This window comes from Microcoleus sp. EPA2 (genome assembly GCA_020882975.1).
In the GTDB taxonomy this organism is placed as follows: domain Bacteria; phylum Cyanobacteriota; class Cyanobacteriia; order Cyanobacteriales; family Microcoleaceae; genus Microcoleus.
Genome location: JAHRFD010000031.1, coordinates 1 through 57,671 on the forward strand (window position 1 = coordinate 1; position 57,671 = coordinate 57,671).

A 57,671-nucleotide genomic window follows, 5' to 3' on the forward strand; every position below is an offset into this window, starting at 1 on the left:
GCATTGTTGAGTTTGAGTTCTAGCTTCAGGGCGTACATAGCCAGGGAGCAAGTCAGGAGTGCCAACATTGATACTTATTTTACCAGTTACAGACAGCGATTGCGACAAGAACACCGTGTTTTTTGGGCCTGATGTCTTTAATGTCAGGAAAAGTCTATGAAACTGCCGTTTAGTATCATCTCCTCCTCTGTGCCCTCTGCGCTCTCTGCGGTTAAATCATTCCGATGCAACCGTAAACGATATTACACAAAAACCCGATTTTCTGAAACCAAATCATACCCCCTTATTTTTCATTCTCGCGTGGCGCGGAAGAAATTTTTTATGGCAAATACTTTTGGACAATAGTCCATCCTGTCAGCAACACCAGCACAAATCCCCCACACAAAGTCAAATTAGCCCCAATATGTAAAGGACGAGCCCAAGGATTTTTGGGGCTAATTTGCAGACCGCTAGCAACAGAAACTAACACCAAAGTAACAACTGCTAACCCCACAGGCAAATGAGCAGAATGACCTAAATAACCGTATTCTCCCAGGGTTCCAACTACGCCAATTCCCAGGAGCAAAATTACCAAAGTCGCCATCCCCGCACCTGTGGCTAAATGGAAAGGACGCAGCCATTTTGGACGCGGCTGTTTGGTGCTACGAGCCGCAAACATCCACGTTCCACTAACCGCCAGCAACAGGTAAGCAAACAGGGAAAAACCCATGGACCAAGCCGCTATTTTCCACAACCACAAGAAAGAAGGTAGGTTCATCTGCTGCATCCCTAATCAGAGATTTCTCAAAAAGTCTCATTTTGATTTTAGCTGGAATTGAAAGCAAAAATAAATAATCTAGCGCTCCAGGGCGATCGACTCAGGGGTAGCCAGCAATTTTCTGCCTGAAATATCCTATTTGCATAGGTGTCTCCAAATACCCTAATATGCTGTAATCCCTAGTAGCTGTGTATTTTGCTTCAATGGCGATCGCAATTGATTTTGGAACTAGCAACACCGTCGTCGCTCGCTCGAATCCGGCGACATCCAAGCCCGAAACTCTGAAATTGCCGGGACTATCGGCAATTTCAGCTCAAAATCCACCCCTAATTCCTAGTCTGCTCTATGTTGAGAACGCTGCTCACAATCAAGTCATACTTGGTCAACAAGTCCGCGACAAAGGCCTTGACTTGAGCACGGATAATAGGTTTTTCCGCAATTTCAAACGAGGAATTGGCACTCCTATTCAGGGTTTTGTCCCGGAACTTGACGGAAAAATAGTTAGTTTTGAGCAAGTAGGACAGTGGTTTTTGAGTCAAATTGTCGGCTCAATTCGCGAACTGCCACTACCTGTGGATTCTGTGGTTTTTACCGTTCCTGTAGACAGTTTTGAAGCTTATCGCAATTGGCTGGGAAAACTCTCTCAATCCTTGCAAGTAGAACAGGTGCGGATGTTGGATGAACCCACTGCTGCTGCTTTGGGTTACGGTTTAGCCGATCGCGAAAATCTGTTAGTAATTGATTTCGGTGGCGGCACTCTCGACCTTTCGTTAGTGCGTTTAGATATTTCTGCTAACAAAAACCCCCTCGGTTTCCTGCTGAAATGGGGCGACAGAACCCTGGCTGAATCTTCAGGACAGAAAGCAAAAATAGCCCGTGTTTTGGCAAAAGCCGGACAAAATTTAGGCGGTTCGGATATTGATAATTGGCTGGCCGATGATTTCATCAAAACTACAGGAATGATGCAATCTGCCATCATCACCAGATTAGCAGAACGTTTAAAAATTCAATTGTCTGTGCAAGAACGGGCTACAGAGGTCTATTTTGATGAAGAAAATTTTGAGACTTATGAATTAGAATTAAATCGCGATCGCTTTGAAGCCATCCTCGCCGAACATCAATTTTTTGACAACCTGGATGAGTCCATGAATCAAGTATTGCAGCAAGCGCGCCGTCAGGGTTTAGAAATTGGAGATATCGACGCAGTTTTGCTAGTTGGCGGGACTGTACAAATTCCGGCTGTAAAACGGTGGGTTGAACAATATTTCGATCCAGCAAAAATTAGGTGTGACAAGCCCTTTGAGGCGATCGCCCAAGGTGCTCTCCAACTGAGTCAAGGTATACAAATCAAAGATTTTCTCTACCACAGTTACGGCATTCGCTACTGGAATCGTCGCGAAAATTGTCATAGTTGGCATAACTTAATCAAATCCGGTCAGTCTTACCCGATGACCGAACCAGTAGAATTAGTATTGGGAGCTTCTCTAGAAAATCAGCCGAGTATAGAATTAATTATCGGTGAATTGGGAGCAGAAACTGGTGGCACAGAGATCTATTTTGATGGTGATAGACTCATTACTCGCCAAGTCACAGGTAAAACATCCGTACAACCGCTAAATGACAAAGACGGAGCTCGCAGCATCGCTCAATTGACACCGCCTGGGTATCCGGGAGGCGATCGTATCAAAGCTTTATTCCGCGTTGATGAACAGCGTTTTCTGCGAATCACTGTCGAAGATTTGCTGACAAATCAAACTTTGTTAGAGGATAAACCAGTGGTGCAATTAAGTTAAGGATATTTCAACCATTACTCCATTGTGTAGTTGCTAGCGATCTGTCGCAAGTAATTTAGCTCTTAGAATAAAGAATCAAGAGTGCGTACACGCGCCCAGAGTGTCAATTCCCATTCCCGATTCCCCCCTTGGGGGGCTGGGGGGGTTCTTTCCATCTTCGCGGTTCAATTAATCTTACTTAGCTTCTAAACGCTGCCGCCATTTACTACTAATCACATCTATAACAGTCACCACAACTAACAAAACTAACATCATAGTTGTGGCTTTATTATATTCAAAAGCTCGAATATAATTAACTAATTCAAAACCAATACCACCAGCGCCAACTACTCCCAAAACCGAAGCAGCGCGGATGTTATATTCAAACATCCACAGGGTATAACCCAATCCTAGGGGCAATACTTGGGGGAAAATTCCATATTGGGCAACTTGCAGCCAAGATGCACCTCCTACCTCCAAAGATTCGATCGATCGCACTTCTACAGATTCGATCGCCTCCTGGTAAAATTTAGCCAAATAGCCGATCGTATAAATGCCCAAAGCCAAAGTACCCGCTGGTGCCCCCAAACCAGTAGCCGATACAAACAACAATCCTAACACAATCGAAGGCACGGCTCGCACCGCATTTTGGATAAAATTAGCCGGCAATTGCAACCACTTTGGTGCTATATTATGGGCGCTACAAATAGCGATCGGTACAGAAAAAACTGCCCCCATAGTGGTTCCCCATAAAGACATTTGAATAGTCTCAATCAAAGCCTTGATTGCTACATCTATAATTTCCAGATTCGGAGGCCACAAACGGGAAATAAAATCGGTCATGTAAGGCCAACTGCTAGCTAAGGTTTCTGCGTCTATTTCTAATCCCCTGAGCGCCCAACCATAAATTATAATTAAACCTACTATAATCCCTAGGTTTTTCACCCAACCAGATTTTTTTGATAAATTATTTAGTCTTTTTTCGGTCATTTGTGTTTGTTTATAGTTTTATTTACAGCGATATTTTGTGTTTTGTGATTTTTATTTATTAACCGCATAGGGCGCAGAGGGCGCAGAGGAAGAGTGGAGAAGGGTAGAGTTTAGACTGCTATTTTGGACTGTTTTAATCTGCTGAATTTTTCGGACAAGTTTTGACATTTGCCATCATAGATTATTTGACCGGCATCGAGGACGATCGCCCTTTCTGGATAATTGCTCGCCATGGCCAAGTCGTGCAATACTACCACTACTGTCATCCCCTCTTCTTTGTGGAGTTTGGCCAGAATTTCCATGACTTGTCGGGCGGCGATGACATCTAATCCGGTGGTAGGTTCGTCGGCTAATAAAATCCGTGGAGATTGAATTAAGGCGCGGGCGATGGCTACTTTTTGCTGTTGTCCGCCACTGAGTAGCCCAGTTTTTTGATATGCTAGGTCTTCGAGTCCGAAATCTGCGAGTAATTCCAAAGCTCGATCGCGCTTTGGTTTCGGAAAACCCCACAGTGTCTGCCAAGTATTTAAGCTTCCTAAACAACCGCACAACACATTCTCGATCGCCTGGGACTGCTTCACCAAACCGCCACCTTGAAAAATCAAGCCGATATCCCGACGAATTCGGGCGATCGTGCGCGTATTCATCACCATATCATTAATCCGCATCTCTCCGGTTTCGACGGGGACTAAGCCAACAAAGGAGCGCAATAGGGTGGATTTTCCCGCACCGTTCAAACCCAGTAAGGCGACAAATTCTCCTTGTTCGATCTTACAATCAATTCCGTTGAGAATTGACCGATTTAGCGAGGGGGAATAACGTGTTTTTATTTGAGAACATTCGATGGTCATCATCAGTATTTATTGATAAATTTTGGAACAGCAAATTACCAGTTTAAGGCTATTTTCATGCTGAGGCAGAGCCTCTGGAATTGCATTCCCAGGCAGAGCCTGGGAACGAGGTACGAGGTATTGCTCCCCGATCGCAGTCGAAGTAACCAATGACTCACCGTCAATAGTAAACAATAAACCTAATCAAATTATGGGTCTAATTTAGCGCGTTTCAAAGCTTGACTTAACGTTGCTAAATGGGTATTGTGATCGACTTTTACTAATCTTTGGGAATTGTACAAACTGCGGAACAATGAATTATTTGTAGACTCATTCATAGTCAAGAAAGCATTAATTAGCTTTTCTCGCATTGGGGCAGGAATGCGATCGTCAATCACAATTCCATGGGCGGGAACTCCCGGAACTTGTTGCAACACTCGCAATTGTTTACCTTCTGCTGCTGTAATCCAAGGTGGTAGCAAAGCATATTCTGATACCGCAGCAACTTCTGCTTGACCTTTTAAAACTGCTTGTAAAGCGCTACCGTAACCATCACCATAGGTGACATTTCCGAAGAAACTTTCTAATCTATCTGGTCCTGACACTAACCCTTGACCAACCAACTCTCCCACTGGAAAAATAAATCCCGAACCGGAAGTACGAGAGGTGAAAGCCATTTTTTTACCTTTCAATTGTTCTAGGGTTTGCTTTGCACTACCTTTCGGGCGTAGGGGGCTGTCTTGACGCACCACAAATACAGAATCGTAGGTATTTCCGCCGGAATAATCGCTGCGAACTTCGGCTAAATACATCCGTGCTTTGGCTAATTGCTCAGCTTTCAAAGCCGCGCGCCCTGCGACAAACGCTACATCAGCTCTATTTGCTCTCAAAGCTTCGACGGCTGCGGTTTCGTCGCCGATGACTGCTTCGACGGGAATTCCCATCGCTTTTGAGAGTATGGCAGCTACTTGATTAGCTTTGTTTTGCAAATCTGTGGCATCTCTACGATTGGCAAACACAATTCTAATGCGATTTATTGGAGCTTGTGCTCTCAAATCTCGATCGCCTTGGGGAGTCTGTTGGGCGATCGCCTTTTGCCCATTTCCCATGGTATTCGCAGCCAAACTCCCTAGCAGCAACAATCCTGCGCTAGCACCAGCCAGCACTTTTAAACTTACATTCATTAATCTCTCTCCTGTTTTAGCCCCAATGCTAGTTTACATTTTGACAATAACTTGCAATAACTAAATCATCTTAAAGGTTTTTTGACAATTAAGTGCAACAATGAATGATAGATATTTATTATATAAGATATAATAAAAAATTATCAGTTTACCCTGCAATATCTGCCTAAGATTGGCTGTAGGGGCGGGTTTTACCAAAAATAGTGGAAACTCACAAACAATCTAAATCAACCAGCCCCCAGCCAAGCCATCAACCAAAATTCAACGGATCGACATCAATAGTTAAACTAACAGAACGAGGAATGCGATCGCGCAATCCGATCAAATCCGACAAATCCACCGCCTCATCCAAAGGCAACTTCAGCAAAATCTGCCACCGATACCGATTTGCCACCCGCATAATCGCCGCCGGTGCGGGCCCCAACAACTCACAACCCGGTAAAGACAATCCCTCAATATACTCCTGACAAACAGACGCCAATTGTACCGCCGTCACCGCAACTTCCGCCGCCTCCAAACTACTTAATCGCAACAAAACCAGCCTCCCCGAAGGAGGATAATTCAGGGCCGCCCTTGCTGCTAATTCTGTTTCTATAAAACTTGCATATTCGTGCCGCCTAACTGCTTGAATTACCCGATGTTCGGGAGTATAAGTTTGCATGATTACCCTTCCCGGATCGTCACCTCTACCAGCACGGCCCGCCACTTGAGTTAAAGTTTGAAATGCCCGTTCGCTGGCCCGATAATCAGACAAATTTAGCAACCCATCAGCCGAGACAACTCCCACCAAAGTCACCCCAGCTAAATCTAACCCTTTAGTCAGCATTTGTGTCCCCAACAAAATATCAGCTTCCCCCTGGGCAAATTTGGTTAACAATCTCCGATGGTCGCCCTTATTTCTAGTCGTATCACTATCAAACCGAATTGCCCGCAATTGGGGAAACAATCTGGTTAATTCCTGTTCGACTCGCTGAGTACCACTGCCAAAATTTTTGAAATAAGGAGACCTGCATTCTGGACAATTTTGAGGGTGTCTTTCTGTATGGTTGCAGTAGTGACAGCGCAACATTTCTGATGTTCCTTCACCGATTTGGTGATAAGAAAGTGACACATCACAATTTGGGCATTCCATCACATAACCACAACTCCGACAAGATACAAAGGTACTGTGTCCTCTTCGGTGAATAAATAGAATACCTTGCTGTTTTCTAGCTTGCAATTCTTCCAGAGCATTTTGCAGAGCCACGCTAAAAATCGAGCGATTTCCTTGTCGCAATTCTTGGCGCATATCGACTATTTGAATTGGTGGCATCGGGCGCGCATAAATGCGTTCGGGCAATGATAAATAATGAATAGTTGGCAAGGAGTAATTATTAATTTGAGTAGCGAAAAAAGTCTCTAAAGCTGGGGTAGCAGAACCTAAAATTAGGGGACAATTTTCTAATTCGGCGCGCCATTTGGCTACGGTACGGGCGTGGTAGCAAGGGGCTGGTTGTTCTTGTTTGAAGCTGGTGTCATGTTCTTCATCGAGGATAATTAAGCCTAATTTAGGTAAAGGTGCAAATATAGCCGATCGCGTGCCGATGACAATTTGTGGCTCTCCAGTGAGCATCTGACGCCATGTATCGTAACGTTCGCCGTCGGAGAGGGCACTGTGATATACGCAAATTTGCTCGCCAAAACGGGCGCGGAATCTGTCTGTAAGTTGTGGTGTCAGGCCGATTTCTGGGACGAGTACGAGAGCGGATTTGCCACTAGCTAAGATGGGGGCGATCGCCTGTAAGTACACTTCAGTTTTCCCAGAACCTGTCACACCATGTAGCAGCACTTGACGAAAACCCGAAAAACTGTTAATAAATGCTAAAGCCTCAGCCTGAAAATCAGTTAAAGTTTTAGGTGAGTCAGCAATTTGGGCAATTGGGCGATCGCCCCTGAGCACTTCCCTTTGGTCAATTACCACGCTACCTTTTTGTTCCAAAGCTTTGACAACCGACGAACTAGCACTGCAAATTTTTAATAAATCATTCACCCACATTTCACCGCCACCGCGCCGCAAAACCTCCAATACTTCTTGTTGACGCTGGGTCAAATCCGTCACAAAAGCATTGACAATTAATGTGACTGCCGGTTTGAGTTTTGGTTTGGGAGGATGAGGAGGTTCTAAATAACTTTCTACCCAACCCCGTTTTAATAAATCGCGCAATCCCCGATTAGCCCCCTTCACTTGCCGTTGGAGGTATTGCCAAGTATAATCCCCGTTTTTTTGAGCTTGCAATAATTGTAAAATCTGACTAGCTGCGGGATTCAGAAATAATTCCGCATTAGGAGCAATAGCATTTTTATTTAACCGAATGCGACGCACAGAACGGCTTAACAATCCCGGTGGTAAGGAAGCTCTAATTACTTGAATTAAAGGCGTGCAATAATAGATAGAAGTGCGTTCGAGCAATTGCCAATAAGTAGGAACAAAAAATCCACTGCTGACTACATCTTCAACATCTTTAACCTTGGCGGGGTCTAAGTTTAGCGGTAGTTGAGAAACAAAACGAATGGCGATCGCCCCCACCTGTTGACTGCCAAATGGTACACTCAGAATATCTCCTGGTTGCACCGTCAGTTCCGCAGGCAACCGATAGGTAAATAACTTGTTTTCCTCCCCTGGGGGGTCCCCCGCACCCCTGAAAGGAAAGTCTACCAAAACTTCGATCCACTGTGCCCGCACGGTGGGGCGACTTGGCGGTTGATTGCTGCCGTAAAATGCCCCAGGCTCAGCAGCCGAGGGCGTTGACAAACCAAAAGTGAGAGTAGACATAGCATTACACACCAAACTAGAAACAGTCGCAGTCATGAAATGTTAGATTTGAGATTTTAGATGCCCCCAGTCAGTCAGCCTGGTTTCAGAATGAATCCGGGGGCATGGGACCAAAGAGCTTTCAATCAAAGAGAGTTTTTATTATCGCTCAATTTTTCCAAATTAAACATAAAATACTTGGGTATTTTATCCCTGACTTTTTCTATAAGTTGGGCATTTTGACTAAGCTTATTTGTACCTAAGTTATCTTAATATTAACTATTAGATTTAGCCCCTAAGGAACCACCAATTCCCAATTGCCAATTCCATCCCCCCTCCCCCACCCCCCCTTCCGCCCTTGGGGGGCAGGGGGGATGCGGGGAGTTGCCCAATTTCCAATTGCCAATTCCCTAGGCCCATCAGCATTTAATTTAACTGAGAAAGGCGATACAACCTGTTTGTGTCGATCGCACTTACGTTTGAGCGCCATTTTGTGCTATGAATTACTACCTAAGTAATTTACACTGGGAGAGTATTGGATGTCAGGTAGCGAAGTCCGTGCAGATTTTTGGATGAGCGAGTACATTACCCCTTGGGATATCTACGTTCACGGCATCATACGGGTGCTGGCTTACAAAAAAACAGCCTTTCAAGAAATGTACGTCGTTGAAACCGGCACCTACGGCAAAGGGTTAGTTTTGGACGGCAAATGGCAATCTTGTACAGGCGACGAGTTTTTGTACCACGAACCCCTAGTCCACCCAGCCATGACTATGCACGGTTCACCAAAAAAAGTCCTAGTTCTCGGTGGTGGCGAAGGAGCTACAATTAGAGAAGTGCTGCGGTGGAAAAGTGTGGAAAAAGTAGTGATGGTTGATATCGACGGCGAGGTAGTAGATGCTTGTCGCGAACACCTACCAGAAATGCACCAAAATGCCTTTGATGACCCTCGTTGCGAAGTAGTAATCGGCGATGCTTTAGACTATTTAGATAACAGTGACAGCGATTGGGATGTTGTCATTTCTGACTTGTCCGATCCCATCGAAGAAGGCCCTTCTTTCCAGTTGTTTACAAAAGAGTATTTTGAGAAAGTTCGTCGCGTATTGTCCCCTACAGGATACTTCGTCGTGCAAGCCGGACCAGTTTCTCCAGCAGAAATGAAAATGCACGCCCGGATTGTCAATACACTGAAATCAGTTTTTCCCAACGTTCAATCTTGCACCAGCTTTATTTCTACCTATGGAGCTCCTTGGGGTTTTGCAGTAGCTTCAAATCAGGAAATCAACACCCGTCCAGAACCAGAAGTTACCGACAAATTACTCGCTGAAAAAACCATCGGTGGGTTCCGAATGTTTGACGGAATTACACTGTTGGGATTGATGCAGGTTGCCGGTCACTTGCGACAAGTAATCGCGGCTGAAACCGAAGTTTACACTATGGCAGCACCGCCTAAGTTTTTCGGGAAAGGTTCTATCAGCCAGTGAAGTTACGATATTTCCCGTAGGGGCGGGTTTTACCAACAATATGGATAACCAACAAAAGGAATAAATAAACCCGCCCCCACCCACAAAAAATCTGCATATATTTCCCGTAGGGGCGGGTTTTACCAACAATATGGATAACCAAAAAAAGGAATAAATAAACCCGCCCATTCAGATTTACCGTTGGGTGGGGGCGGGTTTATTTAGATAGTCGATTACAACCCCAGATTGTTGGTGAACCCGCCCCTACAAGATTTTATTTATTATTGCAATCAATCTCTTCACAAACCAATTCAGCGATTTTATTCGCCGCCCCGGATTCTCCTCGCACCCCACGCAAACGATCGCCCATTTGTGCTAATTTTTCAGGATGGCTCAAATAGTCGATCGCCAACTCGGCCACTGCTTCCGGTTCCAGTTTCCCAACCAACTCTGGTACAATCTCTGCTTGCGCCCAAATATTCGGCCAAGCATACAGTTTTCGCTTCCCCAATCGCCAAATTAGCCAATTAATCACCGTCGCAAAAACTGAACCAACTAAGGGCAAATTTGCTAGCAATCCCGGCAAACCATCCCAAGCCTTCATCGCATCCAATTGCTGCATCGGCAGCAAAACAATCATCGGTACAGCTAAAGAACCCAATTCGGCGGTATTGGCTCCCACAGTAGTTAAACACAAACTGCATTCTGATAGCAAATCATAGGCTGGTGTCTGAGTCCAAAGTTCTATTTGTAAGCCATTTGCTGTCTGTAAAAATGGTGATTCTGTTACATGAAGTTTGGCGGTGGAGTTGGCAAATAAATGTAGACAAGGATTTTTTTCAGGGTCTGCAAAACCTGCTAAAGTTTGGATATCTATGGTGGGAGCAACGGGAATTACAAAGCGAGTTTCCGGGCGGATGCGATGGATGGATTGGGCGATCGACAAACACAAAGGCACGCCTAAAGCTAGTTTTGCCGCCTTGGAACCGGGTAACAATCCAATTAGTTCTTTTGGAGTAGTTGGACGATGCAGAGCCTCTGGATATGCGTTTCCAGGCTGAGCCTGGGAACGAGAAACCTCGGCAATTAAATCTCCGACAACTGTAAATTTATTAGCATATTTTTGGGGTATTTTATCAATAACTTGTGGTTTCATGGCGGCAAATCTATCAATCCAGCGATACCACCTTGCCTCCCATTCTGCATAAATAACAGTGCGATATTTGAGCCTTTTACCAATAACAACTGTAAAAAATTGGTCGCCACCTAAAAATAAAACAACTCCTTTTTCATGCCAATCCCAATTTTCAACTGTTTTGCCGGATAATAGGAATGGCAAAAAATGCTCTGGTGCTTGCACCCTGTCAACTTCTGGGTAGGAACTGGCGATTTGTGCTTCTTTGCCCGTGGCGTGGGGACAGGGGGACAGGACAACGGAAATACGCACAGATGTGCGATCGCATCCTAAATGTTCTCGCAAGGCTTGTACGACGGGACGTACCCAGGTTGCTAATTCTCCGGGGCCGTTAGAGAGGACTAAAATATCTATTGCCATGCGATTTAAGATTTTAGAGGATACAAAGGAGAATATATGACCGATTTAATTAATGCCACCAAAACTGGTGATGTTTCTACTGTAGAATCTGCGATCGAACAATGTGCAGATATCAATGCCAAAGATGAGGAAGGTGCTACGGCTTTGACTGCGGCGGCTGAGGCTGGCAATACTGAACTCGTGACAAAATTGCTCGCTGCTGGTGCCGATGTCAACAGTCAGGATAATGACGGTTGGACACCTTTAATGAGCGCGGCTGCTGCCGGACATACAGAAATTGTACAACTTTTGTTAGAGGCGGGAGCTGAGGTGAACGCTAAGACTAATTTTGGTTTAACAGCTTTAATGAGTGCCGCTGGTAGTGGACGCACTGAAGTTTTGGAATTTTTAATCGAGAAAGGAGGTGATATTAAGGCTAAGGATAACAACAGTTGGACTGCCTTAATTTGGGCATCTTCTGAGGGGCATAAAGACGCTGTTGAGGTGTTGAAACTAGCGCGCGATCGCCATTAGAACGATTGCAAAAATACCATGCACCCCACTGCAACCCTCTCCTTAGTAAGGGGAGGGAGCAAGATTATTCTTGTTTCCGCCCTTACTAAAGGGGGAATAAGGGGGGTGAATTTGACTTTTGCAAGATATCCATTAAAAGACTTAGAAACCTGATTTATTGAATAAACCAGGTTTTTGGAAGAATTTGTGGCTCAATAGAGAACCTCTAGATTCTGGTAATAAATTCAACTTGAGATTTCCGCCGCCTTCAATAACAGCAATGTAAGAGAGGGGAAGAGGGTATTTTACAAGTTGTTTAGGAAATTAAACCCATTTTTTGATAAATTGGTCTAACTAAATGTTTTAAGGCTGGCAATTGTTTGGTGAAAACTGTTGCTGCTAATACACAAATTATTCCTCCGATTAGGACTGTATTGGGTGCTCCAATATAGTTGGCTAATCCACCTGCTACTAAGTTGCCAAAGGGCGTGACTCCAAAAAATGCCATTGTGTAAATGCTCATGACTCGGCCGCGTTTTTCGTCGTCAACTATGGTTTGCAAAAATGTGTTTCCTGCTGCAAATTGCAAGATGAAACCAATTCCTACAAACAGCATCATGATTAATGATAACCACAGGGTTTTTGACAGGGCAAAACCGATTAGTCCAAAGCCCATGATGGCTGGTGAGATGGCTATTAATTTGCCGATGCCAACTACTGTTTTGCGGGTGGTTAAATAAATCGCTCCTCCGAATGCTCCTATGCCGGAAGCTGCCATCAAAAAGCCTAGGGTTTGCGGGCCACCGTGCAGAATTTTTGTGGCAAAGATTGGCACGAGAACGGTGTGCGACATTCCGGCAAAGCTGACTAATGCTAGTAGCACTAAAATGGCTCTGATTGGCGGAAATCCAAAGGCATAAATAAACCCTTCTTTTAATCTTTGTAAGGGTTTGGTATTGGTTTCTGCAATTTTTCTGGGCTTGATTTTCATGGCTAACAAGCCTACAATTACGGCGATGTAACTGAGTCCGTCTATGAGAAAACAATAACTTGGGCCGACTGTGGCTATCAGCAAACCTGCCAGGGCTGGGCCGATTAATCTGGCTCCATTGAACATGGAAGCGTTAATGGCGATCGCCTGTGCTAAATCTTCTTTCTTTTCTACGAGTTCTGGTACAAAAGCTTGGCGGGCTGGCGCGTCAAAAGCATTAATTGCTCCTTGACACAAACTCAGTATAATTATCTGCCAAATGTTGATGATTCCTGTGAGGGCTAAAAATGCTAGGATTAATGATTGAACCATCGCTAATATTTGAGTGATAACGATCACTCGGTGGCGGTTCCATCTATCTATTAAAACTCCTGCAAAAGGCAGTAGTATTAATGTGGGAATTTGACTTGTGAATCCGACTAGGCCGAGCATCCAAGGTGAATCGCTCAAATTGTACACAAGCCAAACAGTAGCAACTTGTGTCATCCAACTGCCAATCAGAGAGATGCCTTGTCCTGCAAAAAATAGGCGATAATTTCTCGATCGCAGCGCGCGAGGAAGTTTGATATTTTTAACTTTGGCTAGTGGATTCATTGGAGGTAAGTAGAGGGAATCATGAATTAGGAAGATTATTGATATAGTCAGGTTTTGGGCTATCTGTATATTACGTTTACTTAAGTAAATTTACTGAGTTTATTTGATATTAAGTCAAGTTAGAGCTAGATACCCGACTTCTTTTAGAAGTCGGGTATCTAATAGGTTATTTTACCGATCGCTGAGGATTGGTGTATGAGTCGGAGGTTATATTTTTCGGTTCCCCAAAACCTGGAAAGGATAAATTTATGCCCCCAAGCTGATTTTGTTGCTTTTAATCAATGCTCAACAGCCAAGTACCGAGGTAACGTAGCAAGGGGACATCCCCAGGGGTGCGGATGCGAACGTTGAAATTGTACATTCCTCCTGGCGATGGGTTTTTGACGTTGGAGAGTACAACCTCAACATTGTTGCCGGCGGCAATGGGATCTTTGGGATAAATTTCTATGAAACGATTTTCTTTGTCCCAGATTACTTCTTGCAATTCTATTGATTTGTTTTTGACTCGCACTTTAATGTCTTTTTGGTCGAATTCACCTTTGTAGTAGTCTGGATAGGAAATGTTGAGTTGGGCGATCGCCAGACTTACTTTTTTGGCTGGAATGCGCAGTCTATATCTGTCACCACTCATCCCAGATTTGCCGTAATCTAAGCGGTAGTTTAACTGATTCCCGCGCTCAGGGCCTCCGAAAATTGTGAATCCCGGCATTCCTTGGGCTAAAGCCAAGGTGGGTAAACCGGAGAGCAAGCAACCTGTAACCGCTAGTGCTGAAAATAATCGTCGCATAACAACTCCTCTAACTAAAATTACGATCGAACCTTGAATATTTAGCAAATATTTAGTGCTGACAATTTGCTATTAGATCTCCAATATTACCGACTCTCTGAAAAATTTGAGGGGGGCGATCGCTGAACAATATAGGTGAATTTTTTGAGGCCATATTCTAGGCTGACATTTAAGATACAGAATTACTAAGTGGTTTAGTATATCATGGCTTTACTCAAATTTCACTGTTTTCCAAATTTAAACTTTCTGCTCTAAGCAGATCGCCGAGATTGCTCAAAAGTACAGCGCTGATGCAATTGTGTTTGAGGATCTCAAAGGCTGGAAGCCAAAAGGGGGTAAGAAACGATCTAACCTGAAGCAGAAGTTTCACGGTTGGCTCAAGAGTCGCCCCCACAAGAAAGAAAGGTGGGGTGAGCTTCATTCTATAAGACAAGTTAAAGATACGGCGGTCACTTGACCGATCGGCTTTAGTATCAACGAGAGAAGTTTAGGGCAACAGTTGCTCCAGTGTAAAGCAAAGCATCTGGCGGTTAAAAATTGCACTTCCAGAAACCTGTTCCGGCTGGTTTTGTCTGTGTAGACGCGGTGTCAACCGCCCTGTATGCGTGCAGTAGAGGCTGAAAATTCAATGACTGGCTATCGCTACATTCGATTTTCACCCTCGAAGTGGTTTCAACTTACCGAGTTTTTTTATGAAATTAGCGATCGCCAAAGAAATAGAAGCAGGGGAACGCCGGGTAGCCTTAGTACCCGACGCTGTAGCCAAATTGGTCAAACAAGGCGTCGAAGTTTTGGTTGAGGCCGGTGCGGGAGCAAAATCCTTTTTCTCGGATCTTGCTTACGAACAAGCCGGTGCCAAAATTGTCGCCGATACCGCTACGCTGTGGGGCGAAGCTGATGTCGTTGTCAAAATCGGGGAATTACAAGAGTCAGAAGTTCATCAACTGCGAGAAGGGGCAGTTTTCATCGGATTTTTGAATCCTTTGGGAAATCCGGCTTTGGTGCAGCGTTTAGCCGATCGCCAAATAACGGCATTCAGCATGGAAATGATTCCGCGCACCAGCCGGGCTCAAAGCATGGATGCGCTGTCATCCCAGGCTAACGTGGCTGGTTACAAAGCGGTACTGATTGCAGCGGCGGCTTTACCAAAGTATTTTCCGATGCTGACAACGGCGGCGGGTACGATTCGCCCCGCGAAAGTCTTGGTAATGGGTGTGGGCGTTGCGGGCCTACAGGCGATCGCCACAGCCCGCCGTTTGGGCGCAGTCGTCGAAGCCTTTGACATCCGCCCGGAAACTAAAGAACAAGTGCAAAGCTTGGGTGCTAAATTTATCGATGTCGAACTTAAGGAAGAAACAGTAGCAGCAGGCGGCTACGCGAAAGAATTATCGGAAGCAGCGAAAGAACACACCCGCCAAGTGCTTACCCAGCACGTCGGCGCTTCCGATGCAGTAATTACAACCGCTCAAGTTCCTGGTAGAAAAGCCCCGATTTTAGTTACCAGAGAAATGGTTTCTCAAATGAAACCGGGAGCAATAATTGTTGACCTTGCGGCGGAACAAGGCGGCAATTGTGAGTGCACGGAAGCCGGGAAAGATGTGGAATGGAACGGAGTTAATGTGATAGGACCGATTAATTTACCATCGTCAATGCCTGTTCATGCTAGCGAAACTTACTCGAAGAATGTCTCGGCTTTACTTCAGTTGATGCTGAAAGATAAGGAGCTAAATCTGAATTTTGAAGATGATATCATCGCTGGTGCTTGTGTGGCTCGCGACGGCGAAATTACCAATCAGCGGGTGCGGGATGCTTTGGCTGCTGAGGCTTCAGTCATTAGTTAGCAGTCATTAGTCATTAGTTAGTAGTCATTAGTTAGTAGTCATTAGTTAGTAGTCATTAGTTAGTAGTTAGTAGTTAGTAGTTAGTAGTTAGTAGTTAGTAGTCGGGAGTCGGGAGTCATTGAAAATAACAACTAATGACTAATGACTAAGGACTAACAACTAAGGACTAATGACTAACAACTAAGGACTAATGACTAACAACTAAGGACTAATGACTAACAACTAATGACTAAGGACTAATGACTAACAACTAATGACTAATGACTAATGACAAATAACCAATTACCAAATTACCAAGTGTTATGGCAGAAGGATTGATTGCAGGTTTAGTGGTGTTTACTTTAGCATCGTTTGTGGGATTTGAAGTTATTAACAAAGTTCCACCGACGCTACACACACCTTTGATGTCGGGTTCTAATGCGATTTCAGGAATTGCGGTTTTAGGCGCAATTCTGATTTCGGGCCAAGGTAATGTGACTGTTACTTCGATTTTGGGGACGATCGCGATCGCCCTTGCCACAATTAACGTTGTGGCTGGCTTCTTAGTCACCGATCGAATGCTGCAAATGTTCAAGAAAAAAGAGGTAAAAGCGTGAGTGATTTTCTGCCCAGTGGCATTCAACTAGGTTATTTAGTTGCCGCATCTTTGTTTATTATCGGTTTGAAACAGTTGGGATCGCCCGCAACCGCCCGTCAAGGGAATGTGTTAGCTGCGATCGGGATGTTAATTGCGATCGTCGGTACGTTGCTAGAAAAACAAGTCATCAGCTACGAATTAATTGCTGTCGGCATCATCGTCGGTTCCATTTTGGGAACAATTATGGCGAAAACCGTGGCGATGACGGATATGCCGCAGATGGTGGGTTTGCTTAACGGTTTCGGGGGCGCTGCTTCTGCACTCGTGGCTGTGGGGGAATTCTGGCGCTATCTCAGCATCCCAGAATCGCCGGCACCTGACGCGACAATCACCATCCTTTTGGGCGTGTTGATTGGCGGGATTACTTTCACTGGTAGCCTTGTGGCGTTTGCGAAGCTGCAAGAATTGCTACCGGGTGCGCCGATGACGTTTCCGCTGCAACAGCCGTTTAATGCTGCGCTGGCGATCGCACTTTTAGCCGGCAGCGGTTATATGTTGTTTAACCCGGAGGATGTTCCGGTATTCCTGGGTTTGGTGCTGATTTCCAATATTTTGGGAATCATGTTTGTGCTACCGATTGGTGGTGGCGATATGCCCGTGGTGGTGTCGCTGCTTAACTCCTATTCGGGGATTGCGGCGAGTGTGGCTGGGTTCATTTTGATGAACAATATGCTGATTATTGCTGGTGCCTTGGTGGGCGCGTCGGGGATTATTTTGACGCAAATCATGTGTAAGGGGATGAATCGATCGCTTTCTAGCGTGTTATTTAGTGCCTTTGGTAGCGGTGGTGGCGGTGCGACTGCTGGGGCTGCTGCTGGGGCGATCGACAAAACAGTCCGCAGCATCAATCTCGAAGAAAGTGCGATGATGTTAGGCTATGCGCGATCGGTGGTGATTATTCCCGGCTACGGCATGGCTGTAGCGCAAGCACAGCACTCGGTGCGCGAGTTAGCCGACGGTTTGGAAAAAATGGGCGTTGATGTGAAATACGCCATTCACCCAGTGGCTGGGCGGATGCCGGGGCACATGAATGTGTTGCTGGCGGAAGCAAACGTGCCTTACCCGCAGTTGTACGACATGGAAGACATCAATCCGCAGTTTGATGAGACGGATGTGGCGTTGGTGATTGGTGCTAATGATGTGGTGAATCCGGCGGCGCGTCACGATACGGCGAGCCCGATTTATGGGATGCCGATTTTGGAGGTTGATAAGGCTAAACATACGATCGTGATTAAGCGCGGGATGAGTGCTGGTTTTTCTGGTGTTGACAACGAGTTGTTTTATAAGGATAAGACGATGATGTTGTTTGGTAGCGCTAAGGATGTGGTTGCCAAATTGGTGGCTGAGGTGAAGCAGTTGTAGGATTGCTAAGCCCAGAAACCGGGTTGTTTCTGAAAATACTTCGTTGTAGTCGATAGATTTGATGAAAAACCCGGTTTCTTTGCAGTTAGCAACTCGGCGGGTGAAACCGCCTAAGATTTAAACTTTCCTCCGCGCAACGCGAGACTAAGAACATAATCTGATTTGAGATCAATATTCTTCAGCATTAATTATGGTAATTAGTAAAAAATCTCGGATTCCTGTAGCTTTGACGATCGCAGGTTCTGATAGTGGCGGTGGGGCTGGGATTCAGGCGGATTTGCGGACTTTTGCCTTTCATTGCGTGCACGGTACGAGTGCTTTGACTTGCGTTACTGCTCAAAATACGTTGGGGGTGACGCGGGTGGATGCTTTGTCTGCTGAGGCTGTCATCGCTCAAATTCAGGCGGTGGTTGGGGATATTGGGGTGGATGCTGTGAAGACTGGGATGCTGCTAAACCGCGAAATTATGGCGGCGGTTGCTTCTGAGGTGGAGAGTTTTCAGATCCACAATTTGGTTGTCGATCCGGTGATGGTATCCCGATCGGGCGATCGATTGATTGACGATGAGGCGATCGCCTGTTTGCAAAATATTTTGATTCCCATGGCTGCTGTGGTGACTCCCAATCGGTTTGAGGCGACTATTTTGAGCAATTTAGAGATTAATTCTGTGGATGATATGCGATCGGCGGCCGAGAAAATTCATAGTTTAGGGGCGAAGGCGGTGTTGGTGAAAGGTGGGGGGATGACAGGGGAGTTACGGGGAGTTGATGTTTGGTTTGATGGTAGGAGCTCGGAGGTTTTAAAGGTTGAGACTGTTGATACTCAGCATACTCACGGGACTGGATGTACTTTAAGTGCTGCGATCGCCGCCAATCTAGCATTAGGCAAAGATTTGTTTACAGCAGTTACTTTAGCTAAACATTATGTTACCAATGCTCTCCAATATGCTTTAGATATTGGAGAAGGTCAAGGTCCAGTAGGTCATTTTTTCCCGCTGTTGAAGTCAGAAGTCTCTCCCGATTCCACAATCAGTTAATTTCTTAATTTTTCTGGCGATAGGGCTATCGCAATTAAGTTTTCTATTTTTTTAATATTCGGATCGCCAGCTAAATAGCCGATCCCACGGTGCAAGTGGAGGCGAAACTGTTTAGCGAGAGTATCTTTTTCTGTTCCTAAGTTGTCATTGTGACAGCGCTGCTTCAGAGCAATTATCAAGATATCAGCCATGTCGCCACCAAAAACATCCCAACTTAATTCGACATTGCTGTCGCTAGGAATCGGTACAGGAGAGGGGATGCTCGGCTCGGCTAGCGATCGGCAAAAACCCCACCGACACAGGATGTTCCACTGGTCGATTTTGGTCGCTCGTTTCAGTTTTGATAGTTGGTCTTTCCCTGTTTGGGAGAGGCGGATGCGATCGACTGGTGGTTCCATAGGTTGATGATTTTTTGATATGTGTAAGTAGAAGGAAGAAGAGCGATGTGAACAAGGAAGAAGAGCGAGGTAAAGAATGCTCATACAGCAAGCTTTTTAGCCACCTGTATCTTACGTTTAATACTTAAGTTTTTAACCGAAATTCACGAACAAAATTCACCAGAAAATTTACATTTTTTTACACGTCGCTGGGTTGATATATAAGGGTTTTTTTGATATTATGGTTATATGAAAACTTATTTTATATAATGGGATGGTGGCAAAAATAAAATTTTCGCGACCATCCCATTATCTTATATATAGTACCGCAACCCCAGGGCAAAGTCAAGGGGTTGCGTCTATTTTTTAGGGCGAATTTTTATGGCCAAAAGTAACCAGTTTCGACGGTGGTTTGGCGTTTGGCGGAATCATATTGGAGGATGTAGCTGTGGGCGATCGCCTCTAATTCTTGCAGCTTATCATATTCTGTTTTGCCAATTTCTGTATCTGTTGATAGTAGGATGACTTGGTGGCTGGCTGAGGGGAAATAGCGTTCGACTAGGTTGTTGCGATGGGAGGAGTCGAGGCGGCCTAGGGGAGTGTCGATGGCGACTGGTAATTGTCTCCCGGATACCCTGGCTAATCCCCACAAAAAGGCGATCGCCAGCAGTTGTTTTTCTCCTGCTGACAGTCGGTGTTTGGGTACTTGTTTCCCTTCGGTGTCGTAGATGGAAAGGCTAAAGGTTTGGGTATCTATGGCTACTCTATGTACCAAGTCGGTTTTGTGCAGCAGGTAACGGAAACATTCGGTGATTTCTACTTCAAGTTTATTGAGTTTTTTGAGGGTGAGTTTTTCTTTGAATTGTTTGAGAGTGGCTTGGGCTTTGGCGATGGAGGCGATGATGTGTTGGCTGTTTCTGATGGTGATGTATTCGCTGCTATAGTTTTCTAATTCTTTTTTGGCTTGGGTTAATTCCCTGTCTAATTCTTCGATGTAGCGGTTAACTGATTCCAAGTCGGCGGCTGCATTAGCCACTGCTTGTTGCGTATTTTTTACCTCTATTTCTAGTTCTTTGTAGGCTTCGGGAGAAGCTGCGGTGGCTAATTGTCTGTCGGTAAAGTCGATTTCTGATTCAATATTTTGGATTTTTTCTATTGTTTCAGCGGCTGTACTTTGCTGGAAGGGGATTTGATAATTGAGGATATTTTCTATTTGTTGGATGTTGTCATTGTCCGCAGCTAACCAGGGCGGGTTGTCGGAGCCGATTTGCTGTTCGAGTTGTCTATTTTCTTGGCGGATGAAGTCTTGTATTTTGTCTAGTTGTTCGGGTTGCAATGAAATTTCGGCGATGTAGTTGAGGAGGCGATCGCTTTTTTCTTTGATAATATTTTGGGCAATTTTGGCTCGCTGCTGGCTGGCTTCTGTTTCTGCTTGGGTTTTGGCTTGGCTGAGCAGGGGGGAAATTAGGGCTAAGGGGAGGGTATTTGATGCTAGTTCAATCATCGCTTCACGGGATTTTTCAGCAGCAGCTCTGTAGTCGTTTAGTTGTCTGTCTAGTTGGCTGCGATCGGCTGCGATTTTCCCACCTTCGTAAATAAACTTATCTGATGCTTGTTGCTGATTTTTTTGAGCTTGCTCTAACTTGTTTTTTAAGTTAGCTGCATCTTGCTCGGCATCGGTCTTTTTATCAGTAATTTTATTTAATTTTTCTTCAATTTGTTCTAAAGCTGCCAAGTCTTTTTTGCCGGACATTTCTTTACGTTTGCGGCTGGCTAATATTTCTAAGTCAACGGCGAGGCGTTCGGCTAATTCTAAACCTAAAAGAGATTTAATTGCGCCCACTACAAATTCTGGTGGAGTTTCGAGTTCCGCCAGTTCTTTTACTTGTTCGCCATCAAAAAGAAACAGGTTAGATATGCCGACTGGTAGCATGGTTTCGATGTATTCATCCCAGGTGTTGCTCAGGGCTTTGTCTGCCCACCAATCGGTAACAAATTCGCTATACATGAGAATACTTAGGTTGTCTTTTGTATCGGCTTTTTTCCAGTATCTAACTATTTTAAATTTGGTTAATTTGTCATCTTGAATTTGTTCAAATATTAATTCAACCCTGGTATCGTCTAAGGGTGGAGTGTGGCGATTTACTGATTGATTGAGGAAGTCGCTGTAGCTTAAATTGCCTCTGGTGGAACATTGAGCTCTGCCGCCGTAGAGGGCGAGGCGAATGGCATCCATGAGGGTAGTTTTGCCACCGCCATTCATGCCCCCAAATAGGACTATGGGGCATGGATTGCCGTCTTTTTCTGGGCGGAGATTGATGGTTTGAGTGCCTGCATAGGGACCGAAGTTTTTGAGGACGAGTTCGAGGAATTGCATTGTAGATGTTGTTGAGATGGGTGGAGAATTGCTAAGTGCGATCGGCGGTCTCAAATGACGCAAGTCCTAATGATATCATTTTGTATAGGGGCGATCGCCGATTAACGATCGCTCAGATGGTTAATACCAGTTTTTTATGAAGCTGCATAGAATTCGATCCCCCCTAGCCCCCCTTAATAAGGGGGGAACAAGATTGGGATGGAAGTCCCCCTCGCACGGGGGATACGAGGGAGATTGAGATATATATCCAACATCATATTAAATTGGTATAAGGGGTCAAAAGGCGATCGCTAAAATCTGTAATTAAAGTACGATGGACTAATTGCGATCGCCATTTTTCCGGGAGGCCACCTTCACCATAAAAAGCCCCAGCCAACTGTCCGTAAACCGCACCAGTCGTATCAGCATCATCACCCAAATTCACAGCTAACAAGCATCCTTGAGCAAAAGAATCACTGTTATAAAATGCCCAAAGCGCCGCCTCCAAAGACTTGACAACATAACCCGTACCTTTAATTTCAGGAGGTTGTCGTCGCTTAAAAGAACCCGCCGCAATTTCATCAATCTCTGCCACTAGCGGGTGAGCTTCCCAATATCCAGAAATCGGACAGTATCTTTCTGAAAGCAACACATCTTTAGCAACACCATTCACCGCCGCGGCAATTAAATTACCAAAATAGCGACAAGCATCCACACAAGTAGTAGCACTGTGAGTAGTTCGAGAACTTGCTGCTGATTTTTCTATGACTTCCAAAGGATTTTTAGCATAAAACAAAGGCACGGGAGCCAAACGCATAATCGAACCATTTCCAGCAGTATGAGCATCGGTAGAACCGCATTCAGGTTTTCTTGTAGCTTTAAAATTCAGAAGTGCTTGTCGCACCGTATTACCGATATCAAAACATTTACCATTGCTGCTCAAATGTCCATATCCCCACCACCGCAAATAAGTTTCTAATTGATGGATGGGATCGAAACCTTGTTTTTCAATCAAACTTTCAGCCAAACAAAGTGCCATGGAAGTATCATCAGTCCACTCTCCCGGTTGTAGTCGAAAGGGGCCACCACCAATCATGTCATTAATAGGTGTAAAAGTTCCTGGGCGAGTGAACTCTAAAGTTGTTCCTAGAGCATCACCAATCGCTAAACCGAGAAGACTACCACGATAACGTTCTATTTGCTGCATAGATTTAATGGGCAATGGGGAATTGGGAATTGGGAATGGGGAATCGGGAATTGGGAATTTGGCGGAGTGATTAGCCATTGGCAACAAATAACCCATAACCAATAACCAATAACAAATCACAACTAACTAATGACTAATGACCGATCGAGCTAAGATTGATCGTAACTTGTCCCTACCCGAACTCAGACTCGTTCCCATGATACCCGATGCCTTTCCCGGAGCCACTTCCGCCCCCGACTCTCAAGGGACACAGGAAGTCAGCCTCGATATGCAAGTCCGTCTGAAAACTGAAGATGGACAGCTACTGCTGCTGTTACCCTCAGAAACTAACACCAGTGAAACACCCACCGTCTCCGCCTCTAGTTGGACTGAAATTTGGCAACAGTTAAAGGTGAGGCTGAATGCGGGAGAACGCTTTTGGCAGGCAAATGCCGAAGTACAATTGATGGCGAGCGATCGACTTTTGGATATTCGCCAACTGCAAGAAATCGCCGAAGCCCTATCGGAAGTGGAACTTCAACTCAAACGAGTCCACACTAGCCGTCGTCAAACTGCGGTGGCCGCCGCCACTGTCGGGTATTGTGTAGAACAACAGCCTCCCGTTTCATCCCTGAGTAAAGCGCCCACAGACAAACCGCAATCCGTGGCGGAACCTTTATATTTGCAGATGACGGTGCGATCGGGCGTAGAAATTCGCCATCCGGGTACCGTCGTACTTTTGGGAGATGTGAATCCAGGTGGTTCAGTCATCGCCGGGGGCGATATCCTAGTTTGGGGGCGTTTGCGGGGGATTGTTCATGCCGGTGCTGGCGGCAATACCAAAAGTGTGATTATGACGTTGCAGATGGAACCGATGGTGATTAGGATTGCTAAGTATGTTGCCAGAGGTCCAGAAGCTTCACCGGCTCAGTTTTTCCCGGAAGTAGCCTATGTGACACCTCAAGGGATTCGGATTGGGAGGGCTGCTGATTTTGACAAATCTCTGTTAATCGGTTAGTTGTTATTGGTTAGTTGTTATTGGCGTCGCCCTGAGCGAAGTCGAAGGGTTATTGGTTAGTTGTTATTGGTTATTTGTTACCAATGCCCCATACCTAACGCCCCGTCTATAAATCTCAAATCTAAAATCGCTTATGGCTCGCATTATTGTTGTTACATCAGGGAAAGGCGGAGTTGGTAAAACCACCTCTACTGCTAATCTTGGTATGGCTTTAGCTAAGCGGGGGCGCAGCGTTGCGGTGATTGATGCCGATTTTGGCCTCAGAAACTTAGACTTGCTGCTGGGCTTAGAAAATCGCATTGTTTATACTGCACTGGAAGTGCTGGCTGGAGAGTGTCGCTTAGAGCAAGCTTTGGTGAAAGATAAGCGTCAGCCGCGTTTGGTATTGTTGCCGGCGGCCCAAACTCGCATGAAAGATGCCATTAGTGCCGAGCAAATGAAGCAGCTTGTGGGGATGTTGGGGACAAAATATGATTATATTTTAATTGATTCTCCCGCGGGCATTGAACAGGGTTTTCAAAATGCGATCGCCCCGGCTACTGAAGGTGTGATTGTTACTACTCCAGAAATCGCTGCTGTCAGAGATGCCGATCGAGTCATCGGTTTGCTAGAAGCTAATAATGTCAAGAAAATCAACCTGATCGTCAACCGGATCAGACCGGCAATGGTACTCGCCAATGATATGATGTCGGTGCAAGACGTGCGGGAAATCCTCGCCATTCCGTTGCTGGGCGTAGTCCCTGACGATGAGCGCGTCATTGTTTCCACCAACCGAGGAGAACCATTAGTTTTGTCAGAAACAGCTTCTTTGGCTGGAACCGCTTTCGACAATATTGCTCGTCGCTTGGAAGGGGAAAAAGTCGATTTTCTCGATCTCAATCCTCGTCCCGAAACCTTTTTTAGTCGCCTCCGCAAATTCTTCAATACTAAAATTATTTAATCTGCGGCCCCTAGGGGCGATCGACTTTCATCCATAGGGACTGAATCTAACACCATCCTCTAGATGTTCCCAAAGTTCACTTTTTCTAGGCATCACCCTTGACAAATGAGTACCAATCATGATATACACACTCCTCGAACGACTTTTCCCGCGCACGTCTGATAACAGCCGCGATGAGGTCAAACGCCGCCTGAAACTGGTTCTAGCCCACGATCGCTCAGAACTCAGTCCAGAAATGGTTGAGGCGATGCGCCGAGAAATTCTAGAGGTGGTGTCGCGTTACGTGGAAATTGATACTAGCGAGTCAGAGTTTTCCCTAGCCAGCGATCAGCGGGCGACATCGTTGATTGCGAATCTGCCGATCCGGCGAGTCCGGCTGGATACAGTACCGGAAGAGGTACCCGAAGAAGTACCCGAAGAGGTGGCGGATGAGGATTAATAATTCATCCCTCTTTCTAGAGGTGATTGTAACTGGATTTCTAAAGGTCGATCGGACCGAATTTCGAGACCAGGAAAATCATTTTTTACTAATATTTTTTCGCCGATTTCCTTACTAGGTCTGGGCCAGAGTACCCAACGACTACCTTGGGTAAGAGTGCTTAAACTTGCAGAATTTTGAGTCAGCCAAATTAGCGGCAGTTTAGGTCTGTTTTGCACAACATCTTCCCCTGCATTAACTGCTGCTAAAGTTTCCAAAACTACCCGGTTCCCCGATACAATTCCAGTTCCGGTGGTCCAAAGTTTGACGTTTAACAAGCGCTTGCTAGCATAGAAGTAAAGGGACGCAGCGACTGTCACGGCTCGTTCAAATTCCTTTGGTTCCCAGGTGGCACCGCTGTCGAGAGCAATCATAATTTCTTGACCACCGGCTGCAACTTCCAACTCCCGCACCCGCAATTCCCCGTGGCGGGCGCTCGTGCGCCAGTGAATCAGTCTCGTGGGGTCTCCATGTCGGTAGGGTCTGAGGTTACGGGTGAGTCCTTCTGTAGCATTTTGCGATCGACTACGATCGTACAATTGCGGACTATCTTCTTGACCGATGCGATCGATCAAAGGACAAGTGCTCAAGGGTAACACCTGGGGATAAACCACCGCCTTCGCCGGAACCGGGCGACTGCGCCGACACCAAAACAACCCCAAAGGTGCTGCTGTCCTCAAGTGTACCTCCAACCAGCGATAGACACCCCGCTGCTGTGCTTCCAGATAGTATGTATCCATGTAAATACTTTTGGGTGCGATCGCCTCAAGGGGGCGAACTACGGGCTCTGTGAGTACAAAGGGCAAGACATCTATGACTTGCAACAGGGTTTGAGGTTGGTCGGAGCAATTTTCGATTTCTAGTTCGATCGTCATTTTATCCCCCACACTCACAGGTTCGATCGGGCGACGCCGGACTGCCAAAGCACGGAGCGATCTCGTCGATAAAAAAGCCGCAATTCCCAACAGCGCCAAACTCCCACCGCTGAGTACGTAAAGCCACCCAGCCATTGTATTAGTAGCAGAGCCAAAAAAGAAAACAGTCAACCCGATCAGCACCCAAGCACCGTAAGACGGTGTTGCAGCGCGACTTTCGAGCCAGTGGGCAATTTTTAGACCGATGTTCATAGCACTTTCAATGGTGAGGAATGGTTAATCAATCGCACTCAATCTAGCAAGAAGATCGGATGTAGCCTCTTGACTGACCAACTTTTTGAGCTCGGTCTAGTCACTGAGGAATCTCCCCAACTCCTCAAAAGCTAATTGTAAAATCTTCTAATAACTTAGCAGCGAATTAGATATTAGCGATTAGATTAGAAGTCAGCCATTTTTTAGCAAAAAATCTACCTTCAATGGAGACTACAAAATGAACCCATTAGATAATCCTACACCCGTTAGACCAGAGGCTCAAGCACGTCGCACACCGCCACCGCCACCCCCCTTAGCAGCCCCTCCTGCGCCTCCGGCTGCCGCAGTCCCACGACAGCCAGAAGTTCCCCTCAGTACGATCGAGCAAATGGTGAGAGATGCCCATGCCGCTGGGGCTTCCGACATTCACATTCGAGTTGGTCAAGTGCCAAGATTTCGGATTCGGGGCACGATGCAAGTAGCTATCAGCCACGTCAAAGTAACTCCAGAAATTTTTGAGCACTACCTAGCAGAAATTCTTTCTCCCCAACAGCGGAAACAGTTCGCAGATACCAAAGAATTAGATGCAGCAATTTTCTATCCGGGTTTTGTGCGGTGTCGGGTAAACTGTTTTGATTCCCTCAGTGGCGGTGCTATAGTATTGCGTTTGATCGATCTGCAAATACCGACTATCGATGCCATGAGATTGCCAGAAGTGCTCAAAAGCATCATCCTGCGATCGCAAGGGTTAATATTAGTTACCGGACCGACGGGTTCGGGAAAATCGACCACCGTGGCTGCGATGATCGACCACCTGAACCAGATGGAGCAAAAGCACGTAGTTACTATTGAAGACCCGATCGAATTCATTCACCCTTCCAAGAAATGTTTAGTCAGCCAGCGGGAAGTCGGCTTGCACACCCACGAGTTTCAGCAGGCGTTGCGGGCTGTGTTGCGGGAAGATCCAGATGTGATTCTGATTGGGGAAATGCGCGATCGCGTTACCATCAATACAGCTTTGCAAGCAGCTCAAACAGGTCACTTAGTATTGGGTACTCTCCACACTCGCAGCGCCATTAACGCTATCAACCGCTTGTTGAATATGTATCCCCCAGAAGAACAGCAGGCGATGCGGATTCAAATCTGCGACTCGTTGGTAGCAGTAATTGCTCAACTTTTGTTACCAACCGTTGACAACCGTCGCGTCGCAGTTCACGACATTTTGGTGAATACCCCTGCTATGCACGATTACTTAATGAAAGGTGCTGATGACGAGGCTTTCCGGTTGATGGAAACTGATACTTATGAAGGGATGCAGATTATCAATCAGGCTCTTTATACCCTTGTACTTGAAGGCAGAGTGACCATAGAAGAAGCAAATAAAGCCTCTCCTGAAGCGACCGATTTAGACCGTCGTTTGCGGACAGGAGGCTATGACGGTGCGGATGCTCGTGGCTTTAAAGGCAGCAAAAAAGAACGCGGCGTTCGTGCTAAGTAGCAGCCCATCTCACAAGGGTAAGAGTATATTGGACTCTACCCTTTTTTTAGTAAGATTTAGTAATAATTAATATTAATTTTTTTAAACAAATACCAGGCTTTACATAAAATTTAAAAATCCGAGAAAAACCTGAGATGATTGCAAAGAAATGGTAAAGATGTGTTCTGACTATTGCCAATACCTAGCAACTCAAGTTTATAATCATAATTATAATAAATATTTTTTAGTAAAAATTTTAAATTTAGGATAAGCGCAAGTTATCCAGTCAACCAAAACAATTAATCAAGCTACAAATCGGCTGAACAGAATAATCTGTACCGCAGCAGGTTTTTAGGGAGTTCTATTAACCAGTGGAGACAAAACCTATTTTTTTTAGTCATAATTATTTTGGCTATTAAAATCAGTGTTAGTTAGAACGAGTATATTTTGAAAAATCAAAGGAGCTAAACAAGTGAAGAGTGCCTCTAACCCCTCAGAAGTATTGGAATGTCCAAGTAAAGCAGAAATAATCGATCGCATCCAAAAGTTAGTTCCCCCAGGCTCTTTGGAACCGCAAGATCCTGAAACTATAGCTGCTTTACAAACTTTGACCGCACAGTTAATCAGGGCCTATAAGGCAGACGGACAATTAGAAACCGAACCTTTTGAGGACGTGCGCGATCGCGAAGTACACCTGTGGGCCACCGCAGTCAGCAAGAAAATCCAAGGAAAAACCATCCTCGTCACCGGTGGCGAAGGATGCGTCGGCCGTTTCTTAATCGAAAAACTCCTGGATTTAGGTGCAAATCAAATCATTTCCGTAGACAAAGCCCGATGTCAAAACCCCTTAGAAACTCTTTCCCTTTGTCAACAAGAAGGTGCTGTTACCTTCTATGCTACCGACATTCGCAACTTTGAAGCCCTTAAACAGATCTTTGAAGTCCACAAGCCAGAAATTGTTTTTCACCTAGCAGCTCAACGCTCCCCAGGGCTAGCGGAAATTCAAATCCGAGAAACAGTGACAACCAGTATTTTAGGAACCAAGCACGTCATCGAACTCTCGGAAGAATACGGTGTGGAACAGTGCATTTTTTCTTCCACGGGAAAAGCATCTCGGTATTTTACTACGGAAGTTTACGCAGCTTCTAAAAAATTTGCTGAATGGCAATTTGCCAGAGCAGCTAAGTCAGGAAAAGTCACCTACGGGATGGTTCGCTTTACTCATATGCTGGAAAACAGCTTGTTCTGCGAACAAATGTCTAAGAAAGTAGAGCAAGGAAAAATTGTCAACGTTCACGCTCCCCACCGCTACGTCACCGCTCAAAATGTTCTGGAAGCAGTCCATTTATTGCTGAACGCACTGGTTTTATCTGTTCCCGGCAAATTGAAATTTTTGACGGTGCGAAATCTCGGATGGCCCACAGAAACTTTGGAAGTAGCTCTCTATAAAATTTTGGAATCAGGTAAAAATCTGCCGATTTATTTTCAAGGACTTTTACCAGGCTATGAAGAACCATTTTTTATGGGACAATTTGACTGGAGCCAACCTACAGAAATTCACCTCTTAATTAATGTTCTGGAAGACCCTTTTAGAAGTGTTGACGATTCTGGCGATATCGTGAGTGCAGAGTTGGCTCCTTTTTCTTTCCGGGTGTTTGATAGACAAGTGTCTCACTTGGAAAGTTTTATCAACGCTTCTGATTTCCCCGAATCACAAATTAAAGAAGTTCTGGTAGCGGCAGAAAAAGAAATAATTGCTTCCTCTTTTGCCTGGAGTTCCGCCTCCGATTTATTGAAAATTTTGCAGTGGGGACTCAATCCGAAGAAATTGCAATGTTACGGAAGTGACATCTATAGCTATAGCGAGATTATCGAACTACTGCTGCAAGGAATTTACGGCAGAGTTGATGCAGAAGTGTTGCAAAAATCGGGAATTAGCGCTGATGAATTTCATGAATTAGTGAATAGTTTGGCTGCACTTGAAGATCGGGAATCGGAGGTACAGTATTTGCGATCGGTGTCAAGATATGTGAGAGAATTGATGCCAGTGGCACAATTAACCAATCACAATTATGAGGGCGCTCGTAGCCGTGATGCAGCCTAGCATCATCAGAAATATTCAGTGAGTTGTGATTTTAACAACAGAACACCTAGAAATCGAGAAGCCCGACTTTTTTAAGAAGTCGGGCTTCTCGGTATGATAATTTTAGGTTAGACTAGGATTGGCCAAATTAAAATAAGGTACTAGAGCGTGGAAAATAGTCAGCTAGTGTTCCTATTTATTGATATCATGTTATGGGCGATCGCGCTAATTCTTCTCATTCCCGTTGCAGTTCTATTTCTAGAATGTACAGCCTCTTTATTTTCAGCTAGTCAATCCACCGCAGATACTAAATCTCCCCGTCCGAAAGTAGCCGTTTTAATTCCAGCTTACAACGAAGCAGCAGGCATTGCAGCCACAATATCCACAATATTGCCACAATTAACACCGCACGATCGCCTATTAGTGATTGCAGACAACTGTACCGACTCCACAGCAAATATCGCCCGCAAATGTGGTGCAACGGTGCTCGAACGCCAAGACACAGAACGCAAAGGCAAAGGATACGCCCTAGACTTCGGCTTAGTTGCGATCGAATCCGACCCCCCAGAAGTAGTAATCATGGTGGACGCAGACTGTATCTGTCAACCAGACGCGATCGAGAAATTAGCCAGAATTGCAGTGGCTTCCCAAGGACCAGTGCAAGCAACATACTTAATGGAACAGCCGCCGAATCCTACTCCGAAAGATTCTATTTCTGCTTTAGCATTTCTAGTCAAAAACTTAGTCAGACCAAGCGGATTAAAACAGTTAGGATTCCCATCATTACTAACAGGAACTGGCATGGCTTTTCCCTGGTCGATAATTCGATCGGTTTCCCTAGCCAGTGGTAATATTGTTGAAGATATGCAGATGAGTTTAGATTTGGCGATCGCCGGACATCCAACCATGTTTTGCCCCGCAGCTAGAGTCACAGGTTGTTTACCCCAGCAGCAGCAAGCAGCCACCAGTCAAAGAACCCGATGGGAACACGGTCACATACAGACTTTGTTAACCCAAACCCCGCGCCTAGCCTCCGCATCCCTACAGCAAAAACGATTTGACTTATTGGCGATCGCCCTCGACTTATCAGTCCCTCCCCTGTCTCTTTTAGTCGCCCTGTGGCTAGCAGCTTTTGCAGCCTCATTACTAGCAACAACCTTGGGAACATCCCCAATGCCAGCCATCTTGTTAGCAATACAAGGATTGTTAATTTTAGTTTCTATTGTCGGGGCTTGGGCTAAATTTGGGCGTGCCGATATTTCCGGTTCCACTCTGTTATCCGTACCCTTTTACATCCTCTGGAAAATCCCTTTATATCTCGGTTTTCTCCTGAAACGCCAAACCAAATGGGTACGCACAGAACGGGATGTGTAAATATAGGTAATTGGTAATTGGTAATGGGTAATTGGTAATGCCCTATATTCTTTCTCAGTTAGGTGAGGTACAGGCGTTCTGGGTAATGGGGAACCCCCCCCTGACCCCCCCAGGGGCTAGGGCGTGTTTTCTCTCCCCGGAGATCCCCCCCAGCCCCCCTTAAAAAGGGGGGAGAAAGAAGCTCAAAGTCCCCCTTCTTAAGGGGGATTTAGGGGGATCAGGATCTGATGGATCAGGCAAGAAAACACGCCCTAGGGGTGAGGCTAGAGACTCCAAAAAAACCTCACCGCCGCACCGGAATCTCGATCGCAAACTCAGTCCCTTCACCTGGTGCGGAAGTACAAATTAGCTTCCCGCCATGTTTTTCAACCACAATCTGATAGCTGATACTCAACCCCAAGCCAGTACCTTTACCTACTGGTTTCGTAGTAAAGAAAGGGTCAAATATGCGCGATCGTACTTCCTCTGTCATCCCAGGGCCATTATCAGCAATATGAATTATCGCCCAGTTTTTGTCAGATACCTCAGTCCAAATCTTAATTTGGGGCTTAAAGATTTTGGGTGACATATTTTCGAGCGTTTGAGTTTTGTGTTGTCTCCCAACTCTTAACTCTACTGCATCAATTGCATTGCTCAAAATATTCATAAATACCTGATTTAAGCCTGAAGCATAACAACTTACTTTGGGAAGTTCACCATAATTTTTAATCACCTCAATTCCCGAACCATCTGCATTTTTTTTCAACTTGTGCTGCAAAATTAACAGAGTAGATTCAATCCCAGAGTGAATATCTACAGGTTTCATTTCCGATTCATCCAGCCTTGAGAAATTCCGCAGCGACAGTACAATATTGCGGACGCGATCGACCCCAACCTGCATTGATTGCAGCATTTTCGGCAAGTCTTCTTGAATAAATAACAGGTCTACTTCCTCTGTTTTAGCAACAATTTCAGGAGTCGGATTTGGGTAAGACTCTTGGTAAACCTCAATTAATTCCAGCAAATGCGAGCTATAGTCGCTAGCGTGGACTACATTGCCATAAATAAAATTAATCGGATTATTAATTTCGTGAGCAACTCCCGCCACTAACTGCCCCAAAGAAGACATTTTTTCCGTTTGAATTAGTTGGCTCTGAGTCGATCGCAGTTCCGACAAAGTAACTTCCAACTGCGAGGCTTTTTCTCTCAACAGCGCCTCCGAATCGCGCAAAGCATCTTCGGCTACCTTGCGCTGCGTAATGTCCTGTACAGTCCCAAATAACTTAATTACCTTATCACCATCAAAAACAGCTTGCGCCTTAACAAAAATATATCTGACATCTCCATCAGGACGCAAAATTTTTAACTCAAACTCAGACGGATTTCCTGATTGAATAATCTCATCTATTCGGTCTAAGCCAAACTGTATACTCTCTGGATGAATCTGCTGTTTGCAATCTAAAAAATTAGGTTCAGCTAGTTGAGTATCGAGACCAAAAATTCGGAATACTTCCTCAGACAAAGTTAATTTATGCACTCCTAAATCAAATTCCCAGTTACCCAAATGCGCCAGTTTTTGAGCTTCTTGCAGCTTGGATTCCTTGGCTTTTAATTCTTGCGTACGTTCTTCTACTTTCACCTCTAGCGTCTGCGAATAATCCTCCAACTCTTGCTTAGCCGCCGATAAATTAGCCACAAGTACCGCATTTTCTATAGATATAGCAGCTTGGGAAGAAAGCATTTTTAAAATCTCCAGCCTCCCTGGAAAAAATGCTTCAGAAGTTAAATTATTTTCTAAATAAAGAATAGCTGAAATTTTACTTTTATTTAGGATTGGAGTACAAAGCACAGATTTAAGTTGCTGGCTTTTAATGTAGGGATCTTGTGTAAATAAACCTTCCTTAGCAGCATCACTTAAAACCACGTCAGAGTGTGTTCTTTCAACATAATTAATTACCGTTATTGGCAAAAACGCCCCTGGGTCGCAGGTCGGACATTCCTCAATTTTAATATCTGAATTCTGCACCGATGCTGCTGCTTGGACAACTAATTTTCCTTCCATTGGTATCAACAGAAAACCTGTTTGTGCTCCCGCATTCTCCATTGCGATTTTTATTAATTTGGCTAACAATTTATCCAGTACAATTTCACTAGCTAAGGCTTGAGATGCTTTCAATACCGTTGTTAAATCTAATAAACTGCTGTGACTGCTGCTGGTGGAAGTAGAATTAGTGCTACCCATAGTGCGATCGCCACTAGATTTTACCACCGATGCAGGGGGTAAAGATATGGGATACTCTGACTCCAAATGTTTGACTTTGGCGGTGGCTCCCCAATGAAGATAGCCGTAGTAAGCCTCTATCAGATAAGTCTCAGCCACTTTTAGCCGATCGCCAGCACGATAAAATTCTGCTGCTAGTTCGTTTGCTAGGGCTGCTTCGTGGATGTATTCATTCTCTGAGGCTCCTTTCACCGCGCGATCGTAATACATAGCAGCTTGTTCAGATTGTCCCAATACTCGCGCTTTTTCGGCTTCTACTAAGTCATACTTATGCTGATAATTTGCCGGAGAATTCACAGCCCAATGCTTCATTTTTTTCTGAAGCGCCCCCACTTTTTTTAAATATTTTTTTTGTTCAGTTTTTGAAACATTTGGATACAAAGCTAACAGCGCTAAGGAATAGTAAAAATTGTGGATAGGAACATACATCATACTCATAACAGCCTCAGAGTAACTTGAAGCTGTCCTGGCATTTTCCGCAGATTTCACATAATCTTTAAACATATAATTTAGCCAAGATTTTGCTAAATACACTACAAATATTACCAGATTGTTTTTACTCTCTATCAAGGCTGGTAGCATAGTTGTTTCATTAAATCTTTCGCCGATTAACAGGCAAGGATTAGTTGTTTTACCTTGCAAATTTAAAACAACCTGCGCCCCAACTAGAGCTTGATAAATCATAAATCCATTTTGATAATTGACCAACATTTGAATGTATTGATTCTGCTTACTCTCCACAATATCCAAAGGTTCGCCACTCAAAAATATATAATTGCTGTAAAAACTTGCACAATAACAAGCATTATTCACATCTCCGGTTTCGATTCCGCTCTGGATACCATCAATTAAACCGATAAGACTTTTCTTAACGTGTTCGGACCAGTGACGTATAAAGCCATTAAAAATCAGTAAAATTTGAGCGTCATGTAAGTTAGTGTGGAATCTTTCTAAAAGTGCCTGAGCCATTTGACCATATCGGTATCCAGAATCCATATCACCTAACACCCCACACAGCATAGTACCGTAGTTTGCATAGCCGAAACTAGACAGTGGCGCATTCCCATATTTCAGGGAAAGTGTCATCATTTTAAATACGATCGGTGGGAAAATATTAGGTGCTACTACAAAAGCAGCGGGAGTCATTTTCGTTAAAATCCGTATCGCCGCAATTTTATTAGCGTCCGTCATTGGCGGCAACTCAGCTAAATTTTCAATCCGTTTGTTTGCCAAAGCTAATTTCGTCCCTACCAACCCCAGAAAAATATTTAATTTAGTAGGTTTTTCAGGGAGATAAACTCCCAGTAATTTCAGAGCTTCTAGAGCTGTATCTACCGAATTTTTTGATTGATTTTGATTGAAATAAAAAACCACTCTCAGCTCGTAGACTTTGATTTTTTCTAGCAAATATTTGGCGCGGAATAAAATCACATCTGATAGCTGGAATGCTAGCTCAAACTCGGTATTTATATAAGATAATTCTAGCGCTTCCAGATGAAGTTCCATAATTAAACTATAGTGATTCTCCCACGCTGAATCTCGTAGCAGTTCTCTACCTGTATTAAAATACTTGAGTGCTGCTTCATAGGCGGCAGAATTTTTAGCTTTTTTGCCAGCTATCCGATTAAAGTTAGCTAGTTGATTTCGCTCTTCCCCCTCGCTGATAAATTCCACTCCGATATTGAGTTGGTTAACAATATCAAAGATATTTTCTGCTATCTCCGATATCCTAGGCGCGGTGGATGGTGTGTGGGTGTCCTTTTCCTTGCGCAGTAGCAGATAGCCAATTTTTAAGTGGGTTTGTTTTTTCTGGGAGTCAGGGATCAGAGAATAGGTTGCTTGCTGGACGCGATCGTGCAAAAATCTGTAAGCAATGGAACTCTCAGCCTGCATTACCTGAAGTCGATCGAGCATTCCAAATTCTCCCCCATCCCCTCCCCGTTGAGATTTGATTTCCTCAACCAGAGGAATTTTGTAAGCATTACTCAGGGGCACAATTAAACCAGCTTGCAGCGCCTCCCATAAATCAGCAGCCGTTTCCGAGGGGGATTTTTCCCTAACAATTGCCAAATTTTCTAAACTAAAATGGTTGCCCATACAAGCAGCTAATTTTAATACTTGCTGCGTCTCCTCCGGTAGTTTTTGAATGTTTCGAGCAACTAATTCAACGACATTGTAATCTACAATACCAGCGGCTTCAATTTCCAGGATATCCCACTGCCACGCAGCCATATTGAAATCAAAAGCTAACAGTTTTTCGTAATGAAGAGTTGAAAGCAGTTGAGTGATAAAAAATGGATTTCCTCCAGTTTTATTAAAAATCAACTCTGCCAGTAACTTTAAATTTTCAGTTGTCTGACCAAAAGTATCTCGTAATAGCTCAGTGACGCTGCTCAACTCTAATGATGGGAGGATAATCTGATGCACCGCAGCACCATACTGTTCAATTTTTTCAACCGTTTGAACTAAAGGATGAGTCAAATTGACTTCGTTATCTCGGTAGGCTCCTACCACTAAAAAATATCGAATATCCGAATCTGTTACCAGCTCTTGAAGCAATTTTAAGGAAGCTAAATCTGCCCACTGCAAATCATCCAGAAATAGAACCAGGGGGTGTTGTGCTTGGGCAAACACATTCAGAAATTCTTTGAACAATCGAGTAAAACGATTTTGAGATTCTGTCGGACCTAATGGGGGTACAGTAGGCTGGGAACCAATTATGAGTTCAAGAGAAGGGACAACCTCAATAATAATTGCACCATTTTGACCTAGCTTTGACAACAGCTTTTCTTTCCAAATTGCCAAATCTGCTGAGCTTTTTGTTAATAACTGCTGCATCAATGACTCAAAGGCTTGAGTGAGTGCAGCATAGGGAATATCTCGTTTAAACTGGTCAAATTTGCCAGCAATAAAATAACCACGCTGCCGTAAAATTGGTTTATGAACTTCATTGACAACTGAGGTTTTGCCAATGCCTGAGTATCCGCTCACCAGCACCATTTCGGTTTTTCCCAATGTAACTCGATCGAAAGCAGCAATTAAATCAGCGACTTCTTTGGTGCGGCCGTAGAGTTTTTGGGGAACCACAAATTGACCAGATTTATCCAGAGTGCCTGGAATGAAATGGTCTATTTTGCCTTTATTTTGTAGCTGATTTAGGCAGTTTTCCAAGTCGGCTTTGACTCCCAAGGCACTTTGATATCTGTCTTCGGCATTTTTAGCTAATAGTTTCATGACAATGGATGAAACCACCAGGGGTACTTCTTTGTTGAGCTGATGGGGAGGAACTGGTGTCACGGCAATATGACTGTGAATTAATTCTAAGGGGTCGGTGGAGTTAAAGGGTAATTTTCCTGTCAACATTTCATAAAATGTGACTCCTAGAGAATACAAGTCAGTTCGGTAATCGACTTCTCGGTTCATTCTCCCGGTTTGCTCTGGGGATATATAGGCTAGAGTGCCTTCTAGGACGGCGGTATTACTATTTTGATAAACCTCTTTAGATAGGCGAGTTGCCATGCTAAAATCTGTGATTTTTACATGAATAAAATCTGGGTATACAATTATATTTGAGGGTTTGATATCTTTATGAATAATGTGGTTTTTGTGTACTTCGCCGAGAGTTTGACTCAGTTGAATAGCAAGAGGTAAAAATTTATTATATTTAATATTTGTCCCCGCCAAATGGTGTCTTAGAGATTCACCGCCGCAGTCTTCTAAGATGAGAGCGAAACTGTTTTTATATTTTTCTAAGCTATGGGGTTTGATAATCCCTTCTATGTTGAGATTTGAGCTAATTTGGTATTCATGTTTCAAACGGGTGAATTCTTCTATGGTGGGATAGTCGCTATTTAGTGTTTTAATGATGACTAAGGCTCCATCTGATTCTCTGACAGCGCGATAAATAATCGATTTAACACCAAGTTGAACAACTTCTGTGATTTTGTAACCGGGAAGTAGATTCATGGTTTTTCTGTTGTGACTAAGTGTTGGCTTAATATCGTGATGGATGTCGATCGAGCAGTGGTGCAACTGTACTTAAGTGTTTTTATACTTATCTTGTGCTTGACGATACACAGCAAACAAAGTAATTAGTCTGTATTTTTCTAGTTTAGTAGATGTAATAAAAATTTATAGAGTAGGAATTGCCTGACAACAGAAGCTCTGGTTGAATCTCCCCCTAAGATGTACAGTCTGATACTTTACGCCGTCGATCTCTACACTATTGTAACAAAGTCAGTGATGTCGATCGCAGATGCTAGTCCACCAATCCCCATCCCATCCAGATTTAGGTCTCAATTAGAGCCTGGTTTCCCAAAACCAACCATGAGCCCAGGGCCGGAATATCGAGTTGGAGGCGATCGAGCCTCAAACTAGATCGGATGTGTATCACCAAAAAACATGATTCAGATCACAGCCTTGCTCTGAGCTAGTTGGTAGCATTTTTCCATAATCAGGTGCATCACAATGGAAGAAGTCCTAGCATTGATTGAAAACAAGAAGCAAGAATTTGCTAAATCTGGGCTATTTGAGTTTATGCGAGACACAAGTATAAACCCAAAACAACGCCTAGCTTTTGCTCCCTGCGTTGCTCCTTTCGTGATGAGTTTTGGTGAATTTAACAAGTATGTCTTCCGAGAAGAACCAACCAACGATCCACTTCAGGTAATAGTCAATAATCATACCTATGAAGACGATCATCACTGGTTGTGGTTTTTGGCAGATTTAGAAACACTGGGTATTAACAAATCTGTTAAGTTCAGTGATGCTTTGAATTTTCTCTGGAATGAAGAAACAAAAGCTTCGCGGTGGGTAACACACCAAATTTTCCGATATGCTTTTGGAGCGAGTCCGATCGCGAAATTAGCAATTCTGGAAGTGATAGAAGCCACCGGTAATGTGTTCTTTTCAACGGCTGCCCCCATCGCCGAAGAACTGCGAACAACTACCCAGAAGGAGTTTCTTTATTTTGGCTGTTTTCATTTGGCTGTGGAAACAGGTCATACTACGGGCACACCGGAAGTTGAGCAATTGATTAGAAACATAAAACTGACTCCTGAAAGCCGTCAAGAGGCTTTTGAGGTAGTTGAGCATTTGTTTGAAGCTTTCACAAAACTAACCGATGAGCTTCTGGTTTATGCAAAAACTCATAGCTTTGAGCAACCTTTTGCCAAGCCTCGCGAGGTTTTGCAACCTTTAAAAGCAGCCTAGCTTACCAGATGTAAAATTTTCAATTTTTGGAAGCCGACAAATCTTAGAATCAGACAAAATTCATTAATTACCAGGAGAGGCATCATGTCAGAATTTAACCCTAATTCTTTAACTGTGACTGAGAATCTGGATATTGCTCATACTTGGACTGAGAATCTGGACATTGCTCATACTTGGACGGAAAATCTGGACATTGCTCATACTTGGACGGAAAATCTGGACATTGCTCATACTTGGACTGAGAATCTAGACATTGCTCATACTTGGACGGAAAATCTGGATATTGCTCATACTTGGACTGAGAATTTGGAAATTTCCCAAAGTTCTCACCTAACTGAAAATGAGAAAGTAGCAGTCGGATAAAAACTGTTGAAAATAACTATTCAGCCTGGGAAGGAGCGAGGCTGAATAGTTATAAATTTGTCTCGTCAATGCCCAAATTTAGCATCTACTACCCCTAAGTGATATGAGCCATTACGACGTTGTGATTGTGGGCGGTGGCCCTGCGGGTTCCACGGCTGGCACTTTGCTCAAGAAATACAATCCGAATTTGAGCGTGCTAATCCTAGAGAAAGAAAAGTTTCCTCGCGATCATGTTGGGGAAAGCCAATTACCTCAAATTAGCGATGTGCTTCAAGAAATGGGATGCTGGGATAAAGTAGAAGCAGCCGACTTCCCGATTAAAATCGGTGCTACCTATCGCTGGGGAACAGATCCGGAACCTTGGGATTTTAATTTTATCAAGCCGGAAGAGTTTAAAGATGAGCGGCGTCCTGCTAAATTTGAGGGACACAGACGGCAAACTGCTTTCCAAGTCGATCGCGCAAAATATGATGAAATTTTGCTCAGACACGCCGAAGAAATGGGATGTTTGGTTAGAGAAGAAACTCCGGTGGTTAAAGTAGATACAGAGGGCGATCGCGTTACAGCTCTACACTTGCGATCGCAGGAAGAAATCACCGCCCGCTACTACATCGATGCTTCCGGCCACATCGGCGTGCTACGCAGAGTTTTGGGTGTCGAAACACACTGTCCGACACGACTACAAAATATCGCTATTTGGGACTACTGGACAAACGCTGAATGGGCCGATTTTATCGGTGTTGGTGGCACCCGCGTCCAGGTAATGAGTTTGAGTCACGGGTGGATTTGGTTCATTCCCTTGGGTCCAACTCGTACCAGCATCGGTTTCATCTGTCCTGCGGAACATTATAAGGAGATGAAACAGCGACCAGAGGAGATATATGCCGCAGCACTAAAGAGCGAACCCCGCATCAGCAAATTAATCGCTAATGCTACCAGTACGGGGAAAATTGAAACTACAAAAGATTGGTCATTTTTGAGCGATCGCACAGTAGGAGAAAACTGGTTTTTAGTCGGGGAATCTGCGGGTTTTGCCGACCCAATTTTAGCGGCGGGCATGACTTTAGCTCACACAGGAGCCCGCGAATTAGCTTACACAATCTTAGAATTAGAGCAGCAGAAACACGAGGCTAACTGGCTAAAAACTCAATACGATGGCAATCAAAGACGCCGAGTGCAACAGCACATTCGCTTCGCCGATTACTGGTACGCTGCCAACGGTCAATTCACTGATTTACAAGAACATTCAATGGAAATTGCGCGAGATTCTGGGTTGAATCTAAGCCCGGAAAAAGCTTTTCAGTGGTTAGCGCAAGGAGGATTCACCAATGATATTTTGGGTCAAGCTGTGATTGCCGGATTTGATTTAGGTTCCATGAAACAGGTAATGCAGCGATTCTCGCAGCAAGAAGTGCCTTGGCTGCTTTCGGCGTACAATGTGTTTCAGTTAGATTTAGTAGATGCAGAAATCGAGTTTGTAGCTGTCTACGAAGCCGGTAAAATTAACAAGATCAAGTGTTATGTGAAGAACGGTCAGCGGTTGCCTGTTACAGGTTTATACGGTTTGCTGATTGATATTTTGAGCCGCAATGAGTACATCGAACAAATTTACCGGCAGTTGGTGCTAGTGTTTAAGGAACGTTTTTCTGTGCAACACGCACGAGTAGCACTGCATCAAGCCCTTGGTTGTTTGGAGGTGATGGTGAGTTCTGGTATCGTCAATGCAATATTGAATCCCGATTTGTCTAAGTTGAATATTTCCATACCGATGGAAGGCGAGTTAATTCATACTCACAGGGATGTTAATTAATGTGCTAAGAAATTGAGGAAGCGACATTGCCCATTAGTGTCAACTTAACTTGAAATATCGCTCTTACCCGAAATACCGCCAGGGGTTTAAACCCCTGGCTAATAGCTAAAGTCCTCTAAAAGAGGACTCAAGAACTCGTCAGTCCTCTTTTAGAGGACTTGTGCTTTGAGGCAGGGGTTTAAACCCCTGCCGGACTCCTGGGATGACTAACGGACTTGGCAGGCTGACAGCTTAAGTTGATACCAATGGGCACGTGCCGTTTCCTAACTTTGCGTCATAATTAATTCCGAAATTATTCAAAACTAAAAATCAGAGGTTGAAAAATTCCAACTTCTGATTTTTACTAACTCCCCGGGTAGGATTTGAACCTACGACCAATCGGTTAACAGCCGACCGCTCTGCCACTGAGCTACCGAGGATTGGTGCTTTTTGCTTGCCACATTTACTAATAGTAATACCAACATCCTGAATTTGGCAAGGCCTTTGACAAACTTTTTTTTAAGTCATACAGAAAGGGGGTTTCAGGAGTTAAGGCAATCCCATTCTCAGTTTAGCCAGCCGCTGTTGGGATTCTGGATCGAGAGAACTGGCGAGAAAGCGACTAGAAGTTTGTTTGCGAGATTTGTGCAGGCGCTCGGAGCGGCGGGCTGTCGATTCGATGTCGGCGGCAAGTTGCTCGGCAGACATCCATTCGGCACCGTAGCCGACGACGGTCAATTGCTGCGCTCGGTCTGATGTGGCGACTATCATGCGACCTTTTCCCGATCGCGATCGCAATTCATAGCGCAAACTAGCACAAGATTTTTCAATATAAGTATCTGCTGTCTGACCGAAGTCAGTGTAGTGCACAGATAAATGTTTTGTAATAATTTCTTTGACGCTGGGAGTATGTCGATAGTGAGCATCAAACACCAGTCGAGCCTCAAAATCTTGAACAGCGCTGTAGTTAACTAAAACTTCTATTAACTCGCGGCGAGCTGTTTCGAGTTCGTCGCGATCGCGCCTCTGTCGGAGTTTAGGCCAAAGTCCAATGATGTTATAGCCGTCTACAAGTAAAACCGCTTGCGATACATAAGGTGGCATGGTTCAAAGCTGAAAATCTCCAGCGCGTATAGGACATTATTTGCATTGTTTATCAAAGCTTTTGTTGCATTTTATTACAAATTGATGTCTAGTATCAAGTTCCGTTGAGTTCTGGGTAATACCAAGTCTGGGGAAAGCTACCCGCTTGAATTTTGACTGTTGACTTTGTTATGTAGCAACCGCCCAAGCGCCTTGGTGACTGTTATGGTTGCTGTTTGGGAGTGATACGGACAAAAAAAATGGCGTTTGCACTTGACAAACGCCATTTTTTTTGTTATTGACGCGGCGTTTTATCTTGTTTAAAAGCCGCTAACCATTCGCGAATTTGCTCGGAGGCAATATCGCGCCCGCCCAAACCAAATGCCAGAGCAATCCCTACGGCGATCGCCCCTAGCAGCAGCCCAAAGGCCAAATTCACAATATCGCTAGCAATGCCCATCTGTTGCAGCGCCAAGGCCAACACAAAGGCAATAATCGCGATCCGAGCCGTTTGGCCCAACAACCGGGCTTGGCGAGTGCCAGAACTGGCAATCAAACTAAAGGCCAGATTCGCTAAGTATAAGCCGATCGCAAATACGATCAAACCAGACAAAACCCGACCAGCTACCACCACAATACCGCTGACAATCGCCGTCAGTGCCGGAATGCGCAGCACATCTGTAGCAGCCACCACAGCAAACAGGATAATACCTACTTGCACGACAATCCCCACAAACTCCGAAGGAGTACGGGATGGAATTTCTGGTTCCGCCTGAAGTACCGTTGCATCGGGATCTAGCTGGTTCTGGGCGATGGACAATGGTGGCTTCGCTGGCACACCCAACCAAGAAAAGACATTATTAAAGCCAATCCCCGTCAGGATATTAATCACCAAGTCGCTAATCCAGCGTCCCAAAATGTAAGCAACCACTAAAATGATGGCTGCTGTAAAAATATTGGGAATGGCGCCCAAAATCGTGTTGAGCATCGCGATTGCCGGCTGGGAAATCGCCTGAATGTCCAAAGCGTTGAGTGCAGCGATCGCCGTTGGAATTAAAATCAAGACATAGACGATCGTCCCGACAATCCACGACAGCGATTGGCCGCCATTCGTCCGCGAAATGCCGAACCTAGCACCCACACTGTCGGCCCCAGTAGCAGCCAACAAATTTGTGACAATCCGTCGCACCACCTGAGCCAGCAGCCAGCCCACAGCCCCAATCAGCACCGCTTCCAAAATCTTAGGAATAGCAGCCAGAATTTGATTGAGCAAATTCTGAACCGGCAGCAGCGCCTGAGACAATTGCAGAGATTCCAGAATCAGTGGCAAAAACAGCAGAAAGATAAACCAATACAGCGCATTGGCTACTGTTTCGCTCAGCAGCAAAGGGCTTTCTCCTGGTGTTCCACCCACTTGCTGATTCAAACGCTCATCCAAACCAAAAGCCCGCATCGCCCGTGATACGGCCAATTTGGCCACTGTTGCCAATACCCAAGCTATCCCCAGCCAAATCAGCGCCCCTGCTAACTTCGGCAAGAAAGCAGCTATTTGATCGAGAAAAGTATTGAGGGGTTGCGAGACAGCAGTCAAATTCAGTCGGTTGAAAAAGGCTACCAGGAAGAAGATAAAAATGATCCAGAATACCGCAGTCGCCACCCATTTTTCGACTGGTGGTGAGTCTGTGGAGTCTGGACGCCCTGTAACCCAGGCCGCCATTTTGTTGTCGATGTTAGTTTTTTTCAGCAACCCTCCGATTACTGAGGAAACTACGGTGGCTACAATCAAACCCAACAGCAGAATGCCCACTGCCCAGATGAGATTTTCAATGTTTGAACCCTGAAATAGATTGTTTAATCCACGTTCGGCATCTGCCAGCGGATTTGGGGCCGGCTGCCCCTGGGCTAAGAGGCGATCGGACAGAAGCCCCATTGGGGTCCATGTCGATTGAGTTATTTCTTGCCAAGTTTCATTCATTTTTTTCTCAGGTTAACGTCAGATTTGACAGACCAAATAAGAAACTTTGACACTTCCCACGCAGGAAGGCGCGGATTCTTGGTTGATGGAGCGCACTTATCTTTCGGGACTTACATCCTTGAGACAGAGGTACATCTCTCCCCAAGCTTAATCGTTCCAGGATGACATCCGGTACGTTTCTAATGTCTTAGCTAAAATAATTAAAGTCAGTGAAGGAGTCGCCCCCTCCACTGCTCTCCAAAACGGAACGTGATAGTTTCCCATCATTCCGCTCCTCAATAAAACGGCTGTTGTCATCAGTACGTCATTACCAACATATCGTTTTCCCACACCCAAAGGTTTGGTTCCACTGGTGGCTTAGGTTTAGCACTTTTACAGCTAGATTTGTTACCGAGACTGCCATCATTGGCGGTCTTTGTGTCGTGGCAATGTCGATGAAGTAGCTGCCAATTATCGTAAGATTCCCTTCCACCTTTCGATTTAGGGATGATGTGGTCAACTTCTATCGAATCTCCATCTTTGAAGTAGTTATCGCAGTGGGTGCATTTCCCTTTTTGTCGCTTGAGTAATTTAGACACTCTTACGGGTATTTCGGGGTGTACTCCCATTCTTGAACTCCAATATAACCAGTCACCGTCGTAGGGAGATGCTTTTCCTTTTACCTTTACATAGCGTTTTATTTCAGTGGAGCTATGTTGTATGAGCTTTAGAGGATTATTACCCTCTCCGGTTGCGAACACCCAGTTATTGCCTTCTACGGTTTTGAAGTATTTAAGGCGTATCCACCATCTACTTTTGTTCCTGTGACGATGACGACCCCATTTGAGGAGCTTCCAAACCACTAAGTGCCACAGCCTTTCAAATACTTTCTGGCTGACGACTGTTGAGAAGTAGTTACACCAACCCCTTATGATGGGATTAAGTTTCTTGATTAAAGTCGCTTGGTTTAACCCACGCGATTTATTTATTACTTCAGCAACTTTTTTGTAGTGCCTTTCCTGACTTTCCTTGCTGGGGGTGATAATAGTTTTAAAACCCAATAACCCGATTTTACTCTTTTTACCTGAATTGTGTTTTCCGACAGGGAATTGTCTGATGTTGAATCCTAGAAAGTTAAATCCGGGTTCTTCATCATCTAATCTGTTCAGGGTGTGAGCTAATCTTGTTTTGCTTGGTTTTAATTCTAACCCAATGCCACTCAACCACTTCTCTATCTCTAACTTACACAGTTTTACGACTTCTAAATCCTCATGAAGGACTACAAAATCGTCTGCGTATCTTATCAATGAAATCGATTTCAGCTTATCTCTTACACCCAATTGAGTGTTATCAGGACGCTTCATATCGAATTTTGGGGCTAAACCCCTAATTAATTCCTCGATCCCATGTAAGGCGATATTAGCAAGTAGAGGTGAAATCACCCCGCCCTGTGGTGTGCCTTCATCAGTTGGGAATAGCTTGTTTCCGTCCATTACACCAGCTTTTAACCAAGCTCGGATTTGTCTCCGTAGGGTTGGATAGGTATTTAATTTTGAGAGAAGTACGTCATGGTTAATGCGGTCGAAGCATTTGCTAATATCGGCATCTAGCACATATTTGGCTTTATACCTAATTGCGTTAAATATTGCTCCTACTGCATCGTGACATGAGCGCCCAGGTCTAAACCCGTATGAGTTGGGTTCAAATCGCGCTTCCCACTCTGGCTCTAACACCAGTTTGATTAACGCTTGCAAAGCTCGGTCTTCCATTGTCGGTATTCCTAAAGGTCTTTCCTCATCTGTACCAGGCTTGGGTATCCAAACTCGGCGTGTTGGTTTGACCTTAGAACCTAGATTGATTTTATTTATCAGGATAAGACGTTGCTTTGGGGTCAGTGATTTTACACCGTCCACTCCTGCCGTCTTTTTGTCGGGTAAGGAGGAACACGTCGCCGCGTCCTCCTCCCCTAAGAACCGGACTTGACAGTTTCCCATCATCCGGCTCAAGCCTCCAAAACCTCAGAGCGTTTGCCTGTATGTATGTGCTTGTGACAGGCTTTGTGAAGGTGAACAAGGTTTTGGGCCTTGTCTGTTCCTCCATCTACCACCCTATTTTTGTGATGGGTGTGCAGTTCTTCTCCATTGAACAAGTGTTCACCGCATACTGGACATTTCCAATTTTGGTTAACCGCTACGTTATAGAGTTTTGAGCCTTTTGCCCAGTACGATTTCCCGTATTTGGATTGGCGGTCTTGCCAGTATTTGGTGAGTGTTGGGTCGTCGGGAGATGCCGTGTCTTTGACTTTGACATGGCGTACTATGGGGATGTATGCCAGCTTCGGCAGGGTTATTAATGTTTCCCTACCATGTCTGTTCTTGAAGGGTTGGGCAAAGTTCCACTTCGTCCCGTTGATTGTTTTGAAGTATTTTTGGGCTACCCAACCTTTCCCCTTTTTCGGGTGTCTTCTTAGCGACCACTTCCACAGCATTTGCCATATTCGGTAGTCTACGTAAGAAAACGTCTCCTTACTGACCTTGTGCTTGTAGTAGTTCCCCCATCCTCTAATGATTGGGCTAAGGTGCTGGATAACTGCCGTTGCTTTTACCGTTTTGTGTTGATTCAGCCATTGTTGAATTCCAGACAGGAATTCTTTGACCTTTTCTTTTTGCGGTTTAATTAAGCATTTACCCTTGTAATGTCGGACATTGAACCCTAAGAAATTGAAGCCCTCATTAATATGAGTGATTTTGGTTTTATCCGCATTAAGTTTTAAACCCCTCTGATTTAGCCATTCTTCTAGGATGGGTTTAATGGCTTCCAAATCCTCACGATTTTCTGCGGTGATGATGAAGTCATCAGCGTAGCGAACAAACCCATATTTTGGTTTGTGTTCCCTCTCTGTTCTTTTTCTACCTTTTGAGTCGGTATATTTGTATTCCTTCGTCTTTTTATATTGACTTAGGAATTTTTCCATTCCGTCGAGGGCTATGTTTGCCAATAAGGGAGAAATAATCCCTCCCTGTGGCGTTCCGCTTTCGGTATCGTGGAATATTTCTGCCTCTACATATCCTGCTTTTAGCCACTGTTTGATTAGCTCTTTACCAGAGATTTCTCCTATGGCATTGAGCAGGTACTCGTGGCTGATATTGTCGAATGCCCCTTTAATATCTGCGTCCAGTATCCATCTGTCGTTCCCCTGAGCGTTTAGTCTTATCCATGTCTGCTCAATTGCGTCATGGCAACTTCTGCCTGGGCGGAAGCCATAGGACTGGGCTTCAAATCTGGTTTCCCAGACTGGTTCCAGGGCATTCTTGACAATTGCCTGTGCTATCCGGTCTTTGATTGTCGGGATACCTAATGGTCTTTGTTTTCCGTTAGCTTTCGGTATGTATACCCTTTTCGTTGGGCGAACTTTCCATAAGGTGTATTCTTTACTTTCTCTGACCAATTTCACTCTTTCCTCTGGAGTTAGAGCCGTCTGACCATCGATGCCAGCCGTCTGTTTCCCTTTGTTTTCTTGAGTGACTCTTCGCACTGACAATAGCAGGTTGGAGTAACTGCGAAGCATCAGTTTCATGAGGCTTCTAACCTTATTCCACTGACCGTTCTGGGCTGCTCGGTAGATTCTCCGTCTCAGGTTTCTGACACGCTTTTTGATGAGCTTCCAATTGATGGATGCCCACCCCTTGAGCGGTTCCTTCGTTCCGATGTCATTGCTGACTCTATCTTTCACGTTGGTTCAATTCCTTTACGCAAAATTTACCGTTGAAGACCCGCTGGAAGTCTGCCATCTTTCGATGCGGGGCAAAGCCTGAACCCCTATCTTCCGCATTACCAGAAGCGTTCGCTTTCTCCAGCATCCCCTACCCTCTGGATAATTCCGTTTTCCTTACGGTCAACCTACTCATGCCATCGACCTGGCTTGAGAATCCATAGGGTTTATCGTGTTTCGTACATTTAACCTTCGACCGATTTGGGTTCCACCTATATTCCGGTGAGAGTTTCGCTCTCTCGTTACTAGCCACAAGGCGCTGCCAGTAACCTACTCACTTGCCTTTTGGCTAGAGTGTATCAGCCTGATTTCACTCTTTAGACATAACGGAATCTACGGTGATTCACATAACGTTAACCCTTTTCAGTCTTCCCCTTGCCCTTTCACTGATTTGGGCTATCAGTTGCGGGGCTTTCATGCCTTGCATTCCAACAGGTTCATTACTTACTGCTGTTGTAGGCGGAGTGTGACACTCTTTTATGTGGGGACGGAGAGAGAGAGTTCTCCGGGAGAGGCGGCTCTCCAGTTATTCAGCGCAGATGCGCCTAATGTACGACTTCACGTCGCACTCCCTGATTATCCTGAGTTACCCGACGAACCGATAATGCTTTTGCTGCCCAAGAGCTTATCAGCAGTTTTTGGAGTCTGCGTACTAGCTTGACATCACCACGATTAGACGCTTGATATATCCGTTTTTGCAACTTAAAGACGTTACGCTCTAGCTTTCGCCAGTTGATATCGCTCCATTCATACATCGGTTTTGTTGCCGTGTTCATGACATTTACATTGCTACTTGTAGCTATACCATCCGCATTACCGTAAGTCCGTTAGCATATCCTCACCATTACAGTGAGGCGTTGGCTTCTGACTCAATCTCTACCACCTGTTACCTGGAAATCCAGATGTTTCGTCTTAGCTGACTGCTCGAAGTATTCGACCTCTCCGAGAGTAACCAGGTGGGTTACTTCGTTCCTCATAACCATTGGTTTGTTCCGTTAGGATGTCACCTCTTCACCGAGTTTTTGGGTAACGTAGGTATGTCGATTGAAATCCTCATACCGCCCTATACTAATGCCCATTTTGGGACTCCTAGCGCGTAAAGCCTTATTTCGCTAGTTCGCAGTAACGGTGATTCAGGCAGTGACTTCGCTTTCGCTATCCGTAGGAACTTGCTCACGGGATACCACTTTTAGGCTAGTAGTTCTTTCCGCTTTTATCTCCGCTTCACCGATTGATGGCTAGTCTCTACAGTGGGAGATATACTTTCACCTCTACGTCTGAGGGGCAGGACTTACCGTTTTCTAGGATACTAACGTTAACCTGCAAGGTTATGAAGTTGTCATCTACAAGGGATTAAAGTGCGAACTCAATCCTCATGGATTACCCTGTAGAAGCCAGTCATCCCCCGATTTCTCAGTTTCGACTGAACGAATCGCACTTCAATGCTGCATTATAGTCTCTATCCAAAACAATGCCAAATTGATAGCAAATCTGGGTTCTTATGGAAAGAGTATTTTTAACTAGGGTTCCACAACTAGAAGATTCTTGACTGGTATATTTAGGTGGTAAACGTCTGTTATTTGGTTACAATACGCTTCTAGCTTGCAGGTTTTCATGTCTATTCGTCAAGTTTTCGAGCAATCAATTGAAATTCGCGCTGCTGCTACCTTGGTGGAGCGCTGTATCGCCGATCGCACTTTAATGCACCAGTGGCTCAATCCATTGCTCCGCTGCGAGCCTATCGGCGAATGGGATACTGCTGTCGGAAGTCGCAGCCTATTTATCATAAAAATTCCGGTTTGGCAACCCACTTTAGAGAGTGTAGTTTTGGAGCGAGAACCGGGTTTAATTGTCTGGGGGTTTGATGGATTTTTTCAAGGGTGCGATCGCTGGGAATGTCAACCACAAATCCAAGGCACACTTTTGATCAACCGCTTTGAATTTGAGATTCCCAATAAGTTAATTCGATTTGGTTTCCATCGCTTTGCAGCCCCTTGGACTCAGAAAGACATGAAAGACCAACTTCGTCGCCTCAAACGAGTAGCCGAGCAATTATAACAGAAGCAACAAACAAGAAACTGGGGAGCATCGGAGAGCCAGAGAAAAGACGATCGATTACCAATGCTCAATTCCCCATTTCCCCGGCCCGCTAACTGGGCTTTTTTACTTCATACTCCCCGATGAATTGGGCTGACAAATCATTTGTCTGGCCGAATTCAACGCTTGACCAGCAGTGCCTTGCAAAGCCGGTGAATTGTTATACATTGCCTGCAAATCTTGCATATCTTTCATCACCCGCTGATAGACAGCCATAGCTTGATTTCCATCTACTTCCAAAGCCGAAGGGGTGTAATTTTGCATCACTTCGATCAAGGATATTTTGCCATCTTTGGAAGCTCCGACTAAAGCATCTCGCAGGGCCGGAGCGCTTTGAGCGCGAGTTGCGGGTGTATAAGCTACTTCGCCCAATTGTTTCAAAACAATTTCCCCGAAGTAGGAATTTGCGAGCCGCGTTACTAATTGAGAGTCTAAAGCTACTTCTCGCGTTAATATTTCTCGCACTGATTCAGGAGTTTGTTTCGCCAGACTGAGAACGCTTTGCAGTTGAGGAGAGGGTTTGCCAGTTTGTGTAAAGCTTTGCAAGTCGGCTAGGGGTAAAGTGACATCAACAGCGCCATATTTGACTGTAACTGTTTCTAATGCCAAAGCCTTACCACTGCTTAGGAATACTGCACTTGTTCCTAACAAAAGTGCCAAACCTAATGATAAAGACTTTGACATTCTCTTTGTTAAATGGGCTGACTGCCGGCGCATTCCATCGAGATAACCTGATTGAAACTGAAAGTTCATGGTTTTTTGCCTGTTTACGTCAAAATACTTTTTTGAGCGATCGTCTCTGTGGGTGTCAATCTGAAAAATAGATTTAGGAGTTAACCCAAGAATATTTGATTTTACAGTGATGTCAAGGAATTTTAACCTCTCATCAGATAGGTGTCCATTTGTCACTTATATGTTAATTCACCACTTTACCTATTTTCCTCCATTGGTTATATATCTTTGCAAAACTTTTGACCCTCCGGGTATGACAACACGGGGTGGTCAGGACAAATTGTATAAAATCTACATCCACGTTAATCTAGGGACGATCGCTCCTGCAACTTGGGATCACATATCCCAATCAAGCCGATCGAGTAATTGGCGAATTCTAGGAGCATCAGGAGCATTAGGAGCATTTCTCAGGTATACTTCCAAATCGTGACGTGCTTCTGCCAAGCGCCCCAGTTGATAGTACAGAATTCCGCGATCGCGCCTTTCTCCCAAGGCATCTGGAAACAGCAGTAAAATTCCTTCGATCGCCCTGAGCACCCTCCTAGCATCTTGCTGTTGCAAATAAATCGCCTTCAGATTTCCCAGCATTCGCGCCAATAATTGCCGGGGACTGACTGCGGCGAGAAATGCCGGCTGCAACTCCATAGTTTGACCATAAATTAGAGAAATTCTCTCTTGACAATCTTCTGTAAATAAAATCTCACCGCCGTTAAACGCATCAACAAAAATTCCAGCCTCTTCAAAATCTGGCTTAATTAAAAAATGTCCTGGCATCCCAATTCCCACCATGGGAAAATCAATCCGCTTGGCAACTTCCAAATAAACCAAAGACAAAGAGATAGGAATACCCATACGGCGATCGATCACTTGATTCAAAAAACTATTACGGGGGTCATAATAATCCGCATCATTGCCCGCAAATCTCAAATCCTCATATAAGTAACGGTTCATAGTTTGAATGATGCGGAGGGGATAATTTTGTGCCGGCAGGCGATCGCGAACTTCATCCGCCATGTCGTCCAAGGCATTGAGATATTCCTGTGTCTCTAAGTTGGGATATTCTTCTAAAGCTATATACAAAGCAGCTTTTGCCAGATCTATCGAATTATCTGGTTGATTAATTTCTAAATGAAATAGTTGTCGCGCTCTGGGGAAATCCATTTTTATTATTGATTTAAAGGCTCTACTCTAATTATTTTTATCAAAATCAGCAACTATTTTTAATAAACCTTCACGATAGATAATTTTGCCATCAGCATTGATATGAACACCAAAATTATATTTAAAAAAATAGAAAAAAATGTGAGGGTATTTTTCATGTTGTATTTTAAAATTACAAATTTTAAATTCCGTGACTCTTACCAATCACCCAATTGCGCCGAAAAATCCGAGCCAAAGTCGATTCTTCCAAAGCAAAATAGATTGGGCGGCCGTGAGGACAAGTGCGAGGATTCCGAGTTTTTTGCCATTCATTCAACAAATTTTGCATTTCACCCAAGGTTAAAGGAGTACCATTGCGAAGGGCACTACGACAAGCAGTAGCAACTTGAGCTGCTTGCAAATCGGCTACTTTACTGAGTTCAAAAATAGCATCTCTACAGTCATCTCGCTCGGCTAACAAGGCAGGAACTTCCCGCACCGCCCATAGCTGTTCGCCAAAAATTTCGACCTCTAAACCTAAGCGAGACAAATTCTCAATTTGCAAAGCCGATAATTGACTGAAAATTAGGGGTTTTTCTAGAGTTTTTAACTGCCAAGCAGCGCATAATTGCTCGTACAAAACACGCTCGTGAGCGATGTGTTGTTCTACTAACCACATTCCGCTCCGATGTTCCGCTACAATATAAGTATGGTGAACTTGAGCGATCGCCCTCAATTCCATCAATCCTATGGGATGAGCTGTTACCTGTTCGTCGTCGTCATTGAGTTCCCTAGACATCCCCAGATTATAAGTACCTTTTTGTTCTGATGCTTTGAGCAATTTTTCCACTCGATCGGGAATAGTCGGCTGCGGCAAAACATCTTCATTCAACTCCAAAGCACGAGCAATTGCCGCTCTAACTTGTGCTTGCCAAAAACTAGGATCTTGCAAATAAATTTCCACCTTAGCTGGGTGTCGATTCCAGTCAATTTCCGAGGGAGAAATTTGCAGGTGAATAAAACACAGAGGATAGCGATCGCGCGGACAAGTACGAGCAAAGGCGCTGAGAATAGTTTGCTCCAATTCTGGCGATCGCACCACCCGCCGATTCACCGCCACCTTCACCCAATCCGGGCGTCTGCGATGACAGCGATCGGGCAAACCAATTACTAACTCCAATTTATTGCTATGGGGAACCGAGGGCAAATTTACCTTTAAATACTGCAAATCATGCAAACGCACTCCCCGCACAAATTGAGGTAAAATTTGTTTTGTTGTGAGACCGGGAGTTATCTGAAAACAAGGAGTATTTGCTTGTCGCAACTGCCAATTGACTTGAGGGTGACAAAGAGCAATTTGCTGAATAATTAATTGTACCGATCGCATTTGGTGTGCCGGTGCCAAAAAGCCACGACGGACTGGCCAATTGCCAAACAAGTTACTAACTGTCACCACCGTCCCTGGAGCGATCGCAATTGTTTCCACCTCCACAGGTTCCCCAGCGCCATCGTAAACTACCCGCCAGCCCGATCGACCATTTTCTATTTTCCCCTTGGATGCAGAGAGATTTTCAACAGCCAGATGTTCTGGATTTTCATCTAAATCGGCGAATCCCAAATCCTTTGTTCTGCTCAAGATTTCCAAAGAACCCAACTGAGCCAAACTATGCAAAGCTTCACCACGAAACCCCAAAGTAGCAATTTTGTAAAGGTCTGCTTCAGTGCTAATTTTGCTGGTACTATGAGCAGAAGCAGCCTGGTGCAAATTTTTCAAATCCATTCCCGTACCATTATCTGCAACTTGCACTCGCCACTGTTGGGGCCATACAGAAACAATTATGCGAGTTGCGCCAGCATCCAGAGAATTTTCCACTAATTCTCGCACCGCAGCAGCCATCGAGTCAATTACCTCACCGGCGGCAATTAAATCGATCACTTCTGGGGGTAAAGTTTGAATACTAAGTGGCATTATAATTTTAGCTATTCCTCAACTCAATTATACTTCATTTTGCCCTTCATTTAACTTAGGTTTTTAGGCAAACGAATATAAAAAGTTGTACCTTTATTATCTTCCGAATCGTAGGTAATTTCCCCTTTGTGAGCATCAACCATCGACTTAGCAATCGCCGTTCCCAAACCAGTACCCGTGCGCTTTCCATAGGTCACAAAAGGTTCAAATAATTTTTCCTTAATTGCCCGCGGAATACCAGGTCCATTATCGTAAATGCTAATTTCTGCCCAGTCCTCACTTTCTGTGACAGTAATCTCTACACGACCCCCTCGTCCCCCAAAAGCTTCCACAGCATTGCCCACTAAATTTTGCAAAACGCGCAAAATTTTATTTTCGTCAGCCAGCACTATCACTTCTGTTATCCGTATTACCAACTCTACTTTTGCCGCTTCAAAATAAACCCTATTCAATTTTTCAAATTGTTGCAAAGTCTGGATCAGATTAATTGGTTTTTTATGCAAAACAGAATTGCCACGAGAAAATTCTAATACTTCCTCTGCCATGCCCAACATTCGCTGAACCTGCAATTGAATCAGGTCGCACCATTCCTGAGTTTCCTCGTCCTGGTGAATTTCTTTGAGCATTTCACTTGAGAGTTTAATTCCTGTAAAAGGACTTTTGAAATCGTGAATAATTGTACTCACCATTTCTCCGACCAAGACCATTTTTTGTTTGTGTACAAACTGGTTCACATACTGATCCGTTGTGTCCCGCAAATTTTGAACAATAAAGCTAAAAATTTGCAGCACGGAAGTTCCTTTGCTAAAATGAAGTGTATCTATGAGTTCTGTGCGAGATATTTTGGCTAAAGTTGAGCCTGCAATGGCTAAGGCCCTCGCACTGCGCGGCTGTCCGTCTAAAACTCCGAGTTCCCCAAAAAAGTCATCCGGTTTAGCTAGAGCAACAGTTTGATGTTTATTGTTGTCAATCCGTTTGCTAAAGTTGACTTCACCTTCTAAGACTAGATATAAGAAATCCGCTGGATCTCCTTCCTCAAAAACCAGGGTTTCTTGGGCAAAATTCTCCAATATCGCTATTTTGCACAGGTGCGCGGCTTGTTCGGGTTCAAAGTAGGACATAAATCGATGAGAGGCCAAATCCATGTGAAAATACCACCTGAAGCTTAATCTAAACAGTTTCTTTTTTATATCTTCTCTTATTCCTCGAATTTAATTGCAGATCAACTTTTAGTTTAAAAATTTTTATTAAAAAATTAACTATACTGACTCAGAGCGATCGCCGCATTCTGACCCCCAAAGCCAAAACTCAAACCAACCGCATTTCTCACTTTGGTCGATCGCGCACAGCGCACAAAATCTAATTCAAATCCCGGTTGGCGCATTCCGGTGCAAGGTAACAATATCTGCTGTTTGATACTCATTAAACAAAAAGCTATACCCAAAGCTCCCGAAGCTCCCAAAGTATGTCCCGTCCCCCCTTTAGTCGAACTAACAGCAACTCCGAAAGGAAACAACTTGTGAATTAACAGTGCTTCGTGTTGGTCATTTAACTCCGTTGCAGTGCCGTGAGCGTGAATGTAATCGATGTCAAACGTTGATAAATTGCTCCGTTTCAAACATTGATTTACCGCGGCGATCGCACTTTTTCCTCCTATTTCCGGCGCATTACCATAACACGCATCATTTGTCAAGCCAAAACCCGAAACTCTGCCGTAAATTTGAACACCGCGAGCCATTGCCACATCCGCCGATTCCAATACAAATAAAGCCCCACCTTCGCCAAGTACCAACCCTTCCCGGTCTCGATCGAAGGGATAGCAACCAGTTGTTGCCAAAGCACCCATCCGGTTAAATCCAGTCAGAGTTAAGGGTGTGATGGGCGCTTCCACAGCACCTGCGATCGCCCTCTGACACAGACCAGTTTGGATTAACTCAATAGCTTGGGAGATCGACCAAATACCAGTCGCACAAGCCGCCATCGGCGCCAGCACCGGCCCGGTAGAACCAATTGCTCTGGCCACCGCGATCGCCCCCATGTGAGGCAAAAAATGCACAAATTCAGAATGAGGAATCGGGAATTCCCTTCCTTCTTCCTTCTGACTTCCCCATACTGGGGTAAGGGGGGGTCTTCTGACTTCTGTTAACAACAGTTCCAAATTGGCTTGAAAACCACGGCTAGAGCCGATCGCAATTCCACAATCAGGAAGTGGCAAAGTCAAATTAGCATCTTGCAAAGCATCTGCCAAAACCCGTCGCATTAAAGTTATTAAATCCGCCGGTCTTGAATCAATTAAACCCAGAGGTCGAGGTTGAAGTTCTAAAAAAGGTTGATATTCTTCAATTCCCGACTCCCCAACTAACAGTTTTTTCCAGCTAGTTTCCAGAGAGCCTAAAGCAGAAACTAAACCAATTCCAGTAACAACAACATCCATAAATTAAAGGCTGGGTTTTGGCAAAAATTAGAAAGTAGACAGCAGAAAGCATTTGCCGAACTCATGAATACTGACTACTAACTAATGACTCATGACTAAGGACGAATAACTACTAACTACTGCCAACTAACTAACAGCCTTAAAATTTTCCAAACCTTGAGTCACCGTAGCTTTCTCAATGCGATCGCCAGCCTCAATCTTATCAACCACATCCATCCCTTGCTTGACATAGCCAAAAACCGCATAGCTACCGTCCAAAAAAGATACATCCGTCAAAGTAAAATAAAACTGCGAAGAAGCCGAATCAGGAGCATTCGATCTAGCCATAGCCACAGCCCCACGACTATGCACCAAAACAGGTTTCTCAGTAACCCTAGCTTGCTCAAACGTCACGCTGTAAGTAGGACTTTTCGCACCTTTAGCTTTAATTTCCAGAGGAATATATCTTTCCTGAGAAGTTTTCGGGTCAATAAAACCACCAGTTCCCAACCGCTCAGAAGGGAATTTAGGATCTTTCCCCTGGGGGTCGCCACCTTGAACTACAAAAGGCTGAGGTTCCCGTACTACGCGGTGAAATACCAGCCCATCGTAGACACCTTTCTGAACCAAATCCACAAAATTGCCCGCAGTAATCGGAGCATTTGTACCGTCAAGTTCGATCGTAATTGGCGCTCCTTTAACCGTCATCACCACCGTTGCTTTTCCTTCCAAACGAGGCAAGTTACTAAATTGCGAACTAGCACCCACAACAGCAGGAGACGGAGACGGAGACAAAGAAATACTTTCACCAGATACCGGATTCGGTGTGGGAGTAGAATTCGCGGGAGTGGAAGTACCACATCCACCTACAAAAAGGGCACCAATGATTAAAATTGAGAAAAACCACTGCTGAATTCGGATTTCCATTTTCACTTTCACTTGATTAAAAACTTGGCAACTAGAGATATTAGACCAAAAACTTAGAAATTGCTAATTGACACTCCCTAGCATAAAACTGAGGAATCGGAACATTCTGTTTCCTCCCCCTGGTGAAGGGGGATGGGAGGCTCGGCCGTTTGATTTTAAGGTAAATTATCGTTTTGCAGGGGTACTGGATGGTCAGTGCTTACCCCCCACTTACCAATCCCAAATCTCAAATCTCAAATCTAAAATTCTTAAAGTCCTTCCAAGGGAACCTTCAAAAATCGAGCCAATTCCGCCGCTTCATTTTCCACCTTAGACAAAGATATGGGTTGTCCGACTCTAGTCAGAGGAAACTGACGGCGGTCTTTGAGCTTGAGATAAATACTGCGACGGGGACTGAGACCGTCTTTGATGTCCACCCGTACCGATTGAACATCGGATGTTTTGCAGGTAAAGTCTACTTTAC

At 44.6% G+C, this 57,671-nt stretch carries 42 protein-coding genes, 1 tRNA gene and 2 pseudogenes (1 of these 45 running past the window's edge); 17 read left to right on the top strand and 28 right to left on the bottom strand.

Going from position 1 to position 57,671, the window contains the following annotated elements:
- Positions 1-319 precede the first annotated feature (319 nt).
- A complete protein-coding gene (locus tag AAFP14_RS22015) occupies positions 320-757 on the bottom strand; it encodes a DUF4079 domain-containing protein (protein ID WP_341734334.1) in 438 nt (145 codons plus the stop codon).
- Between the two features lie 203 nt (positions 758-960).
- Here AAFP14_RS22015 and AAFP14_RS22020 point away from each other — a divergent pair, with 203 nt between their 5' ends.
- On the top strand, positions 961-2,550 hold the full coding sequence (locus tag AAFP14_RS22020; protein ID WP_341734371.1) for an Hsp70 family protein: 1,590 nt from the start codon (positions 961-963) through the stop codon (positions 2,548-2,550).
- 174 nt (positions 2,551-2,724) lie between these two features.
- Here the strand turns inward: AAFP14_RS22020 and phnE are convergent, their stop codons facing one another.
- From phnE to AAFP14_RS22045, 5 genes are all read right to left on the bottom strand, one after another.
- The gene (gene phnE / locus AAFP14_RS22025; protein ID WP_341734335.1) at positions 2,725-3,519 is read right to left on the bottom strand and encodes a phosphonate ABC transporter, permease protein PhnE; all 795 of its coding nucleotides are present in this window, start codon (positions 3,517-3,519) and stop codon (positions 2,725-2,727) included.
- Between the two features lie 110 nt (positions 3,520-3,629).
- Positions 3,630-4,373, bottom strand: coding sequence for a phosphonate ABC transporter ATP-binding protein (locus tag AAFP14_RS22030; RefSeq protein ID WP_341734336.1), 744 nt, complete (start codon positions 4,371-4,373; stop codon positions 3,630-3,632).
- 185 nt (positions 4,374-4,558) lie between these two features.
- Positions 4,559-5,533, bottom strand: a complete 975-nt coding sequence (locus tag AAFP14_RS22035; RefSeq protein WP_341734337.1) for a phosphate/phosphite/phosphonate ABC transporter substrate-binding protein — start codon at positions 5,531-5,533, stop codon at positions 4,559-4,561.
- Between the two features lie 250 nt (positions 5,534-5,783).
- Positions 5,784-8,345 carry a primosomal protein N' gene (priA, locus tag AAFP14_RS22040; RefSeq protein ID WP_341734372.1) on the bottom strand — a complete coding sequence of 854 codons (2,562 nt, stop codon included), beginning with the start codon at positions 8,343-8,345 and terminating at the stop codon, positions 5,784-5,786.
- Between the two features lie 274 nt (positions 8,346-8,619).
- On the bottom strand, positions 8,620-8,814 hold the full coding sequence (locus AAFP14_RS22045; RefSeq protein ID WP_341734338.1) for a hypothetical protein: 195 nt from the start codon (positions 8,812-8,814) through the stop codon (positions 8,620-8,622).
- A 49-nt stretch (positions 8,815-8,863) separates the two neighbouring features.
- Between AAFP14_RS22045 and AAFP14_RS22050 the strand changes: the two genes are divergently transcribed.
- Entirely contained in the window at positions 8,864-9,808 is a 945-nt protein-coding gene (locus AAFP14_RS22050; RefSeq protein WP_341734339.1) for a fused MFS/spermidine synthase, read from the top strand.
- A gap of 253 nt (positions 9,809-10,061) precedes the next feature.
- On the opposite strand, the gene AAFP14_RS22055 is transcribed toward AAFP14_RS22050, so the two are convergent.
- Positions 10,062-11,342: a glycosyltransferase family protein gene (locus AAFP14_RS22055; protein WP_341734340.1), complete on the bottom strand. Its 1,281-nt coding sequence runs from the start codon at positions 11,340-11,342 to the stop codon at positions 10,062-10,064.
- Positions 11,343-11,378: 36 nt separating this feature from the next.
- On the opposite strand from AAFP14_RS22055, the gene AAFP14_RS22060 reads away from it, so the two are divergent.
- Positions 11,379-11,855, top strand: coding sequence for an ankyrin repeat domain-containing protein (locus AAFP14_RS22060; protein WP_341734341.1), 477 nt, complete (start codon positions 11,379-11,381; stop codon positions 11,853-11,855).
- A 295-nt stretch (positions 11,856-12,150) separates the two neighbouring features.
- On the opposite strand, the gene AAFP14_RS22065 is transcribed toward AAFP14_RS22060, so the two are convergent.
- Positions 12,151-13,419 carry an MFS transporter gene (locus AAFP14_RS22065; RefSeq protein ID WP_341734342.1) on the bottom strand — a complete coding sequence of 423 codons (1,269 nt, stop codon included), beginning with the start codon at positions 13,417-13,419 and terminating at the stop codon, positions 12,151-12,153.
- 274 nt (positions 13,420-13,693) lie between these two features.
- Complete coding sequence (locus AAFP14_RS22070) at positions 13,694-14,206, bottom strand: DUF2808 domain-containing protein (RefSeq protein ID WP_341734343.1); 513 nt, start codon at positions 14,204-14,206, stop codon at positions 13,694-13,696.
- A 692-nt stretch (positions 14,207-14,898) separates the two neighbouring features.
- Here AAFP14_RS22070 and AAFP14_RS22080 point away from each other — a divergent pair.
- The 4 genes from AAFP14_RS22080 (at position 14,899) to thiD (ending at position 19,082) form a co-directional block, all read left to right on the top strand.
- Positions 14,899-16,047 (top strand): Re/Si-specific NAD(P)(+) transhydrogenase subunit alpha, encoded by a 1,149-nt coding sequence (locus AAFP14_RS22080; RefSeq protein ID WP_341734344.1) that lies wholly within the window; start codon positions 14,899-14,901, stop codon positions 16,045-16,047.
- A gap of 302 nt (positions 16,048-16,349) precedes the next feature.
- On the top strand, positions 16,350-16,643 hold the full coding sequence (locus AAFP14_RS22085; RefSeq protein WP_106150865.1) for an NAD(P) transhydrogenase subunit alpha part 2: 294 nt from the start codon (positions 16,350-16,352) through the stop codon (positions 16,641-16,643).
- Complete coding sequence (locus AAFP14_RS22090) at positions 16,640-18,046, top strand: NAD(P)(+) transhydrogenase (Re/Si-specific) subunit beta (RefSeq protein ID WP_341734345.1); 1,407 nt, start codon at positions 16,640-16,642, stop codon at positions 18,044-18,046. The genes AAFP14_RS22085 and AAFP14_RS22090 overlap by 4 nt, the downstream gene beginning before the upstream one ends.
- 190 nt (positions 18,047-18,236) lie before the next feature.
- Positions 18,237-19,082 (top strand): bifunctional hydroxymethylpyrimidine kinase/phosphomethylpyrimidine kinase, encoded by an 846-nt coding sequence (gene thiD, locus AAFP14_RS22095; RefSeq protein WP_341734346.1) that lies wholly within the window; start codon positions 18,237-18,239, stop codon positions 19,080-19,082.
- On the opposite strand, the gene dndE is transcribed toward thiD, so the two are convergent.
- The 3 genes from dndE to AAFP14_RS22110 form a co-directional block, all read right to left on the bottom strand.
- The gene (gene dndE, locus AAFP14_RS22100) at positions 19,079-19,480 is read right to left on the bottom strand and encodes a DNA sulfur modification protein DndE (RefSeq protein WP_341734347.1); all 402 of its coding nucleotides are present in this window, start codon (positions 19,478-19,480) and stop codon (positions 19,079-19,081) included. The genes thiD and dndE overlap by 4 nt on opposite strands.
- A 358-nt stretch (positions 19,481-19,838) precedes the next feature.
- Complete coding sequence (dndD, locus tag AAFP14_RS22105; RefSeq protein ID WP_341734348.1) at positions 19,839-21,836, bottom strand: DNA sulfur modification protein DndD; 1,998 nt, start codon at positions 21,834-21,836, stop codon at positions 19,839-19,841.
- 253 nt (positions 21,837-22,089) lie between these two features.
- On the bottom strand, positions 22,090-23,100 hold the full coding sequence (locus tag AAFP14_RS22110) for an ADP-ribosylglycohydrolase family protein (RefSeq protein ID WP_472851079.1): 1,011 nt from the start codon (positions 23,098-23,100) through the stop codon (positions 22,090-22,092).
- A 118-nt stretch (positions 23,101-23,218) separates the two neighbouring features.
- Here AAFP14_RS22110 and minC point away from each other — a divergent pair, with 118 nt between their 5' ends.
- From minC to minE, 3 genes are all read left to right on the top strand, one after another.
- Positions 23,219-24,019: a septum site-determining protein MinC gene (gene minC, locus AAFP14_RS22115; RefSeq protein WP_341734349.1), complete on the top strand. Its 801-nt coding sequence runs from the start codon at positions 23,219-23,221 to the stop codon at positions 24,017-24,019.
- Positions 24,020-24,152: 133 nt separating this feature from the next.
- Positions 24,153-24,959: a septum site-determining protein MinD gene (gene minD / locus AAFP14_RS22120; RefSeq protein ID WP_340520546.1), complete on the top strand. Its 807-nt coding sequence runs from the start codon at positions 24,153-24,155 to the stop codon at positions 24,957-24,959.
- 118 nt (positions 24,960-25,077) lie between these two features.
- Entirely contained in the window at positions 25,078-25,398 is a 321-nt protein-coding gene (minE, locus tag AAFP14_RS22125; protein WP_341734350.1) for a cell division topological specificity factor MinE, read from the top strand.
- On the opposite strand, the gene AAFP14_RS22130 is transcribed toward minE, so the two are convergent.
- Positions 25,395-26,564 (bottom strand): DUF58 domain-containing protein, encoded by a 1,170-nt coding sequence (locus tag AAFP14_RS22130; RefSeq protein ID WP_341734351.1) that lies wholly within the window; start codon positions 26,562-26,564, stop codon positions 25,395-25,397. The two genes, minE and AAFP14_RS22130, sit on opposite strands and share 4 nt — an antisense overlap.
- A gap of 238 nt (positions 26,565-26,802) precedes the next feature.
- Here AAFP14_RS22130 and AAFP14_RS22135 point away from each other — a divergent pair, with 238 nt between their 5' ends.
- The 3 genes from AAFP14_RS22135 (at position 26,803) to AAFP14_RS22145 (ending at position 31,498) form a co-directional block, all read left to right on the top strand.
- Entirely contained in the window at positions 26,803-28,062 is a 1,260-nt protein-coding gene (locus AAFP14_RS22135) for a type IV pilus twitching motility protein PilT (RefSeq protein ID WP_341734352.1), read from the top strand.
- A 451-nt stretch (positions 28,063-28,513) separates the two neighbouring features.
- Positions 28,514-30,145, top strand: a complete 1,632-nt coding sequence (locus tag AAFP14_RS22140) for a polysaccharide biosynthesis protein (protein ID WP_341734353.1) — start codon at positions 28,514-28,516, stop codon at positions 30,143-30,145.
- Between the two features lie 147 nt (positions 30,146-30,292).
- Positions 30,293-31,498 carry a glycosyltransferase family 2 protein gene (locus AAFP14_RS22145; protein ID WP_341734354.1) on the top strand — a complete coding sequence of 402 codons (1,206 nt, stop codon included), beginning with the start codon at positions 30,293-30,295 and terminating at the stop codon, positions 31,496-31,498.
- 283 nt (positions 31,499-31,781) lie between these two features.
- On the opposite strand, the gene AAFP14_RS22150 is transcribed toward AAFP14_RS22145, so the two are convergent.
- Positions 31,782-37,724 carry a trifunctional serine/threonine-protein kinase/ATP-binding protein/sensor histidine kinase gene (locus tag AAFP14_RS22150; protein ID WP_341734355.1) on the bottom strand — a complete coding sequence of 1,981 codons (5,943 nt, stop codon included), beginning with the start codon at positions 37,722-37,724 and terminating at the stop codon, positions 31,782-31,784.
- Positions 37,725-38,225: 501 nt separating this feature from the next.
- Here AAFP14_RS22150 and AAFP14_RS22155 point away from each other — a divergent pair.
- From AAFP14_RS22155 to AAFP14_RS22165, 3 genes are all read left to right on the top strand, one after another.
- Positions 38,226-38,969 carry a hypothetical protein gene (locus AAFP14_RS22155; RefSeq protein WP_341734356.1) on the top strand — a complete coding sequence of 248 codons (744 nt, stop codon included), beginning with the start codon at positions 38,226-38,228 and terminating at the stop codon, positions 38,967-38,969.
- Positions 38,970-39,053: 84 nt separating this feature from the next.
- Positions 39,054-39,332 (top strand): hypothetical protein, encoded by a 279-nt coding sequence (locus tag AAFP14_RS22160; RefSeq protein WP_341734357.1) that lies wholly within the window; start codon positions 39,054-39,056, stop codon positions 39,330-39,332.
- A 103-nt stretch (positions 39,333-39,435) separates the two neighbouring features.
- On the top strand, positions 39,436-41,142 hold the full coding sequence (locus tag AAFP14_RS22165) for an NAD(P)/FAD-dependent oxidoreductase (protein ID WP_341734358.1): 1,707 nt from the start codon (positions 39,436-39,438) through the stop codon (positions 41,140-41,142).
- Positions 41,143-41,489: 347 nt separating this feature from the next.
- Here the strand turns inward: AAFP14_RS22165 and AAFP14_RS22170 are convergent.
- The 7 genes and pseudogenes from AAFP14_RS22170 to AAFP14_RS22200 all read right to left on the bottom strand — a co-directional run.
- Positions 41,490-41,561: transfer RNA gene (locus AAFP14_RS22170), tRNA-Asn, on the bottom strand.
- Positions 41,562-41,670: 109 nt separating this feature from the next.
- Positions 41,671-42,225, bottom strand: coding sequence for an NYN domain-containing protein (locus AAFP14_RS22175; protein ID WP_341734359.1), 555 nt, complete (start codon positions 42,223-42,225; stop codon positions 41,671-41,673).
- 274 nt (positions 42,226-42,499) lie between these two features.
- Positions 42,500-44,179: a mechanosensitive ion channel gene (locus AAFP14_RS22180; protein WP_341734360.1), complete on the bottom strand. Its 1,680-nt coding sequence runs from the start codon at positions 44,177-44,179 to the stop codon at positions 42,500-42,502.
- A 296-nt stretch (positions 44,180-44,475) separates the two neighbouring features.
- Positions 44,476-46,071 carry a group II intron reverse transcriptase/maturase gene (ltrA, locus tag AAFP14_RS22185; RefSeq protein WP_341734361.1) on the bottom strand — a complete coding sequence of 532 codons (1,596 nt, stop codon included), beginning with the start codon at positions 46,069-46,071 and terminating at the stop codon, positions 44,476-44,478.
- Positions 46,072-46,160: 89 nt separating this feature from the next.
- Positions 46,161-47,891, bottom strand: coding sequence for a group II intron reverse transcriptase/maturase (ltrA, locus tag AAFP14_RS22190; RefSeq protein ID WP_341734362.1), 1,731 nt, complete (start codon positions 47,889-47,891; stop codon positions 46,161-46,163).
- A 608-nt stretch (positions 47,892-48,499) separates the two neighbouring features.
- A pseudogene (locus AAFP14_RS22195) lies at positions 48,500-48,706 on the bottom strand (reverse transcriptase N-terminal domain-containing protein); the annotation flags it as partial.
- 637 nt (positions 48,707-49,343) lie between these two features.
- Positions 49,344-49,487 (bottom strand): annotated as a pseudogene (locus tag AAFP14_RS22200) (zinc ribbon domain-containing protein); the annotation flags it as partial.
- Between the two features lie 57 nt (positions 49,488-49,544).
- On the opposite strand from AAFP14_RS22200, the gene AAFP14_RS22205 reads away from it, so the two are divergent.
- Positions 49,545-49,988 carry an SRPBCC family protein gene (locus tag AAFP14_RS22205; protein ID WP_341734363.1) on the top strand — a complete coding sequence of 148 codons (444 nt, stop codon included), beginning with the start codon at positions 49,545-49,547 and terminating at the stop codon, positions 49,986-49,988.
- A gap of 105 nt (positions 49,989-50,093) precedes the next feature.
- On the opposite strand, the gene AAFP14_RS22210 is transcribed toward AAFP14_RS22205, so the two are convergent.
- The 7 genes from AAFP14_RS22210 to AAFP14_RS22240 all read right to left on the bottom strand — a co-directional run.
- Positions 50,094-50,780, bottom strand: coding sequence for an alpha/beta hydrolase (locus AAFP14_RS22210; RefSeq protein ID WP_341734364.1), 687 nt, complete (start codon positions 50,778-50,780; stop codon positions 50,094-50,096).
- Between the two features lie 315 nt (positions 50,781-51,095).
- A complete protein-coding gene (locus AAFP14_RS22215; RefSeq protein WP_341734365.1) occupies positions 51,096-51,920 on the bottom strand; it encodes a SirB1 family protein in 825 nt (274 codons plus the stop codon).
- Positions 51,921-52,101: 181 nt separating this feature from the next.
- Entirely contained in the window at positions 52,102-53,868 is a 1,767-nt protein-coding gene (gene mutL / locus AAFP14_RS22220) for a DNA mismatch repair endonuclease MutL (protein ID WP_341734366.1), read from the bottom strand.
- A gap of 50 nt (positions 53,869-53,918) precedes the next feature.
- The gene (locus tag AAFP14_RS22225) at positions 53,919-55,013 is read right to left on the bottom strand and encodes an ATP-binding protein (RefSeq protein WP_341734367.1); all 1,095 of its coding nucleotides are present in this window, start codon (positions 55,011-55,013) and stop codon (positions 53,919-53,921) included.
- Between the two features lie 110 nt (positions 55,014-55,123).
- Positions 55,124-56,302 (bottom strand): beta-ketoacyl-ACP synthase, encoded by a 1,179-nt coding sequence (locus tag AAFP14_RS22230; protein ID WP_341734368.1) that lies wholly within the window; start codon positions 56,300-56,302, stop codon positions 55,124-55,126.
- A gap of 126 nt (positions 56,303-56,428) precedes the next feature.
- Positions 56,429-57,214, bottom strand: coding sequence for a peptidylprolyl isomerase (locus AAFP14_RS22235; protein ID WP_472851080.1), 786 nt, complete (start codon positions 57,212-57,214; stop codon positions 56,429-56,431).
- 242 nt (positions 57,215-57,456) lie between these two features.
- Positions 57,457-57,671, bottom strand: partial view of a photosystem I assembly protein Ycf4 gene (locus tag AAFP14_RS22240; RefSeq protein WP_341734370.1) — the 3' end only. The gene runs 352 nt beyond the window's last position; only the last 215 of its 567 coding nucleotides appear in the window; its start codon lies beyond the right edge, outside the window; it ends in the stop codon at positions 57,457-57,459.

Excerpts from the sequence above, each read along its gene's own strand:
- AAFP14_RS22035 (WP_341734337.1), bottom strand. The coding sequence starts at position 5,533 with ATGAATGTAAGTTTAAAAGTGCTGGCTGGTGCTAGCGCAGGATTGTTG.
- AAFP14_RS22210 (WP_341734364.1), bottom strand. The coding sequence starts at position 50,780 with ATGAACTTTCAGTTTCAATCAGGTTATCTCGATGGAATGCGCCGGCAG.
- AAFP14_RS22020 (WP_341734371.1), top strand. The coding sequence starts at position 961 with ATGGCGATCGCAATTGATTTTGGAACTAGCAACACCGTCGTCGCTCGC.
- mutL (WP_341734366.1), bottom strand. The coding sequence starts at position 53,868 with ATGCCACTTAGTATTCAAACTTTACCCCCAGAAGTGATCGATTTAATT.
- AAFP14_RS22080 (WP_341734344.1), top strand. The coding sequence starts at position 14,899 with ATGAAATTAGCGATCGCCAAAGAAATAGAAGCAGGGGAACGCCGGGTA.
- AAFP14_RS22160 (WP_341734357.1), top strand. The coding sequence starts at position 39,054 with ATGTCAGAATTTAACCCTAATTCTTTAACTGTGACTGAGAATCTGGAT.
- dndD (WP_341734348.1), bottom strand. The coding sequence starts at position 21,836 with ATGCAATTCCTCGAACTCGTCCTCAAAAACTTCGGTCCCTATGCAGGC.
- minD (WP_340520546.1), top strand. The coding sequence starts at position 24,153 with ATGGCTCGCATTATTGTTGTTACATCAGGGAAAGGCGGAGTTGGTAAA.
- phnE (WP_341734335.1), bottom strand. The coding sequence starts at position 3,519 with ATGACCGAAAAAAGACTAAATAATTTATCAAAAAAATCTGGTTGGGTG.
- AAFP14_RS22110 (WP_472851079.1), bottom strand. The coding sequence starts at position 23,100 with ATGGCTAATCACTCCGCCAAATTCCCAATTCCCGATTCCCCATTCCCA.
- AAFP14_RS22045 (WP_341734338.1), bottom strand. The coding sequence starts at position 8,814 with ATGGCGCTCAAACGTAAGTGCGATCGACACAAACAGGTTGTATCGCCT.
- AAFP14_RS22205 (WP_341734363.1), top strand. The coding sequence starts at position 49,545 with ATGTCTATTCGTCAAGTTTTCGAGCAATCAATTGAAATTCGCGCTGCT.
- AAFP14_RS22215 (WP_341734365.1), bottom strand. The coding sequence starts at position 51,920 with ATGGATTTCCCCAGAGCGCGACAACTATTTCATTTAGAAATTAATCAA.
- AAFP14_RS22015 (WP_341734334.1), bottom strand. The coding sequence starts at position 757 with ATGAACCTACCTTCTTTCTTGTGGTTGTGGAAAATAGCGGCTTGGTCC.
- minE (WP_341734350.1), top strand. The coding sequence starts at position 25,078 with ATGATATACACACTCCTCGAACGACTTTTCCCGCGCACGTCTGATAAC.
- AAFP14_RS22175 (WP_341734359.1), bottom strand. The coding sequence starts at position 42,225 with ATGCCACCTTATGTATCGCAAGCGGTTTTACTTGTAGACGGCTATAAC.
- AAFP14_RS22155 (WP_341734356.1), top strand. The coding sequence starts at position 38,226 with ATGGAAGAAGTCCTAGCATTGATTGAAAACAAGAAGCAAGAATTTGCT.
- AAFP14_RS22230 (WP_341734368.1), bottom strand. The coding sequence starts at position 56,302 with ATGGATGTTGTTGTTACTGGAATTGGTTTAGTTTCTGCTTTAGGCTCT.
- AAFP14_RS22165 (WP_341734358.1), top strand. The coding sequence starts at position 39,436 with ATGAGCCATTACGACGTTGTGATTGTGGGCGGTGGCCCTGCGGGTTCC.
- AAFP14_RS22050 (WP_341734339.1), top strand. The coding sequence starts at position 8,864 with ATGTCAGGTAGCGAAGTCCGTGCAGATTTTTGGATGAGCGAGTACATT.
- AAFP14_RS22070 (WP_341734343.1), bottom strand. The coding sequence starts at position 14,206 with ATGCGACGATTATTTTCAGCACTAGCGGTTACAGGTTGCTTGCTCTCC.
- AAFP14_RS22180 (WP_341734360.1), bottom strand. The coding sequence starts at position 44,179 with ATGAATGAAACTTGGCAAGAAATAACTCAATCGACATGGACCCCAATG.
- AAFP14_RS22055 (WP_341734340.1), bottom strand. The coding sequence starts at position 11,342 with ATGGCAATAGATATTTTAGTCCTCTCTAACGGCCCCGGAGAATTAGCA.
- AAFP14_RS22135 (WP_341734352.1), top strand. The coding sequence starts at position 26,803 with ATGAACCCATTAGATAATCCTACACCCGTTAGACCAGAGGCTCAAGCA.
- minC (WP_341734349.1), top strand. The coding sequence starts at position 23,219 with ATGATACCCGATGCCTTTCCCGGAGCCACTTCCGCCCCCGACTCTCAA.
- thiD (WP_341734346.1), top strand. The coding sequence starts at position 18,237 with ATGGTAATTAGTAAAAAATCTCGGATTCCTGTAGCTTTGACGATCGCA.
- dndE (WP_341734347.1), bottom strand. The coding sequence starts at position 19,480 with ATGGAACCACCAGTCGATCGCATCCGCCTCTCCCAAACAGGGAAAGAC.
- AAFP14_RS22060 (WP_341734341.1), top strand. The coding sequence starts at position 11,379 with ATGACCGATTTAATTAATGCCACCAAAACTGGTGATGTTTCTACTGTA.
- AAFP14_RS22130 (WP_341734351.1), bottom strand. The coding sequence starts at position 26,564 with ATGAACATCGGTCTAAAAATTGCCCACTGGCTCGAAAGTCGCGCTGCA.
- AAFP14_RS22150 (WP_341734355.1), bottom strand. The coding sequence starts at position 37,724 with ATGAATCTACTTCCCGGTTACAAAATCACAGAAGTTGTTCAACTTGGT.
- AAFP14_RS22085 (WP_106150865.1), top strand. The coding sequence starts at position 16,350 with ATGGCAGAAGGATTGATTGCAGGTTTAGTGGTGTTTACTTTAGCATCG.
- AAFP14_RS22225 (WP_341734367.1), bottom strand. The coding sequence starts at position 55,013 with ATGGATTTGGCCTCTCATCGATTTATGTCCTACTTTGAACCCGAACAA.
- AAFP14_RS22065 (WP_341734342.1), bottom strand. The coding sequence starts at position 13,419 with ATGAATCCACTAGCCAAAGTTAAAAATATCAAACTTCCTCGCGCGCTG.
- priA (WP_341734372.1), bottom strand. The coding sequence starts at position 8,345 with ATGTCTACTCTCACTTTTGGTTTGTCAACGCCCTCGGCTGCTGAGCCT.
- AAFP14_RS22030 (WP_341734336.1), bottom strand. The coding sequence starts at position 4,373 with ATGATGACCATCGAATGTTCTCAAATAAAAACACGTTATTCCCCCTCG.